The organism is Falsiroseomonas sp., from assembly GCF_041690465.1.
In the GTDB taxonomy this organism is placed as follows: Bacteria; Pseudomonadota; Alphaproteobacteria; order Acetobacterales; family Acetobacteraceae; genus Falsiroseomonas.
On record NZ_JAWLHG010000003.1, the window covers coordinates 112,008 to 166,639 of the forward strand.

At 71.5% G+C, this 54,632-nt stretch carries 57 protein-coding genes and 1 pseudogene (2 of these 58 cut by a window edge); 34 read left to right on the forward strand and 24 right to left on the reverse strand.

The window, feature by feature from the left end; genetic code table 11:
• The 13 genes and pseudogenes from ACESM1_RS04415 to ACESM1_RS04475 form a co-directional block, all read left to right on the forward strand.
• Window positions 1-877: the 3' portion of a M24 family metallopeptidase gene (locus ACESM1_RS04415; protein ID WP_372618091.1), read on the forward strand. Its footprint begins 359 nt before the window's first position; only the last 877 of its 1,236 coding nucleotides appear in the window; the start codon falls outside the window, past its left edge; it ends in the stop codon at window positions 875-877.
• 27 nt (window positions 878-904) lie between these two features.
• Window positions 905-2,266 (forward strand): ABC transporter substrate-binding protein, encoded by a 1,362-nt coding sequence (locus tag ACESM1_RS04420; protein ID WP_372618093.1) that lies wholly within the window; start codon window positions 905-907, stop codon window positions 2,264-2,266.
• A 67-nt stretch (window positions 2,267-2,333) separates the two neighbouring features.
• Entirely contained in the window at window positions 2,334-3,290 is a 957-nt protein-coding gene (locus ACESM1_RS04425) for a carbohydrate ABC transporter permease (protein ID WP_372618095.1), read from the forward strand.
• On the forward strand, window positions 3,287-4,144 hold the full coding sequence (locus ACESM1_RS04430) for a carbohydrate ABC transporter permease (protein WP_372618097.1): 858 nt from the start codon (window positions 3,287-3,289) through the stop codon (window positions 4,142-4,144). The genes ACESM1_RS04425 and ACESM1_RS04430 overlap by 4 nt, the downstream gene beginning before the upstream one ends.
• Before the next feature lie 15 nt (window positions 4,145-4,159).
• The gene (locus ACESM1_RS04435) at window positions 4,160-5,095 is read left to right on the forward strand and encodes an ABC transporter substrate-binding protein (protein ID WP_372618099.1); all 936 of its coding nucleotides are present in this window, start codon (window positions 4,160-4,162) and stop codon (window positions 5,093-5,095) included.
• On the forward strand, window positions 5,092-5,985 hold the full coding sequence (locus ACESM1_RS04440) for an amidohydrolase family protein (protein WP_372618101.1): 894 nt from the start codon (window positions 5,092-5,094) through the stop codon (window positions 5,983-5,985). The genes ACESM1_RS04435 and ACESM1_RS04440 overlap by 4 nt, the downstream gene beginning before the upstream one ends.
• A gap of 36 nt (window positions 5,986-6,021) precedes the next feature.
• A pseudogene (locus ACESM1_RS04445) lies at window positions 6,022-6,912 on the forward strand (NAD(P)-dependent oxidoreductase); the annotation flags it as partial.
• Window positions 6,913-6,926: 14 nt separating this feature from the next.
• Complete coding sequence (locus tag ACESM1_RS04450; protein ID WP_372618103.1) at window positions 6,927-7,829, forward strand: NAD(P)-dependent oxidoreductase; 903 nt, start codon at window positions 6,927-6,929, stop codon at window positions 7,827-7,829.
• Between the two features lie 498 nt (window positions 7,830-8,327).
• Window positions 8,328-9,668: a DUF2267 domain-containing protein gene (locus tag ACESM1_RS04455; RefSeq protein WP_372618105.1), complete on the forward strand. Its 1,341-nt coding sequence runs from the start codon at window positions 8,328-8,330 to the stop codon at window positions 9,666-9,668.
• Window positions 9,669-9,670: 2 nt separating this feature from the next.
• A complete protein-coding gene (locus ACESM1_RS04460; RefSeq protein ID WP_372618107.1) occupies window positions 9,671-9,838 on the forward strand; it encodes a hypothetical protein in 168 nt (55 codons plus the stop codon).
• 340 nt (window positions 9,839-10,178) lie between these two features.
• Entirely contained in the window at window positions 10,179-11,531 is a 1,353-nt protein-coding gene (locus ACESM1_RS04465) for an erythromycin esterase family protein (protein ID WP_372618109.1), read from the forward strand.
• 310 nt (window positions 11,532-11,841) lie between these two features.
• A complete protein-coding gene (locus ACESM1_RS04470; RefSeq protein WP_372618110.1) occupies window positions 11,842-12,300 on the forward strand; it encodes a hypothetical protein in 459 nt (152 codons plus the stop codon).
• A 68-nt stretch (window positions 12,301-12,368) separates the two neighbouring features.
• The gene (locus ACESM1_RS04475; RefSeq protein ID WP_372618561.1) at window positions 12,369-12,455 is read left to right on the forward strand and encodes a DUF3309 family protein; all 87 of its coding nucleotides are present in this window, start codon (window positions 12,369-12,371) and stop codon (window positions 12,453-12,455) included.
• Window positions 12,456-12,616: 161 nt separating this feature from the next.
• Here ACESM1_RS04475 and ACESM1_RS04480 read toward each other — a convergent pair whose 3' ends face one another.
• The 12 genes from ACESM1_RS04480 to ACESM1_RS04535 all read right to left on the reverse strand — a co-directional run bounded on the left by ACESM1_RS04480 (window position 12,617) and on the right by ACESM1_RS04535 (window position 24,673).
• A complete protein-coding gene (locus ACESM1_RS04480) occupies window positions 12,617-13,483 on the reverse strand; it encodes an alpha/beta hydrolase (RefSeq protein WP_372618112.1) in 867 nt (288 codons plus the stop codon).
• Window positions 13,480-14,361, reverse strand: a complete 882-nt coding sequence (locus tag ACESM1_RS04485) for a polyphosphate kinase 2 family protein (protein ID WP_372618114.1) — start codon at window positions 14,359-14,361, stop codon at window positions 13,480-13,482. The genes ACESM1_RS04480 and ACESM1_RS04485 overlap by 4 nt, the downstream gene beginning before the upstream one ends.
• 19 nt (window positions 14,362-14,380) lie before the next feature.
• Entirely contained in the window at window positions 14,381-15,604 is a 1,224-nt protein-coding gene (locus ACESM1_RS04490) for an MFS transporter (protein WP_372618115.1), read from the reverse strand.
• Window positions 15,601-16,467, reverse strand: coding sequence for an endonuclease/exonuclease/phosphatase family protein (locus tag ACESM1_RS04495; protein WP_372618116.1), 867 nt, complete (start codon window positions 16,465-16,467; stop codon window positions 15,601-15,603). Before ACESM1_RS04495 ends, ACESM1_RS04490 begins: the two co-directional genes overlap by 4 nt.
• 7 nt (window positions 16,468-16,474) lie before the next feature.
• Window positions 16,475-18,538, reverse strand: a complete 2,064-nt coding sequence (locus ACESM1_RS04500; protein ID WP_372618118.1) for a DNA/RNA helicase domain-containing protein — start codon at window positions 18,536-18,538, stop codon at window positions 16,475-16,477.
• A gap of 1 nt (window position 18,539) precedes the next feature.
• Window positions 18,540-18,941 carry a DUF350 domain-containing protein gene (locus ACESM1_RS04505; RefSeq protein WP_372618120.1) on the reverse strand — a complete coding sequence of 134 codons (402 nt, stop codon included), beginning with the start codon at window positions 18,939-18,941 and terminating at the stop codon, window positions 18,540-18,542.
• Window positions 18,942-18,960: 19 nt separating this feature from the next.
• Complete coding sequence (locus ACESM1_RS04510; protein WP_372618122.1) at window positions 18,961-20,085, reverse strand: glutathionylspermidine synthase family protein; 1,125 nt, start codon at window positions 20,083-20,085, stop codon at window positions 18,961-18,963.
• A 3-nt stretch (window positions 20,086-20,088) separates the two neighbouring features.
• Window positions 20,089-20,388 carry a hypothetical protein gene (locus ACESM1_RS04515; RefSeq protein WP_372618123.1) on the reverse strand — a complete coding sequence of 100 codons (300 nt, stop codon included), beginning with the start codon at window positions 20,386-20,388 and terminating at the stop codon, window positions 20,089-20,091.
• A 38-nt stretch (window positions 20,389-20,426) separates the two neighbouring features.
• The gene (locus ACESM1_RS04520; RefSeq protein ID WP_372618125.1) at window positions 20,427-21,299 is read right to left on the reverse strand and encodes a DMT family transporter; all 873 of its coding nucleotides are present in this window, start codon (window positions 21,297-21,299) and stop codon (window positions 20,427-20,429) included.
• Window positions 21,300-21,413: 114 nt separating this feature from the next.
• On the reverse strand, window positions 21,414-22,580 hold the full coding sequence (locus tag ACESM1_RS04525; protein ID WP_372618127.1) for a GNAT family N-acetyltransferase: 1,167 nt from the start codon (window positions 22,578-22,580) through the stop codon (window positions 21,414-21,416).
• A 53-nt stretch (window positions 22,581-22,633) separates the two neighbouring features.
• Entirely contained in the window at window positions 22,634-23,101 is a 468-nt protein-coding gene (locus ACESM1_RS04530) for a RidA family protein (RefSeq protein ID WP_372618129.1), read from the reverse strand.
• Between the two features lie 57 nt (window positions 23,102-23,158).
• Window positions 23,159-24,673 (reverse strand): TSCPD domain-containing protein, encoded by a 1,515-nt coding sequence (locus tag ACESM1_RS04535; protein WP_372618131.1) that lies wholly within the window; start codon window positions 24,671-24,673, stop codon window positions 23,159-23,161.
• A 208-nt stretch (window positions 24,674-24,881) separates the two neighbouring features.
• On the opposite strand from ACESM1_RS04535, the gene ACESM1_RS04540 reads away from it, so the two are divergent.
• From ACESM1_RS04540 to ACESM1_RS04555, 4 genes are all read left to right on the forward strand, one after another.
• A complete protein-coding gene (locus ACESM1_RS04540) occupies window positions 24,882-25,232 on the forward strand; it encodes an NADH:ubiquinone oxidoreductase subunit NDUFA12 (RefSeq protein WP_372618133.1) in 351 nt (116 codons plus the stop codon).
• 157 nt (window positions 25,233-25,389) lie between these two features.
• Window positions 25,390-25,899 carry an outer membrane lipid asymmetry maintenance protein MlaD gene (mlaD, locus tag ACESM1_RS04545; RefSeq protein ID WP_372618135.1) on the forward strand — a complete coding sequence of 170 codons (510 nt, stop codon included), beginning with the start codon at window positions 25,390-25,392 and terminating at the stop codon, window positions 25,897-25,899.
• Window positions 25,896-26,117 carry a hypothetical protein gene (locus tag ACESM1_RS04550; RefSeq protein ID WP_372618137.1) on the forward strand — a complete coding sequence of 74 codons (222 nt, stop codon included), beginning with the start codon at window positions 25,896-25,898 and terminating at the stop codon, window positions 26,115-26,117. The genes mlaD and ACESM1_RS04550 overlap by 4 nt, the downstream gene beginning before the upstream one ends.
• Window positions 26,117-26,482 (forward strand): DUF2155 domain-containing protein, encoded by a 366-nt coding sequence (locus ACESM1_RS04555; RefSeq protein ID WP_372618139.1) that lies wholly within the window; start codon window positions 26,117-26,119, stop codon window positions 26,480-26,482. Before ACESM1_RS04550 ends, ACESM1_RS04555 begins: the two co-directional genes overlap by 1 nt.
• 16 nt (window positions 26,483-26,498) lie before the next feature.
• On the opposite strand, the gene ACESM1_RS04560 is transcribed toward ACESM1_RS04555, so the two are convergent.
• Both ACESM1_RS04560 and ACESM1_RS04565 read right to left on the reverse strand, forming a co-directional pair.
• Window positions 26,499-27,839 carry an ATP-binding protein gene (locus tag ACESM1_RS04560; RefSeq protein ID WP_372618141.1) on the reverse strand — a complete coding sequence of 447 codons (1,341 nt, stop codon included), beginning with the start codon at window positions 27,837-27,839 and terminating at the stop codon, window positions 26,499-26,501.
• A gap of 187 nt (window positions 27,840-28,026) precedes the next feature.
• Complete coding sequence (locus ACESM1_RS04565; protein ID WP_372618143.1) at window positions 28,027-28,758, reverse strand: response regulator; 732 nt, start codon at window positions 28,756-28,758, stop codon at window positions 28,027-28,029.
• Between the two features lie 306 nt (window positions 28,759-29,064).
• Between ACESM1_RS04565 and ACESM1_RS04570 the strand changes: the two genes are divergently transcribed.
• The 7 genes from ACESM1_RS04570 (at window position 29,065) to ACESM1_RS04600 (ending at window position 34,406) form a co-directional block, all read left to right on the forward strand.
• Window positions 29,065-29,679 (forward strand): DNA-3-methyladenine glycosylase family protein, encoded by a 615-nt coding sequence (locus tag ACESM1_RS04570; RefSeq protein ID WP_372618144.1) that lies wholly within the window; start codon window positions 29,065-29,067, stop codon window positions 29,677-29,679.
• Window positions 29,676-30,866 carry an aminotransferase gene (locus ACESM1_RS04575; RefSeq protein ID WP_372618146.1) on the forward strand — a complete coding sequence of 397 codons (1,191 nt, stop codon included), beginning with the start codon at window positions 29,676-29,678 and terminating at the stop codon, window positions 30,864-30,866. Before ACESM1_RS04570 ends, ACESM1_RS04575 begins: the two co-directional genes overlap by 4 nt.
• Window positions 30,867-30,878: 12 nt before the next feature.
• Window positions 30,879-31,538: a DsbA family oxidoreductase gene (locus ACESM1_RS04580; RefSeq protein ID WP_372618148.1), complete on the forward strand. Its 660-nt coding sequence runs from the start codon at window positions 30,879-30,881 to the stop codon at window positions 31,536-31,538.
• A 24-nt stretch (window positions 31,539-31,562) separates the two neighbouring features.
• A complete protein-coding gene (locus ACESM1_RS04585) occupies window positions 31,563-32,120 on the forward strand; it encodes a LemA family protein (protein ID WP_372618150.1) in 558 nt (185 codons plus the stop codon).
• A 3-nt stretch (window positions 32,121-32,123) separates the two neighbouring features.
• The gene (locus ACESM1_RS04590) at window positions 32,124-33,356 is read left to right on the forward strand and encodes a M48 family metalloprotease (RefSeq protein ID WP_372618152.1); all 1,233 of its coding nucleotides are present in this window, start codon (window positions 32,124-32,126) and stop codon (window positions 33,354-33,356) included.
• 16 nt (window positions 33,357-33,372) lie between these two features.
• Window positions 33,373-33,819, forward strand: coding sequence for a hypothetical protein (locus ACESM1_RS04595; RefSeq protein WP_372618154.1), 447 nt, complete (start codon window positions 33,373-33,375; stop codon window positions 33,817-33,819).
• A 137-nt stretch (window positions 33,820-33,956) separates the two neighbouring features.
• The gene (locus ACESM1_RS04600; protein ID WP_372618156.1) at window positions 33,957-34,406 is read left to right on the forward strand and encodes a host attachment protein; all 450 of its coding nucleotides are present in this window, start codon (window positions 33,957-33,959) and stop codon (window positions 34,404-34,406) included.
• A gap of 513 nt (window positions 34,407-34,919) precedes the next feature.
• On the opposite strand, the gene ACESM1_RS04605 is transcribed toward ACESM1_RS04600, so the two are convergent.
• Genes ACESM1_RS04605 through ACESM1_RS04620 form a run of 4 tightly spaced genes read right to left on the reverse strand, consistent with a single transcriptional unit; the run spans window position 34,920 to window position 39,776 of the window.
• Window positions 34,920-36,311, reverse strand: coding sequence for an FAD-dependent oxidoreductase (locus ACESM1_RS04605; RefSeq protein WP_372618158.1), 1,392 nt, complete (start codon window positions 36,309-36,311; stop codon window positions 34,920-34,922).
• Between the two features lie 15 nt (window positions 36,312-36,326).
• Complete coding sequence (locus ACESM1_RS04610) at window positions 36,327-37,223, reverse strand: SIS domain-containing protein (protein WP_372618160.1); 897 nt, start codon at window positions 37,221-37,223, stop codon at window positions 36,327-36,329.
• Window positions 37,220-38,611, reverse strand: coding sequence for an FAD-dependent oxidoreductase (locus ACESM1_RS04615; RefSeq protein WP_372618162.1), 1,392 nt, complete (start codon window positions 38,609-38,611; stop codon window positions 37,220-37,222). Before ACESM1_RS04615 ends, ACESM1_RS04610 begins: the two co-directional genes overlap by 4 nt.
• A 25-nt stretch (window positions 38,612-38,636) precedes the next feature.
• The gene (locus ACESM1_RS04620; RefSeq protein ID WP_372618164.1) at window positions 38,637-39,776 is read right to left on the reverse strand and encodes a mandelate racemase/muconate lactonizing enzyme family protein; all 1,140 of its coding nucleotides are present in this window, start codon (window positions 39,774-39,776) and stop codon (window positions 38,637-38,639) included.
• A 307-nt stretch (window positions 39,777-40,083) separates the two neighbouring features.
• On the opposite strand from ACESM1_RS04620, the gene ACESM1_RS04625 reads away from it, so the two are divergent.
• Genes ACESM1_RS04625 through ACESM1_RS04635 form a run of 3 tightly spaced genes read left to right on the forward strand, consistent with a single transcriptional unit; the run spans window position 40,084 to window position 43,109 of the window.
• Window positions 40,084-41,382, forward strand: a complete 1,299-nt coding sequence (locus ACESM1_RS04625; protein WP_372618166.1) for an extracellular solute-binding protein — start codon at window positions 40,084-40,086, stop codon at window positions 41,380-41,382.
• A gap of 31 nt (window positions 41,383-41,413) precedes the next feature.
• On the forward strand, window positions 41,414-42,286 hold the full coding sequence (locus ACESM1_RS04630) for a carbohydrate ABC transporter permease (protein WP_372618168.1): 873 nt from the start codon (window positions 41,414-41,416) through the stop codon (window positions 42,284-42,286).
• The gene (locus tag ACESM1_RS04635; protein ID WP_372618170.1) at window positions 42,279-43,109 is read left to right on the forward strand and encodes a carbohydrate ABC transporter permease; all 831 of its coding nucleotides are present in this window, start codon (window positions 42,279-42,281) and stop codon (window positions 43,107-43,109) included. The genes ACESM1_RS04630 and ACESM1_RS04635 overlap by 8 nt, the downstream gene beginning before the upstream one ends.
• Before the next feature lie 3 nt (window positions 43,110-43,112).
• On the opposite strand, the gene ACESM1_RS04640 is transcribed toward ACESM1_RS04635, so the two are convergent.
• Window positions 43,113-44,159: a glycosyltransferase gene (locus ACESM1_RS04640; protein WP_372618172.1), complete on the reverse strand. Its 1,047-nt coding sequence runs from the start codon at window positions 44,157-44,159 to the stop codon at window positions 43,113-43,115.
• A complete protein-coding gene (locus tag ACESM1_RS04645) occupies window positions 44,156-45,058 on the reverse strand; it encodes a glycosyltransferase family 9 protein (RefSeq protein WP_372618174.1) in 903 nt (300 codons plus the stop codon). The genes ACESM1_RS04640 and ACESM1_RS04645 overlap by 4 nt, the downstream gene beginning before the upstream one ends.
• A gap of 105 nt (window positions 45,059-45,163) precedes the next feature.
• Here ACESM1_RS04645 and ACESM1_RS04650 point away from each other — a divergent pair, with 105 nt between their 5' ends.
• The 7 genes from ACESM1_RS04650 (at window position 45,164) to ACESM1_RS04680 (ending at window position 51,194) form a co-directional block, all read left to right on the forward strand.
• Window positions 45,164-45,991: a YgfZ/GcvT domain-containing protein gene (locus tag ACESM1_RS04650; RefSeq protein WP_372618176.1), complete on the forward strand. Its 828-nt coding sequence runs from the start codon at window positions 45,164-45,166 to the stop codon at window positions 45,989-45,991.
• A complete protein-coding gene (locus ACESM1_RS04655) occupies window positions 45,988-46,452 on the forward strand; it encodes a methyltransferase family protein (RefSeq protein WP_372618178.1) in 465 nt (154 codons plus the stop codon). The genes ACESM1_RS04650 and ACESM1_RS04655 overlap by 4 nt, the downstream gene beginning before the upstream one ends.
• 176 nt (window positions 46,453-46,628) lie before the next feature.
• The gene (locus ACESM1_RS04660) at window positions 46,629-47,864 is read left to right on the forward strand and encodes an ABC transporter substrate-binding protein (RefSeq protein WP_372618180.1); all 1,236 of its coding nucleotides are present in this window, start codon (window positions 46,629-46,631) and stop codon (window positions 47,862-47,864) included.
• Window positions 47,861-48,640 (forward strand): ABC transporter ATP-binding protein, encoded by a 780-nt coding sequence (locus ACESM1_RS04665; protein WP_372618182.1) that lies wholly within the window; start codon window positions 47,861-47,863, stop codon window positions 48,638-48,640. Before ACESM1_RS04660 ends, ACESM1_RS04665 begins: the two co-directional genes overlap by 4 nt.
• Window positions 48,637-49,368, forward strand: a complete 732-nt coding sequence (locus ACESM1_RS04670; RefSeq protein WP_372618184.1) for an ABC transporter ATP-binding protein — start codon at window positions 48,637-48,639, stop codon at window positions 49,366-49,368. Before ACESM1_RS04665 ends, ACESM1_RS04670 begins: the two co-directional genes overlap by 4 nt.
• A gap of 4 nt (window positions 49,369-49,372) precedes the next feature.
• On the forward strand, window positions 49,373-50,257 hold the full coding sequence (locus tag ACESM1_RS04675; protein WP_372618186.1) for a branched-chain amino acid ABC transporter permease: 885 nt from the start codon (window positions 49,373-49,375) through the stop codon (window positions 50,255-50,257).
• Window positions 50,258-50,270: 13 nt separating this feature from the next.
• Entirely contained in the window at window positions 50,271-51,194 is a 924-nt protein-coding gene (locus tag ACESM1_RS04680; protein ID WP_372618188.1) for a branched-chain amino acid ABC transporter permease, read from the forward strand.
• A gap of 67 nt (window positions 51,195-51,261) precedes the next feature.
• Here the strand turns inward: ACESM1_RS04680 and ACESM1_RS04685 are convergent, their stop codons facing one another.
• The 4 genes in view from ACESM1_RS04685 to ppdK are tightly spaced (at most 51 nt apart) and all read right to left on the reverse strand, a layout consistent with a single transcriptional unit that may run on beyond the window.
• Complete coding sequence (locus ACESM1_RS04685) at window positions 51,262-52,122, reverse strand: SDR family oxidoreductase (protein ID WP_372618190.1); 861 nt, start codon at window positions 52,120-52,122, stop codon at window positions 51,262-51,264.
• A gap of 51 nt (window positions 52,123-52,173) precedes the next feature.
• Window positions 52,174-53,424, reverse strand: coding sequence for an O-antigen ligase family protein (locus ACESM1_RS04690; protein WP_372618191.1), 1,251 nt, complete (start codon window positions 53,422-53,424; stop codon window positions 52,174-52,176).
• Window positions 53,421-54,536 carry a glycosyltransferase family 4 protein gene (locus ACESM1_RS04695; protein ID WP_372618193.1) on the reverse strand — a complete coding sequence of 372 codons (1,116 nt, stop codon included), beginning with the start codon at window positions 54,534-54,536 and terminating at the stop codon, window positions 53,421-53,423. Before ACESM1_RS04695 ends, ACESM1_RS04690 begins: the two co-directional genes overlap by 4 nt.
• Window positions 54,533-54,632: the 3' portion of a pyruvate, phosphate dikinase gene (gene ppdK / locus ACESM1_RS04700; protein WP_372618195.1), read on the reverse strand. The gene runs 2,573 nt beyond the window's last position; only the last 100 of its 2,673 coding nucleotides appear in the window; the start codon falls outside the window, past its right edge — the gene reads right to left on this strand; its stop codon occupies window positions 54,533-54,535. Before ppdK ends, ACESM1_RS04695 begins: the two co-directional genes overlap by 4 nt.

Here is a 54,632-nt window from a genome sequence, read left to right on the forward strand (position 1 = left end):
CTGGGGAACAGTGGACGCGATGGAGCGTGCGCGTGCCCATCTCGCGCGCATGCCGGGACCGCCGAAGCGCATCGGGGTGGAACCCGCCCACCTGCCTGCCGACGCCGCCGGCGTGCTGGACGCCGCGTTCGGCGCGCTGGTGGATGCGCGGCTCGTGCTAGAGCGGCTGCGGGCGGTGAAGACCCCGCTCGAGATCGCCATGCTGCGCGCTGCGTCGGACCGCGTCGTGGACTCCATGCTGGCCGCCTTCGGCACCTGCGCCCCGGGTATGACGAAGGCGCAGTTGGCGGAGCGGCTGCGCCTCGAGGAGGTGCGCCGCGGCCTTGCCTTCGAATACTGTCTCGTCACCGCCGGCAGCAGCCTGAACCGCGCGCCGTCGCCCGAGCGCATCGCGGAGGGCGACATCCTCTCGCTTGACTCCGGCGGCAACTACCACGGCTATATCGGCGACCTCTGCCGCATGGCGATCCTCGGCGAGCCCGACCAGGAGCTGCAGGACCTGCTCGGCGCGGTGCAGGAGATCCAGGCGCAGGCGCGCGCCGTCGTGCGGGCCGGCGTCCTGGGCGGCGCGGTGCAGGAGGCCGGGCTCGCCGGCGTCGCCGCCTCGCCGCATCGTGCACACCTCGAATTCCTGGCGCATGGCATGGGCCTGGTGCAGCACGAAGCGCCGTGGCTGACGGGGCGCGGGCCCGTTCCCTATCCCGGCCACAACGAGAATGCGCCGCTGGAGGCCGGGATGGTGCTCTCGGTCGAGACGACGCTGCAGCATCCGCGGCGCGGCTTCGTGAAGCTCGAGGACACCGTGGTGGTGACCCCGGAGGGCAGCGAAGGACTGGGCGATGCCGGTCGCGGTTGGACGCGCGCCGGTCGGGACTGACCAATCGCAAAGCAGGGAGGAGGAACCATGAGCAAGACGACGCAGGCGACCACAACCTCGGCGGCGGCCCGGCTGCACCGGCGCGAGATGCTGCTGGGTACGGGCGTCGCGCTGGCCGGGCTCGGCCTCGGCAGGCGGGTGCTGGCGCAGGGGCGGGGGACGATGAACCTCAGCTTCTGGACCTTCGAGAACCCGCAGCAGCGCCCCTGGATCCACAAGCGTGTGCGGATGTTCACCGAGCGCAATCCGAACGTCCGCGTGGACTTCCAGTACTTCCCCTTCGGCGATCTCGGCCAGAAGCTGAGCGTCGGCTTTGCGACCGGCACCGCCCCGGACGGCTTCGTCAGCCAGGACTGGTTCATGCCGACCTGGCTGTCGCGCGAACTGCTGGCGCCGCTCGACGTGCGCCGGCTCGGATACGACAGCAAGGAGGCCTTCAACACGGACTTCCCCGCCGCCTTCGTCGAGGGTGCGACCCAGGGCGGTGAAGTCTATGGCTATCCGCTGTGGTTCTACGGGTTCTGCAACTATCTCAACACGAAGCACTTCCGCGAGGTCGGCCTCGACGCCGAGCGCGACTGGCCGCAGGACTGGGAGCAGCTCGGCGAGGTGGCCCGGCGCCTGACGATTCGCGACGGCGAGCGCTTCCAGCGGCAGGGCTTCAAGTTCGCCATGCATGCGGCGCAGTGGACGATGATCCACCTGAACGCGATCGTGCACCAGTGCGGCGCGAAGTGGTTCGACGATCAGGGGCGCTGCGTGATCAACAGCGAGGCGGGCCAGCGGGCGATGACCATCCGGGCCTCCATCGCGCGGCAGTATGGCGCGGAGGATCCGGCGGACACCATTGCGACCAACCCGCTGCCGATGATGGACTGGCTGCGGGAGCGGTGCTCGATGTTCCTCAATCACCCGATCCCGCCGGCGGCGATCATCTCGCAGAACCCGCGGATGCAGGAGGAGGGCTATTACCGCCCGGTGCAGTATCCCGGGGTGCAGCGCGGCCGCGGCTATTCCACCACCTACGGCTTCAACCTGGTCGTCAACGCCCGGGCCCCGCGGGAGCGGCAGGAGATGCTGCAGGAGATGTACCGCTTCATGATGAGCGATCCGGCCGATGCCTGGGCCGATGCCGCACCCTTCCCGCTGGCGCGCAAGTCCGGCTGGGCGGACAACCCGGCGGTGCAGGCCTTCCCGCACGTCAACGAGATCATCAAGGCGCGCGACGAGGGCGTGCTGCTGCCGCGCAGCACCGTGTACAACGAGCTCGCGGACCAGGTGCACCGCGGGGTGCAGCGCATCATGCTGAACCGCGCCGACATCAAGGAGACGCTGGACGCCATCGCGGCCGCGGTGGACCGCGCCTCGGAACGCGCGCGCCGCGGCTGACGCGCTGCTACCGGCGGCGGCACGGCGACGTGCCGCCGCCCCGGCGATCGAGCGAGGACCGATGCCAATGAGCCAAGCCAGCCTCTCCCAGGCCACTGCGCCCGCCGGGCAGCAGGAGATCCCTGCGCGGCGGCGGACGCGCCTCGGCCTGCGCTATGGGCGCCGGCTGCAGCTGATCGGCTTCGCCTTCGTGCTGCCTACCCTGCTGTTCTTCGCCGCCTTCAAGTTCGGCCCGATGCTATGGGCAGTGGAGCTGAGCTTCACCTCCTTCGACATGGTCTCGACACCCGACTGGGTTGGCCTCGAGAACTACGAGAGGCTGGCGGAGGACCCGGTGTTCCGCGCGAGCCTCGTCAACACTTTCGTCTACATCGCGGGATCCACGGTGCTGATCGCGTTGGTGGGGCTCGGCCTGGCGCTGGCGATCAACACTTCGGTGCCTGGCGCGCGCGCCTGCATGGCGGTGATGTTCCTGACCAACCTTATGCCGATCATCGCGGTCACCCTGGTCTGGCGCTTCCTGCTGCATCCTTTCGGCCTGGTGAATCAGCTCCTCGCCCCGTTCGGCGTCGGCCGCATGGACTGGCTGACCGACGAGGATCTGGCCATGCCGGCCATCATCGCCGTCACGGCCTGGCGTTTCGCGCCCTACTTCATGGTGGTCTACCTCGCCGGGCTGCTCGCCATACCGCGCGACTATTACGAGGCGGCCGAGATCGACGGGGCCGGCGCGATCCGGCGCTTCCTGCATATCACGCTGCCGCTGCTGATGCCGACCATCTTCTTCGTCGTGGTCGTCTCGGCCCTGCTGTCCTCGCGCATCTTCCTGATGCCCTACATCATGACCGGTGGCGGGCCCGGTGACGCGACGCGCGTGCTGTCGATGCTGATCTACGAGACCGGCTTCTCCTACATGAAGATGGGGGAGGCGGCCGCGATCTCGGTCGTGCTCTTCGCCATCATGCTGGTCTTCACCGTGTTGCAGATGCGCATCTTCATGCGGAACGAGAGGGGGCTCGCATGAACCCGGCCGGAGCCGCCGCACCATCCGGCCGGACGCAGCTTCTTGCGCTGCGCCGCTGGGCAGGTGCCGCGCTGCTGGCCGCGATCGCGTTCCTGTTCGTGCTGCCGATCGTCTGGATGACGACGACCAGCTTCCAGGCCGGCGAGAAGATGTTCCAGCTGACGACGGAGTGGATCCCCTCCGTCCTGCATCCGGAGAACTACCCGAACGCATTGTCGCGAGCCGACTTCCCCACGTATTTCCTCAACAGCGGGGTCGTCTCCCTTGCGGTGACGGCGGGCAACATCGTGTTCTGCACGCTGGCGGGCTACGGCCTCGCCAAGTTCCGGTTTCCCGGCGACCGCTTCGCGCTGCTCCTCATCCTGAGCACGCTCATGCTGCCGCTCGAGGTGACGCTCGTGCCCACCTTCCTCGTGATCTACAATCTCGGCTGGATGAACACCTACCAGGGCATCTTCGGCCCGCTGCTGGTGGATGCCTTTGGCGTGTTCCTGATGCGCCAGGCCATCCTGGCGGTGCCGTCCGACTACATCGAGGCCGCGCGCATCGACGGGGCGGGCGAGATGCGCATCCTCTGGCGCGTCGTCGTGCCGCAATGCAAGCCGGCGCTCGCGGTGCTGGCCGTCTTCGCGTTCCGCGATAGCTGGGATCAGTTCCTCTGGCCGCTCACGGTCGTATCGAAGGACGAGTATCGCACCTTCCCGCTCGGACTGGTGAAGTTCGGCGAATACTACGGCAACCCGCCGACGGAGCAGATGGCGATCGCCGTGCTGGCCACGATCCCGGTCTTCCTCCTCTTTGTCGCGCTGCAGCGCTGGGTGACCCGCGGCTTCGGGCTGAGCGGGCTGAAGTAGGGCAGGGAGGCACCGATGGACCGTGTCAGGATCGCCGTCGCCCATCGCGGGGCGGGGCTCTCGCCCGTCTTCGCCGCGATCGAGGGCGGCTTCTTCCGCGAGCAGGGACTGGAGCCGGAGATGGTGCCGTACCACGGCCATCCCCGCTCGCTCGCCGCGCTGCTCGCCGGCGAGGTGGACTTCACAAACTCGGTGGGCGGCGAGCTGATCCTCGCCAATCTGCGCCATGGCGGCGACGCCGTGGTCGTCGCCTCCGCCATCTCGCGCAGCGCGCAGCAGGTTTCGGCGCGGCCGGGCATCACGAGCCTCGAGAGGCTGCGCGGCGCGCGCTGGGGCGTCACCGCGCGCGGCGATGCCGACGAATGCGCGATCGTCATGGCGTTCGAGCGCTGGGGCTGGGATCCCGGGCGGGACGCCGAGATCGTGGTGGTCGGCGCGGACGGGCCGCGGCTCGACCTCCTGCTCGACGAGAGGCGCGTGGACGCGGCCATCATGCATGCGCCGGAGCCCTTCCAGGCCGCGAAGCGCGGCTGGACGCTCGTGGAGGACCTCGCCCGGCTCGACGTCGCGGTCCAGAACAGCTGCGCCGCCACCACCCGCCGCATGCTGGAGGCAAGACCGGAGCTCGTCCGGCGATATGTCGGCGCCTTCTGCGCAGGCGTCCATCGCTTCCGCACCGATCCCGGCTTCGGCATCGGCGTGCTGCGCAAATACTGCGGCGAGACGGACAGGCAGGTGCTCTCGGACACCTGGGTGCTGTTCGCGCGGCTGATGGGGGGCATGATGTTCCCGAGCCTCGAGGGCATGCGGACTGCGGCGGACCTGCTGCGTCGCGTCGGCGCCGCCCCGCGCCTGGTGCGGCCGGAGGAGGTCGTGGCCATGGAGCCGCTGGCGGCGCTGGAGCGTGAACGCTTCTTCGACCGCATCATGGGCGTGCGGAGCGAAGCATGAGCGAGCCCGTCATCGACTCCCACCACCACATCTGGCGGCTGGCGGCGACGCCCTGGCTCGCCGGCCCGCCGGTGCCGCGCATCTTCGGTGCCTACGAGCCGCTTCGGCGCGACTACACGATCGAGGACTACCTGGCGGATGCACGGCCGGCCGGCGTGGTGAAATCCGTCTTCGTCCAGGTGAACGTCGCATCGGGCGGCGAGGTCGAGGAGGTCGCCTTCGCCCGGCAGGCGGCGGAGCGCAGCGGCTTCCCGCACGCCATGACCTGCTTCGCCGATCTTGCCGCGCCGGATGTTGGCGAGGTGCTGGATCGCGCCCTGGATGCGGCAGGCGGCCGGCTGCGTGCGGTGCGCCAGCAGATCCACTGGCACGAGAAGCCGCTCTACCGCTTCGCTCCGCGGCCGGACGTGATGAACGACCCCGCCTGGCGCCGCGGCCTTGCCGAGGTCGGCCGGCGCAGCCTGCATTTCGAACTGCAGGTCTTCCCGGGCCAGATGCGCGACGCGGTCGCGCTGGCGCACGACTTCCCGGACATCACCTTCATCCTCCTCCATGCCGGCATGCTCGAGGATCGCAGCCCGGCCGGCTGGGCGGCCTGGCGCGCCGGCATGCGGCAGCTCGCGGCCTGCCCGAACCTGGTCACGAAGCTCTCCGGCCTAGGCACCTTCGAACGCGCCTGCAGCGTCGCGCTCTGGCGCCCGGTGGTGGAGGAAACGGTGGCCATGCTGGGTCCCGGGCGCTGCATGTTCGGCAGCAACTTCCCGATCGAGAGCCTCTGGACCACCTATGGCGAGCTGGTCGGGACCATGCGCGAGTGCCTGGCCCATCTGGATGCTGCCGGGCGGCGGGCCGTGCTGCACGATTCGGCGGCGCGCATCTATGGGCTCTAGGAAGAGGGCGCGGCCTGCGCCCGAACGGGGAGTGCGAGAGCAATGAGGATCGGCGTGGCAGGGCTGGGCCGCATGGGCTCGGCGATCGCGAAGCGGCTGCTGGAGCAGGGGCACGAAGTCACCGTCTGGAACCGCACGCCTGGCAAGGCCGGGCCGCTGGTCTCCGCCGGCGCCAGGGAGGCCGCGAGTGCGGCGGAGCTCGTGCGCGGTGCGGAGGCGGTGATCACCATCCTCACCGATGCCGCCGCGATCGATGCCGTCTACGGCGGCCCTGCCGGCCTGCTGGCGGGCGAGCCTGCGGGCAAGCTGTTCATTGAGATGAGCACGGTGCGGCCGGAGACGGAGATCGCGCTGGCGGGGAAGGTCGCCTCGGCCGGCGGGGCCTTCGTCGAATGCCCGGTCGGCGGCACCGTCGGCCCCGCGCTGCAGGGCAAGCTGATCGGCCTCGCGGGCGGCGAGGAGGATGCCTTCGCGCGCGCCAGGCCAATCCTCGACCAGCTCTGCCGCCGGGTGGAGCATGTCGGCCCGGTCGGCGCGGGGGCGAGCATGAAGCTCGCCATCAACCTGCCGCTGACCGTCTACTGGCAGGCGATGGGCGAGGCCTATGCACTGTGCCGGCATCTGGGCCGCGATCCCGCCTGGCTCGTCGAGCTCTTCTCCGATACCTCCGGCGGGCCGAACGTCCTGAAGGCGCGCGGCGGTGCGGTGGCAAAGGCGCTGGCGGGGCAGGATCCGGGCTCCGCCACCTTCGACTGCGACGGCATGCGCAAGGATCTGCGCACCATGGTGGAGGAGGCGCGCGCGCGCGGCTTCGACCTGCCCGTCGCCGAGCGCACGCTGGCGGTCTATGATCAGGCTGCGGCAGAGGGTTGGGGCGGGCGCGACGGCGTGGAGATGCCGGGCTACTGGTCCGGGCGCAGAGGCTGAGGCGCGGAGGGGCGATGTCCGCAACGGAGCAGAGCGGGCCGATCGGGATGATCGGCCTCGGAATCATGGGCTCGGCGATGAGCCGGAACATGGTGGAGTCGGGCTTCATCGTACTAGGCCATGACATCTCGGCCGAAGCGGTGCGCGGCTTCGCGGAGGCCGGCGGGCGTCCGGCGGGCTCCGCCGCCGAGGTCGCGGCGGGTGCCGGGATCGTGCTGACCTGCCTTCCCTCCACCGCCGCCCTGGATGCGGTGGTCGGCGAGATTGCCGCCGCCCCCGGCCGCTGCCGCTTCCTGGCCGAGACCAGCACCTTCCCGCTCGAGGACAAGGAGCGGGCGCGGCGCGTGCTGGAGGAGGCCGGCATCACGATGCTTGATGCGCCGCTCTCCGGTTCCGGCAGCCAGGCGCGGGTGCGGGACGTGCTCGTCTATGCGAGCGGCCCGCGCGAGGCCTACGAGGCCTGCCTTCCGGCCTTCCGCGGCTTCTCCCGCGCGCCGCATCACCTGGGGGTGTTCGGCAACGGCACGAAGATGAAGTTCGTCGCCAATCTGCTCGTCGCGATTCATACGGCGGCTGCCGGCGAGGCCTTCGCCCTGGCGCGCAAGGCCGGTCTCGATCCCGCGCAGATGTTCGAGGTGGTCGCGGATGGCGCTGGCGGATCCCGCGCGCTGCAGGTGCGCGGGCGCATGCTGATCGAGGACCGCTATGACCGGATCGAGACGATGCCTCTCGAACTCTGGCGGAAGGACATGCGCGCGATTTCGGACTTCGCCGCGACGCTGGCGTGCCCTACGCCGGTCTTCTCGGCCACCGTCCCTCTGTTCAATGCGGCCGTGGCCTCAGGCTTCGGTGCACAGGATACGGCGGCAGTCTGCGCGGTGATTGAAGCCATGGCGGGCCTGCCGCGCCCGGCTTGAAGGCGTCGGGGATCCTCATGCACTCACCCGGTGTGCCGAGGTGCAAGTCGACACCGGTGTGGCGCTGAGGTTTGACGGGTCTCCCGGGCCATGACGGACGAGCATGGCCCGGCAGCGGACCTATCCGATCGCGTCCAGGCGGCAGCTTGCGCAGGAGTTCCTGGCGGGCGGCACGCCGTTGCACGGCCTGGCGCGCCGCCACGACGTCTGTCGCGAGCTGATCCGAATCCGGGTCGAGAAGTACGAGCGCGGCGAGTTCCACGACGAGGCCGAAGCGGCGGACCTCATCGAGCTCTACGAGGCGCGGACCGCGGCGCTGGAGCGGATGGTTGGGCGGCTTGCGGCCAGCGTCCAGAAGGTGACTTGTCATTCCCGGTCATGTGTCCGGGCGGCCTTCCGGGCTGCTGAACCAAGACGCCACCCGGAGTTGAACCGGTATCCCGCGGGCGCGAGGCGGCGCACGCCAGCCGGCGGCGATTGCGCTCTCGCGGAGACGACATGGCATTCTCGAACCGGCTTCTCGCCGGCCTCCCGCCTGCAGAGCTTCATTACCTCGCGCCGCGGCTCGACCCCATCGCGTTGCGGCCGCGGCAGGTCCTCAACTGGCGCGCGGAGCCGATCGAGCACCTCACCTTCGTCGAGGAGGGGCTCGTCTCCGTCCTCGCCCAGACGGGTGAGCGGGAGGAGGTCGAGGCCTGGCTCATCGGGCGCGAGGGCGTCGTCGGCCTCTCCACCCTGCTCGGCGGCGAGAGCTTCTCGTTCCGCCGTGTCGTGCAGGTTGGCGGCAGCGGCCTGCGCATCAGGGCCTGCGACCTGCGCCGCGCATTCGAGGAGCGACCGGTGCTGCGCCGGCATCTGTTGCGCTACGCGCATGCCGTGCTCGTGCAGGCGGCGCAGAACGGTGCCTGCGCCGCACGGCACGCGCTGGAGCATCGCCTGGCACGCTGGCTGTTGCAGGCTCGCGACGGCCTCGGCCGGGACGAGCTTCCGCTCACCCACGCCCTGCTGTCGCGCCTGGTCGGCGTGCGTCGCGCCAGCGTCACCGTCGCGCTCGGCCGGCTGGAGGCCGCCGGGATCCTCGCCCAGCGATGGGGCAGCATCGTCATCGCCGCGCCGGACCGGCTGGAGGCCGTCGCCTGCGACTGCCACCGCATCATCCGCTCGCGCTACGAGGCCGTGGCGCGCCAGGCGGAGGCGGTCGGTGCGGACATCATGGACCGAGCCGGCGCGGCGCCATTGTCCGGCACCGTACCCTTTCCGCCCGGCGGCGGGGAAACGCCGCCCGCCATGCCCGTTCGACGCCCATATCCCTGCCGGGCGCAGGCACGCGCCGCAGGTCGCGCCGACTTCCGGAGACACGTCATGGCAGCCACCGGACTCGAGGTCTTCGACAAGACCCTTCAGACGACGAACATCTGGCTCGACGAGATCATGGAAGAGATCGGGCCCGACCGGCGCGTCGCCTGGCATGCCCTCGGTGCGGTCCTGATGACCTTGCGGGACCGTCTGCCGATCGAACTGGCGACGCATCTCGGCGCCCAACTCCCGCTGCTCGTCCGCGGCCGGTACTACGACCAGTGGCATGTCGCGGCGCAGCCCGAGCGGATCCGCTCGCTGGACGAGTTCCTGGAGAGGATCTCGGAGCGGATGGACGGGACCGGCCGCCCGGTGAACACGCGCGATGCGACGCGTGCCGTGCTACGCACGCTGTCGCGCCACGTCGATCCGGGCCAGGTGGCGAAGGTCATCGAGGCGCTGCCGCTGCATATCCGGCAGATCTGGCCGGCCGGCCCGGCGAACGACGCCGCGAGCGGAGCACCCGGCAGCACCGCGGCCTGAAGTTGGCACTGAACCGCGAAGCGGCCGCGCAACTCGGCGCGGAGGCGGAGGTTCGGGTGGTGCAGGGCGCAAGCCACCTGTTCGAGGAGGCCGGGACGCTGGAGGCGGTGGTGGTCCACGCACGCGACTGGTTCGTGCCGCGCATCGGCCGGGGGCGTGGCCAGCCATGACCTTCGTCAACCACGAGCAGCCTCTCCGGCTTCTGCGCGTGAGGGCAAGAACAAGCAGCGGAGCGGACATGATGACGAGACACGCTGCCCTTCGGCGTACCCGCGGACCTGCCGCAGTCGAGGCTGCAGGCTCCGATCCTGCGCCTCCGCCGCGACCCGATCCGGGGCCGCCGTCACCGATCCAGCCGACGCCCTCGCCGCCACCGGACATCCCGCCACTCTCGCCGCCGGGCAGGCCCGGACCGCCGCCGCCGCTGCCCGGATCCCGGCGCCACGCCGCTCCGGCCACCGCAAGGACGCGCGGCGCAAGCCCCGCGCGCGGCACAGGAGGATCCGCACCATGGCACCGCGCCAGCAGACCGGCCCTGACACGGGCGGGCGGGAGGAGGCGGAACTCGCCCGCCTGATCGGCGCCGCGGCCGAGCCGCTGCCCGATCCCGGCGAGGCCGAGGCGTTCGGCGCCTGCTTCGACCGCTTCGCCGGCGCGCGTGTCGTGCTGCTGGGCGAGGCCACCCATGGCACGAGCGAGTTCTACCGCGCCCGCGCCGCCATCACGCGCCGCCTGGTCGAGCGGCACGGCTTCACCATCGTGGCGATGGAGGCGGACTGGCCGGACGCAACGCAGCTCGATCGCTGGGTCCGCGACCGCCCGGCTGCGCCGGACGACGGCGCCGACGCGCCCTTCGCGCGGTTCCCCTCCTGGATGTGGCGCAACGCGGAGACGCGCGCGTTCACCGGCTGGCTGCGGGAGTGGAACCTCGGCCAGCCGCCGGCGCGCCGCGCGGCGATCCGGGGCCTCGACATCTACTCGCTCGGCGGTTCCATCGGATCGGTGCTGGGCTATCTCGACGCCAATGACCCGGAGGCGGCGCAGGCCGCGCGGCGTCGCTATGGCTGCCTGACGCCCTGGCAGCAGAGCCCGCAGGATTACGGGCGCGCGGTGCTGATGGGCGCGCAGGACACGTGCGAGGCGGCTGCGGTCGCGCAACTCGGTGCCCTTTTGGACGAACGCCTGCGGCGGATGGCAGAGGATGGCGAGGAGCTGTTCGACGCCCGCCAGAACGCCCGCGTGGTGCGCTCCGCCGAGCAGTACTACCGGTTGATGTACCGCAGCGGCACCGAGAGCTGGAACCTGCGGGACCGGCACATGTTCGACACGCTCCGTGCGCTGCTGGACCATGGTGGCCCGGACGCCAGGGCGGTGGTCTGGGCGCACAACAGCCATATCGGCAATGCCGCCGCCACCGAGATGGGCTGGCAGGGCCAGTTCAACATCGGCGAGCTTTGCCGGACCGCCTTCGGCGAGGAGGCGGCGCTGATCGGCTTCGGCACGGATCGCGGCACGGTCGCGGCCGCGCAGGACTGGGGCGGGGCAATGGAGGTGATGCGCGTGCGCGCGGTGCGACGCGACAGCCATGAGGCGCTGTTCCGCGCCGGTGCGCCGGCACGCTCGCTCACGCCGCTGGCGGGGCCGCACGCGGGCGAGTTGCGCGATGCGCTTTCCACGCCGCGGTTGGAGCGGGCGATCGGCGTCATCTATCGGCCGGAGACGGAGCGGCAGAGCCACTACTTCGAAGCCGTGCTGCCCGAGCAGTTCGACGCCTTTGTGTGGTTCGAGGAGACGACGGCCGTCACTCCGCTGTGCGGGGCAGGCGCCAAGGGGGAGCCGGAGACCTTCCCCTTCGGCGTGTGAGGCACGGCAATTTCAAGGTCTGGCAGCGTACCGGCTTCGGGCCGTCGTCACCGCCACGGCCGCGAACGACAGGGCGCGGCGGCGTTTGCATCGGCAGGCGCGGCGTCGCGCGAAGCCCGCGCGAGCCGCCGGCATCTGCAGCTTTGGAAAGGAGATACGCATGGCGACCAAGCGGATCTGGCTCCTGTTGAGGACATCCATGGCGGCCGCTTCGGCCGCGGCCATTCTGGGGGCATCGCCACCTGCGATTGCCCAGCAGGCCCAGGATCGGACTCAGTCGCAGCAGCAGCGCACCGAGGCCAGCCCTCAATTGAGCCGGGCGGCCGACGAGGTGTTCCTGGCGCTGAACCGCTACCAGGGCAGGGAAGCCTATTGGGACGCGATGGAGGAGGCGACGGACACGCTCTATCGCTACGGGCTCATCTCGCGGAACGTCGAGCGCTTCTATGATCGCCGCGAAAGCAGTGCCGACTGGGACTGGGATGAGCAGCGCATCGCGATCAACCCGCGCTACCACGACCACGTCATGGAGGTGCTGCGCCGCAATCGCGGCACTCCGGTCTATTACCAGGCCATGGAAGCTGCCTCCGACGAGCTCGAATGGGAGGGCATGGTCTCCGACGCGACCGAGGAATACTTCGACCGGATGGCTGGCCGCGCGGGCTGGGGTGGCTATGGCTACTGGCGGGGCGGTTACCCGGCCTATGGGGGCACCTATCCCTATGGTCCCTATGGCCCCGCCTACCCCGGCTACGCCGCGGGCGGCTGATTGACCGGGCGGCCCGTGCGAGGCGGGCCGCCCTTGCCGCTCAAACCTGAACAGGAAGAGACGACGCCATGTGGGGCTTCATCATCTTCCTTGTCCTGTTTGCCCTGATCATCGCTGCCCTGCCGACATGGCCCTACAGCCAGCGCTGGGGCTAAGCCCCCGCGGGCGGCGCAACGGCGCTGCTGGTGCTGTTCCTGCTCCTCGTCTGGTTCGGCATCATCGCGGTCGCCTGGCCGGGCTACTACTAGGACTTGCCGGAGCGATGGCGCCCGGCTTGAGCGGGGCCACCCGAAGTTCCGGCATCGCCGCACCGGTGCTACCCCTGGTGCGTCGGGTCGCGCAGGAAGTGCGTGACCGCGCGCCACGCCGCATCGTCCATGCCGCCGAAGCGCCTGGCGGGTGCGCTCAGCGCCACCATCGGCGCGATGTGCCCTGCGCCCGCGAGCAACTCGATCCGCGCACGGCCGCCTGCCTGCACTACGGCATGTGCCAGGCGGTCGGCGTGGAAGGCGCCCACTACCGTGTCCGCCGTTCCGTGCAGCAGCAGCAGCGGCGGCGTGCCGGCAAGTGCGGTGGCGTCGGGCACCGCCTGGATGCGTCCACCCGGCGCGGCGGCGAAGATGCTGCGGACCGGCTCGTCGCGTGGCTGCCAGGCGATGGGCGCCGAGACCAGCACGGCGCCCGAGAGCGCCTTCCGCCCGCCCCGCAGCCCGGCCGCCTGCAGCCAGCGCGGATCAAGCGCCAGCGCGGCCGCGATGAAGCCGCCAGCCGAATGGCCCATGACGAAGAGCGGGCCTCCCGGCGCCCCCGCCGCGCGCGCCCGTGCGCTGCGCAACCAGGCAACGGCCTGCGCGGCGTCCAGCACGAAATCCGGCCAGCGCGCCTCGGGCCACAGGCGGTAGTCGGGCAGCGCCACCGCGATCCCCTCCGCCGCGAAGGCGCGCGCGAGGAAGGCATAGTGGCCGCGCGAGCCGACCTGCCAGGCGCCACCATGGAAGAACGCCAGCAGCGGCGTGGCGGGCAAGGCGCGCTTCGGCAGCGTCAGGTCGAGCAGCCCACGTTCCCCTGCGCCATAGCGCAGGCCGCGCAACTCGGTCGCGCCGGCGCGTGGTGTCGCCAGTCCGGCCAGGCGCATCGGCAGCCCGCCGGCGAGCAACGGCCGCAGCAGGCGAGCAAGGCTCACCCCAGCAGCGCCTCGCGTGCCTGCACCAGCGCCTTCTGCCCGGCCGGCGTCACTTCCGGGTAGTGCAGGCCGAGCCCCTCCAGCGCGCGGGAGATCGCGGCTGCCACGACCAGCCGAGTGAACCATTTGCGGTCCGCCGGCACCACGTACCAGGGCGCATGCGGTGCGGCGGTGGCGCGGATCGCGGCCTGGTAGGCTTTCATGTAGTCCGCCCAATGCTCGCGCTCGCCGACATCGACGGCGCTGAACTTCCAGTTCTTCTCCGGCTCATCGATGCGCTTGAGGAAGCGCCGCCGCTGTTCCTCCTGGCTGACATGCAGGAAGAACTTCAGCACCACCACGCCCTGGCGGGCGAGGTAGCGCTCGAAGGCGGCGATGTCCTCCAGGCGCTCCTCGAAGAGGCGCTTCGTCATCACCTTCGGCGGCAGCTTCTGGCGTTCGAGGATGGCGCGGTGCACGCGCACCACCAGCACCTCCTCGTACCAGCTGCGGTTGTGGATGCCGATCTGGCCGCGCCCTGGCAGCGCCGTCACGTGGCGCCAGAGGAAATCATGGTCGAGCTCGGTCGCGCTCGGTGCCTTGAAGCTGGTGACGTGGCAACCCTGCGGATTGACGCCGGTGAAGACGTGCTTGATCGCACTGTCCTTGCCCGCCGCATCCATCGCCTGGAAGATGCACAGCACGGACCAGCGGTCCTGCGCGTAGAGCATGTCCTGTTGCGTCGCGAGGTACTGCACGCCCTTCTGCAGCATCTCCGCCGCACCGTCCGTGTCACGGTCCAGGCCGCCATCATCGTCGGGATCGTGGTCGCGCAGCCGGAAGCCCTTGCCGTCCTCGACGCGGTAGCGGGCGAGCAGCTTCTCGGTCAGCCGGTCCACGCGCGGTGCCCCCTCCGTGTCAGCGTCGTTGCGTCCGCAGCATCCACGCCACGCTCGCCGCCTGCAAGGCAAGCGTCATCACGAAAGCCCAGCCATATCCCGCCGGGTCCCACCCGCCCGCCGCCGTGCGTGGCCAGAGATCGAGGATCCAGCCGATCGCATTCTGCAGCAGGAACACCATCACGAGCATCGCGACATTGATCGCGGTGGCGACGCGGCCGGCGAGTTCCGGCCCGAAGCCCTGGCCGATCGCCGCATAGCCGCTCGGGCCCGCCGCGCCGCAGGCTGCGAAGGCGAACCACAAGGCCGCGAGCATGGCGGGATGGTGCGACGGATCCAGGATCAGCAGCACCTGCACCGCCATGATGCCCGCGATGGCAACCCAGGCCATCGCCATCGGCGACCAGCCGCGCCGCTGCAGGCGCGAGGCCGCCTGGCCGAAGCCGGCGCTGCCCAGCATCAGTCCAAAGGCGTAGGCCATCAGCACCGCGGCGCGCGGTGCATCGTCCAGCCCACCGACATCGCGCAGCCACGGCCCCGCCCAGAGTCCCTGGAAGGTGAAGTTCATCGCCGAGAGCAGCGCGATCGCGGGGGCCATGCGCAGGAACGCCGGGTTGGCGAAGATGCGCAGGAATTCCTGCGCCTCCGCCCCCAGGCTGCGGCGGCGCGGCGCAGGCCCCGGCCCGCGATCCGGCACCGAGAGCCAGATCCAGAGCGAGACGGCGGCGGACAGCCCGGCGAGCAGCGCGAACACGCCGCGCCAGCCGAGCAGCGGCACCAGCATCGCCGCCGGCAGCGTGGCCGCGATGCTGCCGAAGGCGCCGACGAAGACGCCGAGGCCGGTCAGCCCCGCCACCCTGTCCTTCGGGTACCATTGCGTGTTCACCTTCAGCATGGCGATCAGCCCCGCCGAGATGCCGAGCCCCGTCACCACCCGGCCGACCGCCAGCCCGAGCGGCCCGCTCGCCGCCGCGCAGAGCAGGAAGCCCGCGCCCGCGACCAGCGCCAGCACCGTCTGCACCCGCCGCGCGCCCCAGAAGTCGATGGCGAGGCCTACGGGGAGCTGCGCTGCCGCGTAGGCCGCGAAGAACATCGCGGCGAGCAGGCCGAGTTCGCTGGCCGAGAGGGCGAACTCCACCGCCAGCAGCGGCCCGATGGTGGCAACCAGCGTGCGCGAGGCCTGGTTGACGAAGTTCAGCCCGGCCAGCGGCAGGGTGAGACGCGCGAAGGAGGGGGGCGTCACGGCAGGCGCAGCCGGACGCTCACCGGGCAGTGGTCGGAGAGCCGCTCGCGGGCGTCGCGGTCGCGCTCGGCATAGGACATAACCGCCAGGCTGCTTGGCACCAGCCACTCCGCTGCCGGTCCGCCGAGCAGAAGGTGGCTGATGAAGGCCCTATTGACGCCCCAACAGGACGATGCAAATCCGGCGGTGGGGCGCGTCAGCGGAGTGCCAGCCTCGACGATGCGCAGGAAGTCGTCGCGCGCGCCCATGCGGCGGTTGAAGTCGCCGAGGACGACGAAGGCAATGCCCTCGCGCCGCCGCGCCTCCACCCAGCGCGCGATGGTCCGGGCCTGCTGCGCCAGGCCCTCGCAGTCCCGCGGCGGGCGAGGTTGCAGCGGGTCCTCGCGGCAGCCGGCATCGAGATGGACCGACAGCAGCCGCAGCCTGGCACCGGATTGTGCCTCCACCGTGATGTCGGCGCCGCGCCGCAGGCTGAAGCGCGCACGCGGGCGGATATCGAGCTCCGCGAGGTCGGGGTTGCGTATGACGCGCATGCTGCGCCGCACTGCGAAGCCGGCGCGCTGGATGTCGCGCTCACCGGTGAGGTGGATCACATACTCGGCCGGGTCGAACAGCCGCGCGGCGGCGGCTTCGCCATCGATCTCCTGCAGCGCGACGATGTCGGGGTCCAGCCGGTCGGCGTATCGCCGCAGCAGCGCGAAATCCTCTGCCGTGCGGCTGTAGAGGTCGCGCGGCAGGTCCGGATGCCCTTCGGGCTTCAGAGTCAGCCAGGCGATGTTCCAGGTGGAGAGCTTGATCTCCTGCTGCGCCTGCGCGGGCAGGGCGAGGAGCAGCAGGAGGAGGACGGCGAGGAGACGGCGCATGGCGGCGCTATAGCAGGGCCGGGGTGGGCGCGTCGCGTGCGGGCGCTGCAATGCTCCCGAGCGGCTGCGCGCCGCAGGCCAGCAGATACGCCGCAATCGCATCGAACTCGGCTGCGTCGCGCGTGCGATCGTGCCAGGGGTCCTGCGCGTCGCTGCCGCGTGGCACCCATATCACCGTCTCGTAGCGGGCGCGGGTCAGCAGCACGCGGTAGGTGTTGAGGACGTAGGTGGCTTCCGTCGCGTTGCACACCCGCTGCCAGGAGGTGCCTGCGAAGCGACAGGCATGCCAGCCCTGCCGCCCGTGCCGGAGGTCCAGATCCCAGGCAAGCCCGACCGTGTCGAGTTCCAGGCCCTGGCACGCATATTCGGTGGCGGCGACTTCCAGCGCATCCGAGGCGCGGATGTCCGGCCACCGCTCGAGGAACCAGGCCACCGGCTCGTCGGTGCCCATCAACTGCGCATCGAACCCCTCGGCGCGCAGTCGCCGCGCGCCGGAGGAACGGACGAAGCCGGCGCGCCGCAGGCCCGGGGTCAGGCGGCGCAATGCGCGGCGTGCCTCGTCCAGCGACCGCGTCAGCAGGAACGGCACGCCCTCGGTCATGCCGGCGGCCGCGCGGCGGGCTTCGCCGCGCTCGCCGCGCAGCACGGCATCCACCCACTGTGCCGCGCGGTCCGAGCGCACGCTGCGCAATGACACCGTCAGATCGAGCGCATCGTCCAGCGTCAGCCAGGGTGGTGCCGCATCGGCCAGGCGCTGCACCGGGTCGGCCGCTCCAAGGGCCCGTCCCGGCGCGAGGGCGCGCCAGCCCGGTGCCCGGGCGATGACCTCGCCCCACTCCCGCAACCCGGCCTCGCCTGTGTTGATCTCCTGGCCGTTGCCGATCAGCGCGACCACCGCGGCGAAGCCGTCGTGGCGGCCCATGATCTCCAGCGTATGCGCAGGCTCGCTCATGCTCAGCGTGCTCTTCCGGCGCTGGGTGTCGCGCATGGCCTGATCGGCATCCCAGGCCCGCTGCGCCTCGTCGAACACGATCATGCGCTCCGCCGGCGCGGCGCTGCGGCCGGCATTGTCGGCAAGGAAGCGGTGCACGTTCTGCAGCGCCTGTGTCGCCTCATGCCGCGCCTGCCGCAGCTTCGCCGAAAGCTGACGGCGCATCGGGTCGGCGCTCGGGCCGAGGGCGAGGTCGATCCCTGCCCGGTTGCAGGCCAGCGCCTCTCGCAGCACGGCGACGAGTGGTGCGTTCCCGGTCAGGAAGGCGCTGCCGGCGCTTCGGGATTCACCAAAGACGACATTCAGGCCGCACAGCGTCTTGCCGGCCCCGGGAATGCCGGTGACGAAGATGACGACCTTCTCGCCGGCTTCCCGCGCGGCGTGCAACGCGCGTTCGATCGCGGCGGTGGTGACGGTCAGGTTGTCCGTATCGGCGCGCGCCGCTGCGATCTCCGCCACGCTGTTGCGCGCGAACAGTGTCGCGGCGGCCTCGATGATGCTCGGAACCGGCCGGTACGGTGCGCGGCACCAGGCCGCACCGTCCAGCTTCGTCGCGGGCGTCGGCAGCACAGCCTGCAGGTCGCGGAACAGGTCGGGCAGCGAGGCTGCGTTTGCCGCGGCCACGGGATGCACGCCGGGGATCGGCAGCGGAGGCTGCATCGCCGGTACGTCGTCGCAGCACGTTGCCACCACGGCCGGCAGGATCGGATGGTGGCGGCTGCCGGCCTGGAAATCGAACAGGTCCTGCCCGTAGTCGAATGCCTGCGCCATGTCGCTTCTCGCGATGGCGCGCGCCCCCACCTTGAACTCCAGCACGACGATGGCACGGTCCGTCAGCACGACGGCGTCGATCCGCCTTTCCAGCCGCAGCAGGTCGTACTCCAATGCGATCGTCCAGCCATGACCGCCTGCCGCGCGGACGCAGTGCTGCAGGATCTCCACCTGCTGCTTCCAGGCATGGAGCTGCGCCGGCTCGCCGGACAGGCGCCGCGACATCTGGTTCGCCGCCAGCACCCCGGCGACGCTGTCGGGCGTCAGCGCAAGAAGTTCGGTGCCCGTGCAGGCGAACCAGGCCCGCACCTCAGGTCGAGAGGCACGCCGCGTTCAGCATTCCCACCGCGACCGCTGCGCTCGCCTTGAACACCGCCCCCGCCGTCTCGCCGCGCTCCATCGCCGCGCGCCACTCGCTGCCCAGCAGCTTCGCCACCACGAAGAACACGACGATCTGCACGACCAGCGCCACCACGCTCCACACCGCGGCGTCCACGATGTTCACCGAATGCTGGAAGGCCGAGGCGATCGGCAGGGAAAAGCCGAGCATCGCGCCGCCAAGGGTGATCGCCGCCGCGGTGTTGCCGCCGCGGATCATCTTCAGCTCGCTGTGCGGCGTGACCTGCACATAGACCGCCATCGCGCCGCCCAGCAGCACGATGCCGGCGAGGAAATAAGCCAGGAAGCCCGGCAGCGTGGCAAGGCTGGTCATGCGTCGGTTTCCCCCTGTGTTACGCGGCAGGCTCGAAAAAATGCGGCACGAAGCGGCTGGTGTCGCGCGTCACCGGCGTCGAATCCTCGCGGATGCCGAGGCCGCAGGGCTGGCCCGCGATCACCCAGCTGCCGAGCACGGGATAGCGCCCGTCGAAGCGTGGCAACTCCGCATAGGCCTGCCAGACGCGCGGCTGGTCATCATACGGCCCGTCGGTCGCGATGCCCGGCGCGATGACGTTCGCCCCCTCGCGCCCGAAGACCGGCTTGGAGATCTCCGGCCCGCCCGTCCGCCCCGGCTCCAGGAAGGCCGGCAGCAGGTTCGGATGGTCCGGGAACAGATGCCAGAGCAGCGAGAGGAAGGCCTTGGAACTCGGGATAAGCCGCCAGGCCGGCTCGATCCAGCGCGTCGGCGCGGCGGCGATGTGTGCGCCGAAGCTTTCCTGCAGCAGCCAGTCCCAGGGATAGAGCTTGAAGATCGCGCGGATCTCCCGCTCGTCGAGGTCGCGGAAGCTGCTGCCGTTCCAGCCGATCTCGTCCATATGCAGGAAGGGCGCCTCGATCCCGGCCTGGATCGCGGTGTCGCGCAGGTAGTCCACCGTGCCGCAGTCCTCGGCCGAGTCGCGCGCACAGCAGAAATGCACCACCGGCGGCAGGCGAAGCGTCGGCCAGGCCGCGATCAGCGCCTCATGGATCGAATTGAATTGGTCCGCCTCCCGCTCGCCGGCCTCGGTGCGGCATTGCAGCCATTCCCACTGCACCACCGCGGCCTCGAACAGTGCGGTCGGCGTGTCGGCGTTGTATTCCAGCAGCTTGGGCTGGCCGCTGCCATCCCAGCGCAGATCCATCCGGCCGTAGAGCGTCGGCTCCCCGCGCTCCCAGGAGCGCTTGACGATCGGCCAGGCGCCGTCCGGGATGCCGAGCGGGCCGTTGAGGTCCTGCGCCACCGCATGCGCCACCGCCTCCATGCAGCGCAGGTCGAGCTCGGCGGTCGCGGCTTCCAGCGTGTCCACCTCCGCGGCCGTGAAGGCGTAGCAGGCCGTCTCGTCCCAATAGGGCTCGCCGGCGATCTCGGCGAAGGCGAAGCCCAGCCGCTCCGCATGCGCCCGCATGTCCGGCCGGGGCGCGAGGGCGAGGCGGCGCATCGTTCAGGAACTCGACCGCGCGCCGGTGGAGCCGAAGCCGCTGCGGCTGGAGCTGCTGGTGCGCGTGACCGAGGAACTCGGGTCTGACCGCGTGCGGCCATAGACGACGGGCCCCCAATAGCCGCGCGCGCCGGTGGAGCCCGTGCGCGTGCTGCGCTGGCAGATCTGCTCGGCATCCGGCCGCAGCTCGGCCCTGGCGCGTTCGCAGGCCTCGCGCCGTGACTGGTCCTCGCCGCAGGCCGCGATCATCGTCGCGACGCCACCGCCGAGGAGGACCAGCCGGATCACCTTGCTGCGCTTCACGATCGCGAGCGTAACAGCCCCGCGCGCGCTGTCGAGGGTCAGTTGCGCCGGGCGGGCCAGGTGGCGAGCAGCAGGCTGCACATCAGCAGCACGAAGCCGGCGCCATGCACGGCGGTGAAGGGCTCGCCCAGCACCCCGACCGCCACCGCGGCCGCGGTGGCCGGCAGGAAGGCGGTGAAGACACCGGCGACCCCGGCCGGCGCACCCTTGAGCCCGGCATACCAGAGCAGCAGGCAGAGCACGGAGGTGGTGAGGCTGTGGAACACCAGCAGCCCCGACACCGCGGGTGAGGCCAGCGCCGATGCCGCGCCCAGCACCGGCAGGCAGAGCGGCACCAGCATCAGCAGCGAGAAGGCCTGCATCCACAGCGTCGCCGTCACCACCGGCGCCCGCCCGGCGATGCGCTTGGCGAGCAGGACATACATCGCCTCGCCGCAGACCCCGGCGAAGACCAGCAGATTGCCGAACGCGCTGCCATGTCCCTCGGCGGCGACGCGCGCCAGCACCAGGGCGCCCATGCCGAAGGCGGCCAGCGCCACCGCCAGCCATTGCCGGGCGGGCAGGCTCTCCCGCAGCCAGAGCGCGCCGCCCGCCGCGACCACGGCGGGCAGCGTGGCGAGGATCAGCCCGGCCTCCAGCGCGGTGGTCAGCCTGAGGCCGGCGAGCAGCGCGACGTTGTAGAGCACGGTGCCGAAGGCGGCCTGCAGCGCCAGGTTCCACAGCATGCGGCGGTCGAGCGCGATGCGCCCGTCCATCGCGCGCGCCAGCGGCCACAGCACCACCAGAGCCAGGGCGCAGCGCAGGCCGAGGATCATTGCCACCGGCAGGCTCTCGGCCAGCAGCTTGGCCACGGCGACGTTGGCGCCGACCAGCGCCATGGACAGCGCGAGCTGGGAATAGGCGAGGATCACGCGGCGGCCCGCTTCCGTTCAGGCGCTGCTTGCCCCCACCCAACCCTCCCCCGCAAGCGGGGGGTCAGCGCCAACTGACGTTGACGCCGTGGCGCGGCGAAGGCTGGCAGGCAGTCAGCCGCTCTCGCCCTCGCGCCGGAACGGCGAGAGCGTGGCCAGCGCCTCGATCTCCGCCAGCATCGCCGGGCGCTCGCGGGCGAGGAAATCGGCGACGGCGCGCCGCAGGCCGGGATGGGCGATCCAATGCGCGCTGTAGGTCGGCACCGGCACATAGCCGCGCTGGATCTTGTGCTCGCCCTGCGCGCCGGCCTCGACGCGCGGCAGCCTGTGCGCGATGGCGAAGTCGATGGCGCGGTAGTAGCAGAGCTCGAAATGCAGGAAGGGCGCGTCCACCAGCGTGCCCCAGTTGCGGCCGTAGAGCGCCTCCTCCCCCAGCAGGTTCAGCGCGCCGGCAACGGGCTCGCCATCCTGCTCGGCCACCATCAGCACCACGCGGTCGCCCAGCGCCTCGCCGAGCAGCGGCCAGAAGCGCCGCGAGAGATAGGCGCTGCGGCCCCATTTCTTGTCGGTCGTGGCCTGGTAGAAGCGATGGAAGGCCTGCCAGTGCTTCGGCGTGATCTCGTGCCCGCGCAGCGTCTTCAGGACGAAGCCGGAGGCCTCGGCATCGCGCCGCTCGCGCTTGATCTGCTTGCGCTTGCGGCTGGCCAGCGCGCCGAGGAAGTCGTCGAAGCTGGCGTAGCCGGGATTGCTCCAGTGGAACTGCATGCCGATGCGCTGCAGCCAGCCGGCACGGCCGAGCGCGGCCCACTCATGTTCCTGGCAGAAGGTGACGTGGACGGAGGAGAGGTCGAGTTGCTGGCATGCCTGCGCGAGCCCCTGGCCCAGCGCCTCGGCGCGCAGGCCGGAGGCGGGGTGGACCAGCAGCCGCGGGCCGGGCACCGGGCTGAACGGGGCCGCGACCTGCAGCTTCGGGTAGTAGCGGCCGCCGGCGCGCTCGAAGGCATCCGCCCAGCCATGGTCGAAGACGTACTCGCCCTGGCTGTGCGACTTCGCGTACATCGGCGCGCAGGCCAGCAGCCGGCCCTTCGGATCGCGCAGCGCGGCATGCTGCGGCAGCCAGCCGCTGCGCCCGCCGACGCTGCCGCTCTCCTCCAGCGCAGCCAGGAAGGCATGGCTGACGAAGGGATTGCCGCCGCCGGCGCAGGCATCCCAATCGGTGGCGGGGACCTCCGCGACCGAGCGGTGCAGCGTCAGCGACAGCTCGGGCGCGTCGTCCGGCATCTGCCCTCAGCTTGGGATGTGTGCGATGCCTGCAAGCGTCATTCCGGTGGGCGTCATTCCAGTTCGAACATGCCCTCGACCTCCACCGCCGCATCGCCGGGCAGGGCCGGCACGCCGATGGTGGTGCGGGCGTGGCGGCCCTTGTCGCCGAATACCGCGACGGCCAGGTCGCTCGCGCCGTTCATCACCAGCGCATGCTGGGTGAAATCGGGCGGCGAGGCGATGAAGCCGCCGAGGCGCACCACGCGCTTCACCTTGTCCAGGTCCCCGCCCGCCGCCGCCTTCACCTGCGCGAGCAGGTTGATGAAACAGATGCGCGCCGCCTGCTGTCCCTGCTCGATGCCGACCCAGCCGCCGACCTTGCCGGTCACCGCGATCTTGCCGTCCACCAGCGGGATCTGCCCGGACACCACAACCAGCTTCCCGACGAGGTTGTAGCCGATGTAGTTGGCCATCGGCGCCGCCACTGCGGGTAGCGTGATTCCGAGCTCGGCGAGCTTCGCCTCGATGGTTCCGGGCATGTCGTTCTCTCCGCGGTGGACAGGCGAGCGGAGAGTGCGGCAGCGGGCGCGAAAACGCTACCCGACCAGCTTCAGCTGGCGCCGCCGCACGCGCGGCGCGGGCGCTTCCGGCAGGTCGAGCGGCAGCAGCGGCGCCTGCTCGGCGGCGCGGCCGATGGCATCCGGCGCGCAATCCGCCTCGTCCGGGTCAGGCAGGTCGAGCCGGCCGAGATACTCGCGTGCCAGCTTGCGGAAGGCCCAGTCCAGCACGCTGGTCGCCTGGCGGATCGCCGGGTCGCCGTCCACCGCGCCGGCGGGGCCGAAGCGGGTATAGGCATAGGCATCCACATAGGTCGCGAGCGGCACGCCGGCCGCCAGGCCGATCGAGACCGCCTGCATCATCGCCTCCATGAGGCTGCGATAGGCCGCGCCCTCCTTGGTGAGCGCGATGGCGAGCTCGACTGGCTGGCCGGCTGCGTCCTCGGTGGTGCGCAACACGACCCGGTGGCCACCGACGCTCGCCCGCCACACCGCGCCCGAGGGGCGCGGCGCCAGCGCAGGAGCGGGAGCCGGGGCAGGCGGGCGCGCGGGCGCCGCCTCAGCGAGCGGCAGCGGCGGCGCGGCGTGCAGGAAAGGTGCGACGGCCTGCGCCATGGCGAGCCAGGCGGCATGCGGCACCGGCGCCAGCAGGCGCTCCGCCGCCGGCCCGGCACGCAGCGCGGCGCGGGTCGGAAGCTCCGCCACCCAGCCATCGCGGTCGAGCATCAGGCGACTCGGGCCGGAGGCCGGGGCGAGGCCGCCGCTCTCGGCGCCGAGCAGCCGCTCCACCGCATCCGGCGTGGCCAGCGCGACCAGCCCCTGATGGCGCAGCCCGGCGCAGCCCGCCGCGGCATCGAGCGCGGCGCGCGCAGCGGCGGCGAGGCCCGGCACGAGCGTGGCGGCGGGCGGGGAAGGTGCGAGCAGCGCCACCGGCTCCCGCGCGCCGAGCCGTTCGGCAATCCGCCCGCTTTCCGCCTCGGCGGCGCCGCGGGTCAGCGCGGCGATGGCGGCGCCGGCGGCGCGCCCGCCGGCACTGTCATAGGCAAGGCCAAGGCCGGCCAGCAGCCCGGCGAGGTCGGCAAAGCCGAGGGCCAGGCGCGGTGCCTTGGCGCCGGTCCAGATATCGAGCGCACGGACGCCGATCGCCACCGCGGCGGCATAGTCTGCGCTGTCGAAGCCGCCCTCCTGGTCGAGGAAGGCCGGCAGGTTGAGCACGAAGCGCGGCTGGCCGCGGGTCTCGCCGCGCCAGATGCCGGCGCCGGGGGCGCCGCGGCGGTCCAGCAGCAGCGCGCGCAAGGCCTCGGCGAAGCGGTCGGCCTCCGCCGCATCGCCAAGGATTCCGAGCTTGCGGCCGCGTTCCCGGAGGGTTCCGATCCAGCCCTCGACCAGGCGCGGCAGCAGGATGGGGCCCGAGCCGGGCGCGAGGGCGGCCAGGGCTGCCGCCTCCTCCTCCCCCCAGGCGAGCGGCAGGGCGATTGCGCGGGCGGGGGAATCGGGGTCTGGCGCGGCGCGCAGCCGCCCGAGCGCCACCCCCTCCCACACCGTTCCGCTCATCGTTCCGCGCAGCCTGGACATGGGCCCATGTTGCGGGGCGAGGCAGCCCTCGGCAAGCCGTATCTTGGGGTGTTGCGTGGCCGGAACCGCAACATCCTGTGGACAACCCGAAGGCCCCCCGGGCTTTTGCGCCGGTGCGGGGGTTGTGCGAGAATGGCGCGAGACGCAGATGCGAAGCGCCCGGATCGGGGCGCGTTGAGGGTCATCCATGTTCGAGCGCCTGCTCGCCCGCCTGTCCGGCCGCGCCATCGGCACGGACCGCTTCGGCAACGCCTATTTCGAGTCCCGCAGCGATTACCTCGGCTATGGCCGCAAGCGCCGCTGGGTGATCTATGCCGGCCAGGCCGAGGCCACCACGGTCCCGCCGGAGTGGCACGCCTGGCTGCACCACACCACGGACGCGCCGCTGCCCGAGCAGAAGCTGTATCCCTGGATCGTCGAGCATCGCGGCAACCCGACCGGCACGCCGCAGGCCTACCGCCCGCTCGGCCACGATTATTCGGGCGGCCGCCGGCGCGAGACCGGCGGCGACTACGAGGCCTGGACACCCGGTTCCTGAGGCCGCCGGACATGCTCCGACTGATGGTGGCAGTTGCGGGCGGCCAAGCCGGCCGAGGCCGCGAATGTGGCGAAGCCAGGCGCGTGCTGCGCCCGCACGCCTGCGGCATGACGCGCCAGCACGCCTTCGGCATGATGCGCCTGAGGGCATGCGAAGCATGAAGGGACGTTCCGTCGTGGAAGTGGCGGCCGGCGCGGCGGTGTTGCTGGTCGCCGCCGCCTTCCTGGCCTTCGCGCTGACCAATTCCGGCCGCGGCGGCATTTCCGGCCCGGCGCAGACGCTCACCGCCCGCTTCGACCGGATCGACGGGCTCGCGCCCGGCGCCGATGTGCGCATCGCCGGCGTGAAGGTGGGCTCCGTGGTAAGCCAGCGGATCGACCCGGAAACCTTCCTGGCGGTGCTGACGCTCCGCCTCGATGGCAGCCTGCGCATCCCGAATGACAGCTCGGCCGAAATCGCCAGCGAAGGACTGCTCGGCGGTCGCTTCGTCTCCATCGTGCCGGGCGGGTCCGAGCAGATCATCGCCGACGGCGGCCAGATCACCATCACGCAGTCGGCGGTGAGCCTGGAAAGCCTGCTCGGGCGCTTCATCTTCTCCATGACCGAAGGCCAGGGCGGCAGCGGGACCAGCAGCCAGGGCCAAGGCAGCGCAGCGAATCCGCAATGAGCGCACTCGAACCGCCGCAGAGCTGGCCCGGTGTCGATGGCAGCCCGCTCTCCTGCCGCGAGAAGCTGAAGGTGCTGGCCGAGAACCACCGCGAGGCCGCGCAGGTGCTGCGCGACGCCTTCGAGGATGCGGTGCTGATGGGGGTGGACGAGGCGGCGATGCGGCGCATCCTGGCCGACCTGGTCGCCGCGCTGCCGAGCCCGAAGCGGGGCGGCTGATGCGGCGCCTGCTGCTGTTCGCGCTGCTCGCGCTGCCTGCTCCCGCCTTCGCCCAGGAGTGGGTGCCGCAACGCGTGGCGCAGCTGCAGGCGCTCGACAAGGTCACGGCGCGCGTCAGCACGCTGACGGTGACGCTCGACCGGCCGGCGCGCTTCGGCTCGCTCACCATCACCGTGCGCGCCTGCAATGCCCGGCCTCCCGACGAGGTGCCCGATGCGGCGGCCTGGCTGGAGATCGCCGATGAGCGTGCCGCCCCGGGCGCGCCGCCGGCCTTTCGCGGCTGGATGTTCGCCAATGCGCCCGGCGTCAACATGCTGGAGCACCCGGTGTACGACATCCGCCTGCTGGAGTGCCGCGCCGAATAGGGACGGCCGCGCCGCCTTACGCCGGCAGCATCACCACGGCGCGCAGCCCGCCTTCCTGGCGGTTCAGCAGCGTCACGTCGCCGCCATGCGCGCGCAGGATGTTGCGCGCGATCGGCAGGCCGAGGCCGGTGCCGCCGGTCTCCCGGTTGCGGCTGGTCTCCAGGCGACGGAAGGGCTGGAACACACCTTCCAGCTCATCCTCCGGCACGCCCGGGCCGTCATCGTCGATGGTGATGCGCAGCTGGCTGGGCGTGGCCTGCGCCAGTTCCAGCCGCGCCGCGCCGCCATAGCCGATCGCATTGCCCACCAGGTTCGCCAGCGCGCGCTTCAGCGCCACCGGCCGTGCGCGCACCGTCAGGTGCTCCGGCCCGGCATAGGCCACCGCCGCCTCGGCCAGGTCCGGGTTGGCGTCGGCCGCCTCGTCCAGCACCGTCCGGCACAGCGCCGCGAGGTCCACCGGGACCGAGGGCTCCGCCGCGGCATCGTCGCGCGCGAAGGCGAGGGTGGCGGCGATCATCGCCTCCATCTCCTCGAGGTCGAGCAGGATCTTGCGGCGCTGCTCGTCGTCGTCCAGCAGCTCGGCGCGCAGCTTCAGGCGGGTGATCGGCGTCTTCAGGTCGTGGCTGATGGCGGCGACCATCTGCGTGCGGTCGCCGACGAAGCGGCGGATGCGGCTGGCCATGGTGTTGAAGGCCCGCGCCGCGGTGGCGACCTCGGCCGGGCCGTTCTCGGGCAGCGGCGGCGCATTCACGTCCCGCCCGAGCCGCTCGGCCGCCGCCGCCAGGTCGCGCACCGGCTGGGTCAGCCGCCGCACTGCCCAGAGCGTCAGCGCCGCCGCGGCCAGCGTCATCAGCACGAAGGCGGCGAGGAAGGTCTCGGAATGCCATGGGCGCGGCGGCGGCAGCTGGATGCGGAGGTTGAGCCACCCGGAATCGGGGAAGCGGAGGCTGACCAGCATCACGCCCGGCCGCTGGCTACCGGAGACGATCGCCTCCCGCGGGCGCACCCGCGGCGGTGCGTTCATGATCGCCTCCACGCGCAGCACCCGCATCATCGGCCGCGGCGGCGGCGGGTAGTTCAGCCGCGCCTGCGGTTCGCTGTCGAAGCCGGCGCGCAGGCCCTGCGGCAGGTCGAACTCGGCCAGCGTCGCGGCGCGGCGCTCCGCCGGCGTGAGCAGCAGCGCACGCCACACCCCGAAGCTGCGCTGCGAGATCTCGCGTGCATTCTGGTAGCGTTGCAGGTCAACCCGGTCGAGCGCGTGGATGGTGAGCCCGGCCACCTGCACCAGCACCAGGCCGGCGAGCAGGAAGAAGGCGGTGCGCCCGGCCAGAGAACGCGGCAGCAGGCGCTTTAGCATACTGTGCCCTCAGGCGCGTCGTGCCGACGGCACGCCTGCGGCGCGACGCGGCCGCTCGCCGGCCTTGGCTGCGGCGCCGACTCGCTGTTGCGCGGGCATGCTGCGCGCGGGGCCGCGTTCGCGGCCTGACCTGCTTTCGGCAGGCGCGGGGCGTGACCTGACGGGCCGGGTGTGGTCGCGTCGCGGCTCACGCGCCGCGTTCCACCGTGGTGGCCAGCACATAGCCGCCGCCGCGCACCGTCTTGATCAGCTGCGGGTTGCGACCGTCATCCTCCAGCTTGCGCCTGAGGCGGGAGACGGCGACGTCGATCGCCCGGTCGAAAGGGCCGGCCTGGCGGCCGCGCAGCAGGTCCATCAGCATGTCGCGCGTCAGCACCCGGTTGGGCCGCTCCACCAGGGCAACCAGCAGCTCGTATTCGCCACCGGTCAGCGGCACCTCGGCGCCCTGCGGGTTGAGCAGCCGCCGCCGCGCCGGCTCCAGCACCCAGCCGGAGAAGCGGATCGCCTTGGCCGGCGGCTCGTTGCCGCTGCCGGTGGAACTGTCGGAGGTGGCGCGCCGCAACACGGCGCGCACGCGCGCCAGCAGCTCGCGCGGGTTGAACGGCTTGGCGACATAATCGTCGGCGCCCAGCTCCAGCCCGACGATGCGGTCCGTCTCCTCGCCCATGGCGGTGAGGATCACGATCGGCACATCGGACTGGCTGCGGAGCCATCGGGCGAAATCCAGGCCGGTTTCGCCCGGCATCATCAGGTCCAGCACCACCAGGTGGTAGCGGCCGAGCGGCCAGAGCTTGCGCGCCTCCCGCGCATCGCGGGCGACGGTGACGCGGAATCCCTGCTTCTCCAGGAACTTCCCGAGCAGGTCGCGGATCTCGCGGTCGTCGTCCACGACCAGGATGTGCGGCGCGGTATTATCCATCTCTGTAACATAGCGCACGGCGCGGCGCGCCGAAGGGTGATCTCGCGCCAGATGTTGCGCCGCGTGACGGCATGGCCGCCTGCAACATGCTGTTGCATTTGCTCACTTTGGGACCCTTCGGCCGGTTACGTTGCCACCCCATCCTATCCAGCATCGAAGGCCCACCGGGCCGCGGCAGCCTCTCCCGGCCGCGGAACTACCCCCCCTCCAGTCCCGGTGCGGCCTCGTGTACTGGCGGCGGGGATGAGTCACTCCCCCCCTTCATCCCCGCCGCTTCCTTTTCCCCATCCCCCCGATTGGGCACGCATGGCAGCCGGGCGGCTGGCGGCGGCCGATCCCATCTTTGCCGGCATCGAGAGCCGCGCGGGGCCGCTGCCCTGGCCGGTTCGCCCGCGCGGCTTTCCCGGCCTGCTGCGCGGCATCTGTGCCCAGCTGGTCTCCAACGAGGCGGCCTTCGCCATCTGGCGGCGCGTCGCGGCGCTGCCGGGGGCGACCACGCCCGAGGGCTTCCTGGCGCTCGATCCGGCACGGGTCGGCATCGAGGGCGGGCTGACCCGGCAGAAGGTCGCGCATGGGCGCGCGCTGGCGGAAGCGATCCTCTCCGGCACGCTGCGGCTAGAGGCGCTGGATGCCATGTCGGACGAGGAGGCGGTGGCGCATCTCTGCCAGGTCCGCGGCATCGGCCGCTGGACGGCGGAGGTGCATCTGCTGTTCTCGCTGGAGCGGCCGGATGTCTTTCCCTCCGGCGACCTGGCGCTGCAGGCGGCGGCGGCGCATCTCGCCGGCCTGCCCGCACGGAAGGACGCGAGGGCAATGGCGGCGATGGCCGCCACGTGGGCGCCGCATCGCGCCGTGGCGGCGCGCCTGCTCTGGCACCACTGGCTGCACCACACGAAACGCGCCACGCTGGACCCGGCATGATTCTCTCCCCCCGCATCCGCAATCCGCTCTCCGCGCGCATCCGCGCGACCGAGTCCCCGCCGATCCCCGCCGCCCGCGCCTGGGCGGCCCGCTACGACGGGCGCGCTGGACCGCCGCTCGATCTCACCCAGGCGGTGCCGGGCTACCCGCCGCCGGATGCGCTGCTGGCGAAGCTCGCCGAGGCCGCCGGCAGTGCCGCCTGCGCCGGCTACGGCCCGATCGCCGGCGACGCCGCCCTGCGCGAAGCGCTGGCCGGGGAGATGAGCGGCTTCTACGGCGCAGCGATCGCGCCGGCGCAAGTGGCGATCACCGCCGGCTGCAACTTGGCCTTCGCCATGGTGATGCAGGTGCTGGCGGCGGAGGGCGATACGGTGCTGCTGCCCGCACCCTGGTATTTCAACCACCGCATGGCGCTGACCATGCAGGGCGTCCGCGCCATCCCCGTGCCGACGCGACCCGAGGACGGCTTCGTCCCCGACCCCGCGCGCATCGCAGAGCTGCTTGCCGAGCACCGGCCGCGCGCCGTGGTGCTGGTGACCCCGAACAACCCGACCGGCGCGATCTACCCGCCGGCGACGATCGAGGAGGTCGCCGCGCTGTGTCTCCGGCACGGCGCGTTCCTGGTGCTGGACGAAACCTATCGCGACTTCCTGCCGGCCGACCGATCGCCGCCGCACGGCCTCTTCGCCGACCCTGACTGGGGCGATGTGCTGGTGCACCTCTATTCCTTCTCCAAGGCCTATTGCGTGCCCGGCCACCGCGTCGGCGCCATCGCCGCCGGCGGCGACGTGATGGCCGAGCTGGAGAAGGCCCTCGATACCCTGCAGATCTGCCCGCCCCGCCCGGCGCAATCCGCGCTGGCCTGGGCCATCCCGGCGCTCGCCACGTGGCGCGATGGCAACCGCGCGCTGATGGCCGACCGCGCCGAGACCTTCCGCGGCCTGGTCGGGCAGCTCCCGGGCTGGCGGCTTGATGCCATCGGGACCTATTTCGCCTATCTCCGCCTGCCCGACTCCGCGCCCGACGCCATCCGCGCGGCCGAGATCCTTGCCGCGGAGAAGGGCTTGATGACGCTGCCCGGCCCTTTCTTCGGCCCCGGCCAGGATCGCCATCTGCGCCTTGCCTTCGCCAATGCGGGCGAGCACATCCTGGCGCAGGTGCCGGCCCGCCTGGCCGCCTTCTCCTGAGGAGTACCACCGATGCGAACGATCGACGTGATCTCCGACGCGATCTGTCCCTGGTGCTGGATCGGCAAGGCGCATCTCGACGCGGCGCTGGAGGAGTTGTCCCGCGACGGCTTGGCCTTCCAGGTCCGCTGGCGCCCCTTCCAGCTCAACCCCGACATGCCGGCGGAAGGCGTGGCGCGCGCCGAATACCGCGCGCAGAAATTCGGCTCGCTCGAGCGCTCGCGCGAGCTTGACGCGCAGGTGGCCGACGCCGGCCGCGCGGCGGGTGTCGAGTTCCGCCACGGCCGGATGGCGCGCACGCCCAACACCGTCGCCGCGCACCGCGTGATCCGCGCGGCGGAGGAGGCGGATGTGCAGGACGCCGTGGTGGATGCCCTGTTTCGCGCCTATTTCCATGAGGGCCGGGACATCGGCGACGCGCAGGTGCTCGACACGATCGCCGCCGAGGCCGGCCTGCCCGGCATGGCCGCGATGCTCGCCGGCGAGGACCACCGCGAGGCCGTGCTGGCCGAGGACATGGCCGCGCGCCGGGCGGGGATTTCCGGCGTGCCGTCCTTCCTGATGGACCGGCACCTGCTGTTCAGCGGCGCCATGCCCGGCCCCCGCATGGCCGAGGCGTTCCGCCGCGCCGATGCCATCCTTTCCGAGCGCGAACGCACCGCGGTAGCCTGACGCCTCTCGGGGGAGCCTCAGGCCATGGAATGGATACTGCTCGGCGTCATCGTCCTGCTGCTGTTGTGGCTGGTCGTGGTTTACAACCGTCTGGTCGCGCTGCGGCAGACCGTCGGCCAGTCCTGGGCGGACATCGAGGTGCAGCTGAAGCAGCGCCACGACCTGATCCCCAACCTGGTCGAGACGGTGAAGGGCTACGCCGCGCATGAGCGCGGCACGCTGGAGGCGGTGATCCAGGCGCGCAACAGCGCGACCCAGGCGCATACGCCCGAAGCCGCCTCCGCCGCCGAGGGGCGGCTCTCCGGCGCGCTGTCGCGGCTGTTCGCCTTGGCGGAGGCCTATCCGGACCTCAAGGCCAACACGAACTTCACCGCACTGCAGGGCGAGCTTTCCGCGCTCGAGACCAAGATCGCCGCGGCCCGACGCTTTTTCAACAATGCCGTCGCCGAGTTCAACGCGGCGATCCAGTCCATCCCGGCGGTGTTCTTCGCCGGCACCATGGGCTTCCGGCCAGCCAACTTCTTCGAGCTGGAGGCAGCCGAGCGCGCCGCGGTGCAGACGCCGCCGCAAGTGAAGTTCTGAACCGTGCTGCCCGCCACCGGGCTGCGCACCCACGCCTGGAACACCGCCATCCGGTCGGTGCTGCTGCTGGCCGGCTTCCCGCTGCTGCTGGCGATGATGGGCTACGCGCTGGCGCTGCTGATCGTCGCCGGCGAGGCCCGCACCATCGAGGAGGGCCTGCGCGCCGCAGCAGGCCTGCTGCCGACCATCATCCCGCTCGCGTTGCTGGTCGCCGCGATCTGGTTCGCCATCGCCTGGGGCGCGCACAACCGCATCCTGGATTTCGTCACCGGCGCGAAGCGCGTCGCCGACCCGCGCGATGCGCCGCGGCTCTGGAAGCTCGCCGAGGCGCTCTGCATCAGCCGCGGCATGGCGCTGCCGCGCCTGGCGGTGATCGAGACACCGGCGCGCAACGCCTTCGCCTCCGGCCTCACGGCAAGGACCGCCGGCGTGACGGTGACGCGCGGGCTGATGGATGCGCTGGACGACCGCGAGCTCTCCGCCGTCATCGCGCATGAGCTTTCGCACATCCGCAACGGCGATGCGCGGCTCGGCGTGATCGCGGCGGTGTTCGTCGGCGTCATCACGCTGGTCACCGACGGCGTCTGGCAGGCGATGCGGTTCGGGAGCTGGCGCGGCATCCGCATGGGGCACCGGCGCACCTCATCCTCGCGCGGCGGCGGGCGGGGCGGCGGCGGGGTGATGCTGGCGCTGATTGCCATCGCGATCCTCATTGCGGTGCTCGCACACATGCTGGCGCTGGTGCTGCGCATGGCGCTGTCGCGGAACCGTGAATACCTGGCCGATGCCGGCGCGGTGGACATGACGCAGGATGCGGACGCGATGATCACCGCCCTGCGCAAGGTCGAGCAGCGGCCCGACATGCCGCGCATCCCGCAGCAGGTGCGGGCGTTGTTCCTGCACGATGCGGCGCTCTCCCGCGGCTTCGGCTGGTTCGCCACCCATCCGCTGGTGGATGCGCGCATCGCGGCGCTGGTGCGCTATGCCGGCGGCCATGATCCCGGCCGCCTGCCTGCCCTGCCGGAGGACGCAGAGGAGACTGCGGCACCCGAGCAGCCCCGGCAGCCGCAGCTCGAAGCGTCGCGGACCCCCTTCCAGGAACGACTTGACGCCATTGCCGCCTTTCAGCGCACCAAGGATCGCCGCTTCATGGACGATATCGCGAAGCGCGAGGCGGCGCGGCGTGAGGGTGGCGATCCCGACCAGGCCGCGCCGCCACCTCCGGCGGCCGGTTGACCGCGTCGAGACCCGCATGACCCGAAGGCTTCAGCTTGCCCTACCGATCGCCCTCTGGCTCGGCGCCGCCGCCGCGCAGGAGGCGCGCCCGGCCTTCATCACCATCCTGCCGGCCGAGGGGAGCGCACCGGTGCACATCGCCCCGGCGCAGGTGGTGCGCGTCGCCCGCGCCGAGGGGCAGACCATCATCGACACCGCCGCCTGGGTGCAGCAGCGCACCGTGGAGCCGGTGGATGCCGTGGCGCGTCGGCTGGAAGCGGCGGGCCAGCGCCTGCTGCCGTTCACCGATCTCGGCGGCGGACGGATCTGGCTGGCGGCGGACCGCATTGTCCTGGTGCGTGAGGCGCATGATCGCCATGCCGCCGGCGCAGGGGCGGCGATCGTCATGGTCGGGTTGCGCTTCGGCACGGACGTCGCGGTGCGTGAATCGGTCGCCGAGGTCATGGCGATGCTCGGGCGCTAGCCTTCTGGGGGGGGCCTGGTGCGTTCCGGGCGCCGCGGACCCACCGAATGCCGCCCGATTGATCGCCATCACGGTATGCTCGGCGGGCGACCTCTTCTATGCGTTACGCTGCATGTCCGCAGATGGAGGGCGCAAGAATGCGGGGCGAAATCGAGTGGGCGCTGGTGGCCGATGCGCAGCATGCGCGCGTGCTGGAGCGCGAAGTGCCTGGCCGAAGCTGGCGAGAGCACACCGAGATGGCGGTCGAGATCAACAACCGGCCCTCGCGCGAGCGCGGCTCGGACCGACCGGGCCGCACCCACGAAAGCGCCAGCACGGCGCGCCACGCCATCGAACCGCGCACCGACCCGCACCGTGCCGCAAAGCACGACTTCGCCCGGCATCTGGCGGATGTGCTCGAGGAGGCGGCGACGGCCGGCCGCTACGCGCAGCTGCTTCTCGTCGCGCCGCCGGCCTTTCTCGGCGACCTGCGCGCGGAACTCGGCGATGTGGCGCGGGCTCGCCTGCGCGGCACCCTGGACAAGGATCTCGCCAAGCATCCGCTCGGCGAGGTGGTGGAGCTCCTGGAGGGCGTCCGCCCCGTCTGAGTCCGAGCCCGGGCGCATCACGAAATCCTGATTGTTGTGATCGCGGCATGTGAAAGCCGCGGGGAATCCTGCCGGTCGCCGTCGCGAGGCCGAGGTGGTGCCCGCGACGGACGTGCCGAAGATCGCTGTGCGCAGCGGCAACGAGGTCCGGCGGATGCGCCGGCGGGGCCGCGCCCGCGCTCTCATGGGATGCGGACGGAACCGGCGCCGGCATCCCGGTGGGCGTCGCGAGACTGGCGGATACGCCCGTGCTGCCGGCGCCCGGCCTCCTCGTCATTGCCTGAGGCACCCTCCCGCCGGTCGCAACGCGACCTTTCCCGCCGGGCACCGGGCTTCCGGCGCGCGTACCGCCGCAGGAGGGCGCGGCCGGCCAGCGCAGAACGCGGATTGCGAGGAGTCGTGAATCGCCGGCAACGTCGTTCCGCGATGCCGGCTGCGGGTCATGGCCGTGGCTGATGACGGCAGAGATGGTCTGTCGCAGTTCGCTGCACGCGGTGCAGAGGTGGCGCGACCTCAGCCGGTGCTGAGGATGGCGCCGTCCGCCTTCAGGCGCGCATGCAACTCCGCGATCGGCACGGTGCGCGGCTGCGCGCCGCGCGCGACCGCCATTGCCGCCGCTGAACCGGCTGCCTGCCCCATCGCGAAGCAGGGCGGCATGACGCGGATCGCCGCCAGCGCCTCATGCGTGGCGGAGACGGCACGACCGGCCACGAGCAGCCCGTCCACATCCTGCGGCACCATCACGCGGAACGGTATCTCGTAGGCGTTCGCCACCTGCAGATCGGGCGTGACGCCGCCGCCCGAGCCCGTCGGGTCATGAATGTCCACGGGGTAGCCGCAGAGCGCGATCACATCCTCGAAGCGGCGGCCGTTCTTCAGGTCGCCGAGCGTCAGCGTGTATTCGCCCAGGATTCGCCGCGTCTCCCGCACGCCGATCTGGGTGGCGGTGTCGAGTAGGCGGCAATTGGCGAAGCCGGGCAGGTCGGCGCGGAAGAACTCCAGCAGCGCCATCATCTGCTCGCGCCCTTCGATCTCGGCGGCGGTCAGGTCGGCGGTGCTGGTGCCGTCGCGCTTCAGGATGCGCGTGGTGTTGATGCGCCAGACGCCGGGCTGCAGCGTCTTGTAGAGCCCGACACCGCGGCGTGGCGCCGGGAAGCGGCCTTGCTGCTGCGCCTTGGCGACAAGGGATGCGAAGGGCCGGTAGTCCTCGGTGTGCGTCTGGACGTACTCCTCCACCACCGCGTCGTCCACGCCGCTGACGCGGAAGAACAGTGTCATCGGCTGCATTAGCCCGTCGCCTTCGCGGCCGATCTCGAAGCGCGCGCCGGCCATTGCCGCAACGTCGCCATCGGCGGAGCAATCCACCGTCACGCCGGCGCGGACCGCCGCCAAGCCGCCCTTGCCGGCGAGTACGACCGCCTCGACACGCCGCCTGCCATCCGCCTCCTGGCTGGTCAGCGCATCCGCGACGAAGCTATGGAACAGCACCTCGACGCCGGCCTCGCGGCACATGCGGATGGCAGCCGTCTTTGCCGCCTCCGGCTCGAAGGGCGTCACGCGCTCATGGCCATAGGCGATGAAGCCGGAATAGGGCGAGCCGCCGGGGATGCCGGAGGGATGCAGCGCGCCGCCCATCGCCTCCATGCGGCGAACGAATTCCTCGAAGATGCCACCGATCAGCTGCTGCGATCCGTCGAGCGTGTACGCCGTCATGCAGGGGCCGACCAGGCCGGCGGTGAGGTTGCCGCCGAGGAAGCCGTAGCGCTCCACCAACAACGTGCGTGCGCCGCCGCGCGCCGCGGCGATGGCGGCGCCGATGCCGGAAGGGCCGCCGCCGACCACCAGCACATCCGTCTCGTGCCGGACCGGCACCTCCTTGCGATATGCGATTGTCGCGCCCGTCATGCCGTCCATCGTCCGTCAGCCCTGTCCCACGCCGCCATCGCCGGCGGCAAGCCATTCATCCCGCACCGCGGTCTTCACCCGCTGGATCACGCCGATGCCCGCCGGCCCTGCGCGCAACGCGACGGCAGTTGAGATCAGGTCCACCACCGCGAGATGTGCCAGCCGCGTCGTCATCGGCGCATAGACGAAGGTGTCCTCCGGCGTGTCCACCGGGATCACGATGTCGGCGGCGCGGGCGAGCGTGGAGCGTGCGCGCGTCACCACGATCACCGTCGCGCCGCGCTCCCGCGCCAGGGTCGCGATGCGCACCACGTCGCGCAGCTGCCCGGTGTAGGAGAAACCGATCGCCACGTCGCCGGGCGCGAGCGTCACCGCCGCCATCCGTTGCAGATGGCTGTCCGCGTGCAGCACCGTCGGCACGCCGAGCCGCATGAATTTCTGGTTGGCATCCAGCGCGGCGACGCTGGAGAGGCCCGAACCGAACAGCTCGATCCGCCGAGCCGCTGCGATGGCCTCCACCGCGCGCGCCACCGCCGACAGGTCGAGCGCCTCGCGGATGGTCTTCAGCGTGTCCACCGCGGCGCCGAAGATCTTGTCGGCCATGGCGGGCAGTTCGTCGCCCGGCCCGATCTCGCCATGCACATAGGGCAGGCCGGTCATCATCGCCTGCGCCAGGCTGATCTTGAAGTCCGGGAAGCCCTTGCAGCCGAAGTGGCGGCAGAAGCGGATCGCCGTGGGCTCGCTGACTTCTGCTGCGCCGGCAAAGGTCGAGAGGCTCATCCGCGTGACCGCGCCGGGTCGTTCGCTCACCACCCGCGCGACGGCGCGGAAGGAGGGCGTCAGGCCGGGCGCCGCAGCGCGGATGCGCGCCAGTATGCCCGGCGCACTTCGCTCCCGCTCGCGTGGCGTCACACGGGTGCGCCGTTCTGCTTCAGAATGCCGCGGAGCTGCCCGACCGGCACGTCGCGCGGCTGCAGCCCATGCTCGGCGCAGAGCGCGGCGGCGATTCCGGCGGCCTCGCCCATCGCCATGATCGGCGCCTGGCAGCGTGCCGAGCCGTTGGCGAAGCGCTCGGAACTCAGGCTGCGGCCGGCGACGAGCACGCCGTCCAGCTTCTCCGGCACCAGCGTGCCGTAGGGGATGCCATAGGCCTCACCGTCGCGCACATGCTTGTGCTCGATGATGCCGGAGGGCTGGTGAACGTCGAGGCAATAGGCACCGAGGCCGATATCGTCCTCGTTCTTGCGGCCGGCGACGCAATCATCGGTGGTCAGCGTCCGCACGCCTGCGATGCGCCGGCTCTCCCGCACGCCGAGGGCGGAGGCGGAATCCAGGATGAAGCTCTTCTCGAAGCCGGGCACATAGTCCCGGAAGAACTTCGCGACGGCGAAGATCTGCTCCCGCCCCTCCAGCGCCGCCTTCGTCATCGAGGCGGCATCGGTCGGGTCGAAGCCGAGCAGGCTGGTGGCGTTCAGCACCACGACACCGGGGATGGTGGTGACCTGGAACACCACGCGCTGCCGGTTCGGGTGGAACTCGCCGCGCGCCTGCGCACGCTTCACGGCGCTGTAATGGCCGGTGACCAGCGGGTAGTCCATCCAGTGCTTCAGTGCGGAGGCGATCTCGGCCTTGGTCTTGCCGATATAGGGATCCTCGCCGAGCATGAACTCGTCCGGATTCTCCTTCACATAGGCCAGGTGCTTCTCGAGATCGACGTTGCCGAGGCGGGAGAACAGGCTGATGGACATCACCTTCCCCCGCTCGTCGCCGAACAGGAAGCGGCCGCCGGCGCCGGCGACCAGGTCGGCATCGCCGGTGGCGTCCACGAAGACCTTCGCGCGCAGCGTCTGCTCGCCGGACTTGTTCACCACGCGGATTGCCCGCACGCGGTTGTCCTCGGCGACCGTCGCGGCGATGTAGGTGTTGAGCAGCAGCGCGACGCCTGCCTCGACACAGAGCTTCTGGGTGACGAGCTTCAGCACCTCCGGGTCCACCGGCGTGACGGAATAGGCGTTGCCATAGGCGTTGGGCAGGTGGCCGCGATGCTCACGGAAGGCGCCGCCGCGCTCGATGCAATGGTCCACGATCTCCTGCGCGATGCCGGCGGTGATCTGCTCGCCCTTCATGTTGTGGAAGGTGAGGAAATTGCCGAGCAGCCCGGCCGTCATGTTGCCGCCGAGGAAGGGCAGGCGGTCGGTCATCAGCACGCGTGCGCCTGCGCGCGCGGCGGCGATGGCGGCCACCACGCCGGCCATGCCGGCGCCGGCGACGATCACGTCGTAGTCGGTCTGCTGTGTCATTCTGTGTTCCTTCCCCTGCGCCGCATCATGCGCCGCGCCCGGCCGGCGCCGCGACCATGAACCTGTCACGCACGACCTCGTCGATGATGATGCCGAGGCCGGGCCCGTCCGGCGGGCGCAGCCCGCCATCCACCATCTGCGACGCTTCCGCCACCGGCCCGCCGGCGAGGTCGGAACGCAGCGGCTGTGGGAAGATCATGCATTCGTAGTTCGCGCAGGCGGTCGAGGCCGCCGCGAGGTGCAGGTTGGCCGCCGCACTCACCGCGCCGCCGCCGCCGACATGCGGCGCATAGGCAACGCCCAGCGCCTCCGCCATCGCGATCATCCGTCGTGTCTCGGTGATGCCGCCGGCGCGTGCGCAATCCGGCTGGAAGAGCCCGATGGCGCCGGAGGCAATCAACTCATGCGCGGCTGCCGCCGAGAACTCGCCCTCGCCGGCGGCGAGCCGGATCGGCACCCGCCCGGCGAGCGCGCGATAGGCGGCGATGTCGTGCGGCAGAAACGGCTCCTCGAACCACGCGAAGCCGAGATCCGCCAGTGCGCTGCCCACGCGCACCGCATCCGGCAGGTCGTAGGCGCCGTTCGCATCCGCCGAAAGACGCGCCCGCCCGGCGACATGCGCATGCACGCGGCGTGCCCAGGCGATCGCCTCATCGGCCGGGCTGCCGAGCTTCAGCTTGATGGTGCGCAGGCCGAGCGCCAGGCACTGCTCCACCTGGCGGAAGGCGGTTTCCTCGGCGCGCCAGGAAACGGCGGAGGCGTAGCACTCCACCCATCCATCACCACCGCCGCCGAGCAGCTCGCGCAGCGGCATGCGGGCCTGCTTCGCCAGCAGGTCCCACAGTGCGATGTCCACCGCCGACAGCGCTTCGTACGCGATGCCGCCGACGCGGCCGCTGTAGGAATAGGCCATGTCGCGCCAGATGCGCACGACATCGGCGGGGCGACGGCCCAGCACCATGGGGGCGAGCACATCCTCGACGATCGCGGCATAGGCGCGCGGCGCATGGCGGGCGAGGCCTTCGCCATAGCCGACCAGGCCGTCGGTGGTACGGAGTTCGACCAGCAGCAGCCCGAGCGAGCGGTACTCGCCCCAGGATGTGCGGTGCTGGCCCGGCTCGACCGGGATCGCCAGGGGGTAGGCCCTGATCGACTCGATGCTCAACGCTTCCTCCCGCGCGGCGCGGCGCATCGCTGAATCGCGCCTACTGCGCTCGCGACGTGTAGCTTTACTACATCAGAGTGGCAGGCTGTCCAGCCCGGAATTGCGTCGGAACGCCTTGCCTGATGCTGCGGTGCGACAGGAATGCGGCGGCCTGACTGTCGGCTCATCGGAAGGCTTGCGCTGGTCGAATCCCCATGATGTAGTTTGGCAAAAGCGGACACAGTGCCTGCGCCGGTCGTGCGAAGCGGGCCTCACGCCGCGCGCAGGTCAGCGAACCGGACCGAAGAAGTTGTAGGGAGCCACGTCCATGATCCGCACCAGCCGTCGTCAGCTTCTCGCCGCCAGCCTCGCCGCGGCGGCACCTACCGGGCTTGCCGCGCCGCGCGGCGCCTCCGCCCAGGCGCGCCCGAGTTCGCTGACCATCATCTCCCATCGCGTGCACCAGCAGGTGCTGAGCGAAGGCGGTGGCGGCGATGTGCTGGCCGACTGGCGTGAGCGCAACGGCGTCAGCCTGGAATGGGTCACGCTCGACCTCAACGCGATCCATGACCGTGCCTTCCGCGAGGCGCGCCTCTCCTCCTCCAACATCACGATGAGCTACGTGCTCAACACCCGCGCCGTGCCCTCCACCTTCGCGATGTTCGAGCCGATCGACGAGTATCAGCAGCGCGACCCGATCGAGGAGTTCGAGGATTTCTCGCCCGGCATGGTCCGCGCCTATACGCACCAGGGCAAGCGCTACGGCGTGCCGGTGCGGCACTCGGTCAACGCCTTGCACTACAACGAGGCTTATCTGCAGGAACGCGGACTCGACCGCCCGCCGCAGGTGATCGACGAGCTGGTGGAATACGCGCGCAAGCTCACCTTCACCAAGCCGGACGGCACGCAGGTGCATGGCTGGGGCATCCAGGCGGACAACTACTCAGACGTCGTCTCCATGGCTCGCGCCTTCGGCGGCGACCTGATCAACGAGAACATGGAATGCGTTGCCGACGGACCGGGCATGGTCCGCGCGCTTGAGACGCTGCGGGAGATGTACCAGGACGGCATGATGCCTCGGAACATCACCGCGATGAAGCAGAACGACATGATCACCGCCATCCAGAACGGCCAGGTGGCAATGCAGTACTTTCCCTTCGGCCGCACCGTGCTGTTCAACAACCCGCGCTCCTCCCGATTCCCGGGCAAGTTCGGCACCGCCTTCTGCCTGAACTCGCGCGAGGGCGCCGCTCGCGACGAGATCAATACCACTGCCGAGTTCTGGTGCATGATGATCCCGCGCAACGGTCGCGTGAAGGACATGGCCTGGTCGCTGATCAAGGAGATCTCGTCCAAGGAGAACACGATCCGTGCGGCGATGAACGGCAACCAGCCTGCCCGCGTCTCGGCCTATGCCGATCCGCGGCTGCTGGCCAATGTCAGCTACGCCGCGAAGGAAGCGCAGTCGCTGCGCCATGCCCGCGTGCCGATGCCCGCCTTCGACCGCTCTGCACAGGCGAAGGACATCTTCGTGGAGGAGATGCAGGCGGCCATGCTCGGCATGCGTTCGCCACAGGCCGCGGGCGCCAACATGGCGCGCCGCATCAAGCCGCTGCTGCCGCGCTGAGCGGACGCAGCCTGGCGTAGCGGAGGGGGCGATGCGCAGGTTCGGGGCGGCGCAGCTGCTGATGCTCGCGCCTGCCCAGGCGCTGCTCATCGCCTTCATCGCGATCCCCTCGCTCTACGTGTTCTGGCTGAGCTTTACGGAGTCCTCCTACGGCACGGGCACGCTGTTCGTCGGCCTGGCGAACTACGAGGCGATCTGGCAGGACGACGCCTTCTGGCGGGCGCTGGTCAACACGCTGCTGGTGATCAACGTCATCGTCTATGGCGAGCTGCTGATCTCCTTCCTGCTGGCGGCCGTCTTCGTGCAGGGCATCCCGTTCCGCGCGGTGGTCCTGGCCATCATCTTGATGCCGTACGCGATCAGCGAGGTGGTCGCGGTGGCCATCTGGAAGTTCATGCTGGACCCGCAGATCGGCAGCATCGCACGCACGCTGGCCGCGCTCGGCCTGCCCGATTTCGACTGGGCCACCAACCCGACGCAGGGGCTCATCCTGGTCTGCCTGATCAGCATCTGGCTGCACCTGCCCTTCACCTTCATCATCATCTACGCCGCGATGCTGGCGGTGCCGAAGGAGCTTTACGAGGCGGCGAAGATCGATGGCGCCTCGGCGGCGCAACGCTTCCGCTACGTCACGCTGCCCGGCATCGCGGGCGCGGTGCTGGTGGCGCTGATCTTCCGCTACATCCTCTCCTTCCGCCTGTTCAGCGAGGTCTGGCTGCTGACCGCGGGCGGCCCGGCGCGGATGACGGAGGTGCTCGCCGTCTATCTCTACAAGCAGGCCTTCACCTATGCGAGCTTCGGCATGGGGGCGGCGACCGGGTGGATCATGGTGGTGGTCTCCGGGCTGGTCGCCGCGCTCTATGTCTGGCTGCTGCATCGCCAGGGCTTCCGGAAGGATGCGTGAGGGGCTGCCGATGCGGCTGCTGCGCGCCGCGACCGTGCTGTTCGTCGTGCTGTGGTCCGGCGCGCCGGTGGCGCTGATGGTGCTCTCCTCCTTCAAGCCGACCACCGAGATCTTCGCGTATCCGCCGGCGCTGATCTTCGCGCCGACGCTTGAGCATTACCGCACCCTGTTCGAGAAATGGCCGGACTTCCTCGGCACGCTGTTCAACAGCGCCGCGGTGGCGATCCTCTCCACCCTGGTGACGGTCGCGGCGAGCGTCCTGGCGGGCTATGTCTATTCGCGCTACCGGGGCACGGCGATCGGCGCTTCGGCGCTGTTCATGGTGGCGATAAGACTGCTGCCGCCGATCGTCATCATCCTACCGCTGTTCCCGGCGACCAGCCTGCTGCAGCTGAACGACACCTGGGCGATCCTGGTGATGCTCTACGCCACCTTCTTCGTCTCGATCGGAAGCATGATCCTGAAGGCCTACATTGACGGCATTCCGACCGAGCTCGACGACGCGGCGCGGATCGACGGCGCGGGGGAGATGCAGACGCTGCTGCGCATCATCGTTCCGCTCGCGGCGCCGGGCATGGTGGCGGCGGCGGTGTTCGTCTTCGTCTATGCCTGGAACGAGTACCTGTTCGCCTTCGTGTTCACCACGACGGACGCAAAGACCGCGCCGATCGTCATCTCGGAGATGATGGGTAGCCTGACCGGCGTGGATTGGGGGGCGCTGTTCGCCGCCGCGACGGTGCAGCTCGTGCCCGTCACCCTCTTCGTCATCGCGCTGCAGCGCTTCCTGGTGGCGGGGCTGACCGCCGGATCGGTGAAGGGTTGAGCTTCAGCCGGCTTGCAGGCGCGCGTAGAGATCGAGGTAGGCGGCGACCACCGCTTCCCGCGCATATCGCTGGGTCAGCGCCGTCGCGGCCCGGGCCATGATGTCTCGCGCCAGCGCCGCATCCTCCAGCACGCGGCCGAGTGCGGCGGCCAGGGCGCGCGCATCGTCCACCGGCACAACCAGCCCGGTGCGGCCATCCTCGATGGTGGCGGCTGGCCCGACGGCCGAGGCGGCGACCACCGGCACGCCGGCCGCCCAGCCCTCGATCACCACCGTGCCGAAGGGTTCGTAGCGCGACGGCACGGCCAGCACGTCGGCCGCCCGCAGCAGCGCGCCGCGATCGGTGCGCCAGCCGAGGAAATGCACCCGCTCCGCGACGCCGAGCCGCGCCGCCTGCGCGCGCAATGCGCCCTCCAACTCGCCCTCGCCGGCCAGCCAGAGATGCGTCGCCTGCGGCATCGCCGCGATGGCGTCGAGCAGCGTGTCCAACCCCTTCTTGGGATGCAGCCGCGCGAGGCACAGCACGATGCGCGCGCCCGGCGGCGTGCCGAAGCTCTCGCGCGGCAGGGCAGGGGAGGGGTCGAGCGCGGCGAAGGTCGGGATCAGCGAGAGATGCGCCGGGTCGGCGCCGCGCGCGATCATGTCGTCGCGCATATGCGGCGTGATGGCGATCAGGTGGCGGCAGCGGCGGAAGCGCTTCAGGTCGTAGTAGCCTCCGAACCAGCCGATGGAGCCCTCCGGCGCGACCGAGGCGGCGCGGCCCATGAAGGCCTGCACCAGCGCCGGCTTCTCCGCCGCGACGATCCGCGCCATCGCCATCCTGCCGAGCGGCGGCGGCAGGGCGAAGGGCAGGCGCGTGGCGATGCAGCGCACGCCGGCCTCGGCGAGCCGCGCCAGCCGTGCCGGCTCCGGCCGCGTCACCACCACCTGGCGCAGCCCGGCCTCGTGCAGCGCGATCACCAGGTCCATGCTGAAGGTCTCGGCGCCGCCGGTCCCGGCGCCGGCCATGACCTGCATCACCGTGCCCAGCCGGCTTGCGTCGGTCCTCATGCCGCCACGGGCGGGGCGAGCAGGCGCTCGGCGGCGGCGATGACGCGGCCGGCGGGCAGCCCCTCCATGGTCCGCCCGTCCGCCAGCACCGCCGCCGCGCGCGGGCCCGACGGCCCGTATTCACCGGCCTCGGTCGGGCCGAACAGGCCCAGCGTCGGCGTGCCGCAGGCGGCGGCCAGGTGCATCAGGCCGGAATCATTGCCGACGAACAGCGCCGCGCGCCGCAGCGCCGCCGCCACCTCCGGCAAGTCCAGCGTGCCGACCAGGTCCACCGCATCGGGGAAGGCGGCGAGCACCGGTGCGGCCATCGCCCGCTCCGCCTCGCCGGGGCCGCCCAGCACGGCCAGCCGGGCGCCGGCCAGCGCCCCGCCCGGTGCGGTCAGCGCGCGGGCCACGGCGACGAACCGCTCCGCCGGCCACACCTTGCCCGACCAGTTCGCGGTCGGGCCGAGCACGAGCCATGGCCCGCCCGGCAGCAACCCAGCCGCGCGCGCCTCGTCCGTCGGCGCGGTCCAGGCCACCGGCAGCGGCGGCGGCGAGAGGCGCAGCACCTCCGCGAGGTGGCTCAGCCGATGCCCTGGGCGGCGCCCGCCACGGCCGGTGGCGCGCCGTGCGGCCGGCACCATCCAGGCCAGTGCTGAGGCGCGCAGATCCACCACCAGGTCCCAGCGGGTGAAGGCCACCTGCGCCCAGAGCAGCGGCCAATGCAGCGAGAGGCGCCGCTTCGCCACAATGATCAGCCGCTCGAGCCGCGGCATGCGCGTGAAGACGCCCGCGGCGGCAGGGCCGCAGGCAACGGTGAAGCGGGCCTCCGGATGGGTGCGCAGCAGATGGCCGAGCAGGCCGGTGGAGAGCACGGCGTCGCCGATCCGCGTGGAGGTGACGAACAGGATGCGCATGGACCGGCGGCGCATAGCATGAAGGCGCCGGCTTCCCCACCCCGCCGGCGAGAGGGGGGCAATACGGATGTTGCATCCCCGGCCGGGCTTTCCCACTTGGCAGGCATGCCGATAGCCCTCCTGCCGGGGCGGGGCGTGGTGGAGGTGGCCGGCGAGGACCGCGTCGCCTTCCTCCAGGGCCTCGTTTCCAACGATGTCGCGCTGGCCGCGCCGGGCCGCGCCGTCTGGGCCGCGCTGCTCACCCCGCAGGGGAAGTGGCTGGCCGATTTCTTCGTGCTCGCCGAGGGCGCGCGCCTCTTGCTGGACTGCGCCCGCGACCAGGCCGGGACGGTCGTGACGACGCTCTCGCGCTTCCGCCTGCGGGCGAAGGTGGCGCTGCGCGATGCCTCGCCCGACTTCGCCGTGCATGCCGCCTGGGGCGACGCCACGCCGCCGGACGGCACCATCGGCGCGCCCGATCCGCGCCTGCCGGAGGCCGGCTGGCGCGTGCTCGCGCCGGCGCCGCTGCCCACCGATGCCGATGAGGCCGCCTACGATCTGCACCGCCTTGCGCTCGGCTTGCCGGATGGCGCGCGCGACCTGGAGCCGCAGAAATCCGTCCTGCTCGAAGGCGGCTTCGACGAGCTGCACGGCATCTCCTGGACCAAGGGCTGCTACATGGGCCAGGAACTGACGGCGCGGACCCGCTATCGCGGGCTGCTCAAGAAGCGCCTCTTCCCCGTCACCGTGCAGGGGCCCCTGCCGCCGCCCGGCACATCGGTGACGAAGGACGGCGTCGAGATCGGCGAGATGCGCTCCGGCCGCGACGGGCTTGGCCTCGCGCTGCTGCGGATCGAGGCCGCCGAGGCCGGTGGTCCCTTCGCCAGTGGCGAGGCGGTGCTCACCCCGCGCATCCCGTCCTGGATGGTGCTTCCCGCGCGCGCCTCCGCATGACCGAGGGGCGCGACCACGGCCCGGGCGTCCGCGTCCCGCCCCCTGTGTACGCCGCCGCGGTGATGGGCGCGGCCTGGCTGCTCGACCGGGTCTGGACGGTGCAGATCGGCCCGCCGGCGGTGGCGCTGGGTGGCATGGTGATCTTCCTCGCCGTCGCGCTGATCGGCTGGTCGCTGCTGGTGATGGTCAAGGCCGGCAACGACCCGCGACCTGACAAGCCCGACGCCGCGCTGGTGGAGGCCGGGCCGTTCCGCTTCAGCCGCAACCCGATCTATCTCGGCTTCCTGCTCGGCGCCGCCGGCCTCGCGCTGGCCTGGGGCACGCTGTGGGGCTGGATCGGCGTGGTGGTGCTGCACGGCCTGCTCGACCGCCTGGTGATCGCGAAGGAGGAGGCCTACCTCGCATCGCGCTTCGGCGCGGCCTACGAGAGCTATCGCGGGCGCGTCCGCCGCTGGATGTGAAATCCCCGTGACGCCTGGCGCGGCTCGGCGCCGCGCCGCCCAATGTGTCGTCCGTATGCGAAGTGGTTTCGTGTATGTCGAAGGCTGGATCAGGCGTTGATTCGCGCGCCGGCCAGCGCTAGCCCCGCCGGCGCCGAAGGGGCGGCAATGCCCCGAGACGATCCGGGAGTTTCGCCATGACGTCGTCCATCCTGACGCGCCGCGCCACCCTGGCGCTCGGCGCCCTTCCCTTCTTCCTGCCAGGCATCGCCCATGCGCAGGCGGAGCCCGTGCGCATCGGCGTGATCCTCTCCGCCTCCGGCGGCCTCGCCGGCTTCGTGCCGCCGATCCGCGCTGCCGTGCAGCTCGCCATCGAGGAGATCAACGCCGCCGGCGGCGTGCTCGGTGGCCGGCCGCTGCAGATGGTGGAGGCCGACGACCAGACCAATCCGCAGGTCGGCGTCTCCGTCGCCACGCGCCTGGTGCAGGCGGAGAACGTGGCGGCGATCATCGGCCCGATGGCCTCCGGCATCACCATCGCCGTGGCGAATGCGGTGACGATCCCCGCCGGCGTGCCGATCGTCAGCCCTTCCGCCACTGCGCCGGCGCTCAGCACGCTCAACGACAACGACACGGTGTTCCGCACCGCCGTGCCGGATGGCCTGCAGGGCCAGGTGCTGGCGCGCATCGTGCGCGAGAAGGGCATCGAGCGCGTGGCCATCATGGCGGTGAACAACGACTACGGCCGCGGCCTGGCCAGCGCCTTCGCCGAGGCCTTCCGCGGCCGCGGCGGCACCGTGACCGCGACGCAGAACTTCGAGGAGAGCCGCCCCTCCTACCGCGCCGAGCTGCAGACGCTCGCCAGCCGCGGCAACCCGCAGGCGCTGCTGCTGATCGCCTATCCGGCCTCGGGCGGCAACACGATCCTGCGCAACGCGGTGGAGAACGGCTTCTTCCAGCGCTTCATCGGCACCGACGGGATGCGCGACCAGTCCGTGGTGGAGCAGATCGGCGCCGATCCGATGCAGGGCTTCTTCGGCACCGCCCCCGGCTCCGCCGCCGCGCCGGAGCGGCGCCAGGCCTATGAGCAGGCCTTCCGCCGCGCCAATCCGAACACCGATCCCGGCGCCGCCTTCGTCGCGCAATCCTACGACGCGGCCTATGTGATCGCGCTGGCGGTGCAGGCGGCGGGCTCGACCGAGCGCGCGGCGATCCGCGAGGCGCTGCGTCGCGTGGCGAACGCGCCGGGCGAGGCGGTCGGCCCCGGCGAATTCGCGCGCGCGAAGCAGATCCTGCAGGGCGGCGGCCAGGTGAACTACGAGGGCGCCTCCGGCCCGATCGAGTTCAACGCCGCCGGCGATGCGCAGGGCCGGATCGAGCATTGGGAAGTGCGAAACGGCCAGGTGGAGACGGTCGGGCAGTTCGCGGAGTGAGCCAGCCCGCGCTGGAGGTCGAGGGCCTGGTCAAGCGCTTCGGCGGCCTGACCGCGCTCGACGGCGCGAGCTTCGCGGTGCCGGAGGGCTCGATCACCGGGTTGATCGGGCCCAACGGCGCCGGCAAGACCACCGCCTTCGCCACCATCGCCGGCTTCCACGCGCCGAATGCCGGGCGCGTGCGGCTGCGTGGGCGCGACGTCACCGGCGCCTCGCCTTGGGCGCTGCATCGCGCTGGGCTGGTGCGCACCTTCCAGATCCCGCGCCTGTTCGGCCGGATGAGCGTGGCGGAGAACCTCATGGTCGGCGCCCCGCCGCAATCCGGCGAGACGCTGCCGGCCCCCTGGTTCGCGCGCCGCCGCATCGCGCGGGAGGAGCGCGCGCTGCGCGAGCGTGCCATGGCGGTGCTGGCGCGGCTGAACCTGGCGAAGCACGCCGATGCGCCGGCCACCGCGCTCTCCGGCGGGCAGAAGAAACTGGTGGAGCTCGCCCGTGCGCTGATGAGCGGCGCGCGCGTGATCCTGCTGGACGAGCCGGCGGCCGGCGTGAACCGCACCCTGCTGCGCGAGATCGCGGCGACCATCGCGCGGCTGAACGCGGAGGACGGCATCACCTTCCTGCTGATCGAGCACGACCTGGACCTGGTTGCGGAGCTCTGCGACCCCGTGCACTGCATGGCGGAGGGCAGGGTGATCGCCAGCGGGACGATGGCCGAGGTGCGCCGCGATCCGGTGGTGGCGGATGCCTATCTCGGCATGGCGATCGAGGTGGCATGACCCTCCTCGTCGCCCGCAACATGACCGGCGGCTATGGCGAGGCCGACATCCTGCACGGCGTGGACCTGACGGTCGCGCCGGGCCAGGTTGTCGTCGTCATCGGCCCGAACGGCGCGGGCAAGTCCACCGCGATGAAGGCGGTTGCCGGGCTGGTGCGGCTGCGCGCCGGCAGCGTGACGCTCGAGGGTGCCGACATCACCAACTGCGCGGCGGAGGGGATGGTGGCGCGCGGCCTCGCCTATGTCCCGCAGGAGCGCAACGTCTTCCCCAGCCTGACGGTAGAGGAGAACCTGCTGATGGGCGCCTATGCGCGCCCTGCCGCGGCGCGGGAGGGCATCGGGCGCGCCTTCGCGCTGTTTCCCGACTTGGTGGCGAAGCGGCGCATCGCGGCGGGCAGCCTCTCGGGCGGGCAGCGGCAGATGGTGGCGCTGGCGCGCGCGCTGATGCTGACGCCCAGGCTCCTCCTGCTGGATGAGCCGACCGCCGGCCTCAGCCCGAAGCTCTGCGCGCTGATCTTCGACAAGGTGCGCGCGATCGCCGCTGCGGGCATCGCCGTGCTGATGGTGGAGCAGAATGCGCGGCCGGCGCTTGCCATCGCCGATCGCGGCGTGGTGCTGACGATGGGTCGCAATCGCGCGGAGGATAGCGGCGCGGCGCTGCTGGCGAATCCTGAGATCGGGCATCTGTTCCTCGGCGGTGCCGCGCCGGATGAGGCGGACGCCGCCTGACCCCATGCTGGAACTCGTCAACTTCTACCTGATCCCCGGCCTGGTGCTGGGCGCGATCTATGCGCTGGCCGCGGCAGGGCTATCGCTGGCGTATGGGGTGCTGCGCTTCGCGCATTTCGCGCATGGCGACCTGATGACCTGGGGTGCCTATGCGGCGCTGGTGGCGGTCGGGGCGCTCGGCATCTCGGCCTGGGTCGCGCTGCCCCTCGCCGTGCTGGCGACGATTCCGGTCGCGCTCGCAGCCGACCGCGCCTTCTACGGGCCGCTCCGCCGCGCGCAGCCGGCGGTGCTGCTGATCTCCTCCTTCGGCGTCGCGCTGATGATCCGCGCGGTGGTCTATTTCGTCTGGGGACCGACGCCGCAGGCCTATGCGCGCGGCTTCACCCCGCCGCTGGTGTTCGAGGGCATGCGCATCCAGCAGCGCCACCTGATGATCCTGGCCGGCGCGGCGCTGGCGGCTTTCGCGGCGCACCTGCTGCTGTCGCGCACCCGCGCCGGGCGGGCGATGCGCGCCATGGCGGACGACCCCGACCTCGCGCGCGTCACCGGCGTGCCAGTCGAGGGCGTGATCCGGCTGGCCTGGGCGGTCTCGGCGGGGCTGGCGGCGATCGCGGGTGTGTTCCTGGCGATCGACACGCAGCTGACGCCCAATCTCGGCTTCAACATCCTGCTCGCCGCCTTCGCCGCGGCGATCCTGGGCGGCATCGGCCGGCCCTGGGGCGCGGCGCTGGGCGGGCTGCTGCTCGGCGTGGCGGAGGAGATGTCCACCTACCCGCTGCTCGGCGGCGCGCCGCTGCTGGAGCCCGCCTACAAGACCGGCGTGGCCTTCGCGTTGCTGGTGCTGGTGCTGATCTTCCGGCCGCAGGGCCTGTTCAGGGGCATGGGTTAGGAGCGGGGGGCTGATGGAAGCGGCGCTGCTCTACACCGTCACCATGCTGACGCTCGCCGGGATCTATGCCGCGCTGACGCTCGGGCTGAACCTGCAATGGGGCGTGACGGGGCTGATGAATTTCGGCGTGCTGGGGTTCGTCGCCGCCGGCGCCTATACCTCCGCGCTGCTGACGGCGGTGCCCTCCGGCACGCATCTCGGCGGCTTCGGCTGGCCCTGGTGGCTCGCCTGGCCTCTGGCGGCGCTGGCCGGCGCGCTGCTGGCGCTGCCGGTCGGCGCCATCAGCCTGCGCCTGCGTGCCGATTACCTGGCCATCGCCACCATCGGCATCGCCGAGATCGTGCGGCTGTTCGTGCGCAACGAGGATTGGCTGACGGGCGGCCCGCTCGGCATCTCCGGCATTCCGCGGCCCTTCGAGGACCTCGGCCAGCCCTGGGGCGCGGTGGCCTATCTGCTGCTGGTCGCCGGCGTGGTGGCGCTGCTCTACGCCATGGCCGAGGCCACCGCGAAGAGCCCCTTCGGCCGCACCCTGCGCGCCATCCGCGACGACGAGGACGCGGCCAAGGCCTCCGGCCGCAACCCCGCCGCCTTCCGCCTGCAGGCCTTCGTGCTGGGCGCAGCCTGCATGGGGCTGGCGGGCGCGATGCTGGCGCATTTCTTCAAGTTCATGGGGCCGGATGCGCTCGATCCCGTCACCGCCACCTTCCTGGTCTGGGTGATGCTGATCGCCGGCGGGTCGGGCAACAACCGCGGCGCGGTGCTCGGCGCCGTCGCGATCTGGGCGATCTGGGCCGCGACCGATTGGCTCGCCGGCCAGCTTCCCGGCGAGCTGGCGACGCGCGCAGCCTATATCCGGCTATTCCTGATCGGCCTCGCGCTGCAGCTCATCCTGCTCTACCGGCCGCAGGGGTTGATCGGGGAGCGTTTGCCGCGCTGAGTTGAGCATCCGATCCACGTCTCCGGTGCCCGGACCTTCGGCCCTGCGGCGCTTCGGCGATCGGATGCTACCCGTTGACCACCGTGCCCCCGTTGGGGTGCAGCACCTGGCCGGACATGTATCCGCTGTCGGCGTTGCTGGCGAGGAAGATGTAGCTCGGCGCCACCTCGTCCGGCTGGCCGGCGCGCTCCATCGGCGCGCCCTTGCCGTGCTGGGCGGTGCGCTTCTCGTCGAAGCTTGCCGGGATCAGCGGCGTCCAGATCGGGCCGGGTGCGACCGCGTTCACCCGGATCTTCCGGTCCTCGAGCGCCATCGAGAGGCTGCGGGTGAAGGCGACGATCGCGCCCTTGGTGGCGGCGTAGTCGATCAGCTGCGGGCTGCCCTTGTAGGCGGTGACGGAGGTGCTGTTGATGATCGCAGACCCCTCCTTCAGGTGCGGCAGCGCCGCCTTCGTCATCCACATCTGGCCGAGGATGTTGGTGCGGAAGGTCCGCTCCACCTGCTCCACCGGGATCTCGGCGAAATCGTCGCAGGTGTGCTGCTCGGCGGCGTTGTTCACGACGATGTCGAGCCTGCCGAAGGCCTGCACGGCCTGTTTCACCGCGTCCTGGCAGAATTTCGGATCGCCGATGTCGCCGGCGATGGCGATGCATTTCCGCCCCTCCGCCTCGATCCGGCGCTTCGTGTCCTTCGCGTCCTCCGTCTCGTCGAGGTAGAGGATCGCGACATCCGCGCCCTCCTTCGCGAAGCCGATGGCGACCGCGCGGCCGATGCCGGAATCGCCGCCGGTGACGATGGCGGCCTTGCCGGCGAGCTTGCCGGCCGGCTTCCAGCTCTCCATGGCGGAGGCCGGGCGCGGCTGCATCTCGCTCTCGCGGCCGGGCTGGTGGGATTGGCGCTGCGGAGGGAAGTTGGTGTCTTCGGGCATGGGGCGGGAACGGCGCCGCACCGCTCCTGGTTGCCGCGCGCCGCGGAACGGTCAGCCGCGTTCGGGCGGGGCGGCCGCGCGCGCCTCGGCCAGTGCCCAGCCGGCCATCACCATCCAGACGCCGGCCATCGGCAGCGAGGTGAAGTTGTAGGAGCTCGCCACCGGCCAGAGCGGCAGGAAGGCCGCGACGAACAGCCCGACGCGCAACGGCCGGGGCTCCCGCAGCAGCCCGCGCCCGGCGGCCAGCAGCAGCAGCACGGCCATCGCCGCGAACAGCAGCATCCCCGGCACGCCCGCATCGGTCAGCGCCTGCAGGTAGTGGTTGTGCGCATGCGTCACGCACATCCCCGCGCCGCCGCCATCCGAGCCCGCTTCCCAGCCCACGTGATAGGCGGGATCTCGGCAGTTGAACTGGAACCCCGCCTCGCCCAGCCCGGTCAGTGGATGCTGCCGCGCCATCTCCAGCCCGCGGGCCAGGATCTGGCCGTAATGGCTCTCCGGGAAGCGGGCGAGTTGGCTGGAGAACTGGACCACCAGGCGGTGGAAGGCGTTCGGCGCCACCACGCTCGACACCGCCAGCGCCGCCGCCCCCGCGCCGATCGCCGCGATCGCCGGCAGGCGCAGCGTCGGCAGCAGCGCGGCCGCGATCAGCAGGCCGAAGACGCTGAACACCAGCGGAATGCGCTGTCCGACGAACACCATCGTGGCGAGCCCGAAGGCCAGCAGCGCCCAGCCCGCCGCGCGCTGCCGCGCCTCGGCGCTGGCCAGCCAGCCACCGGCGGTGCCGATCAGTGGCGCCCACATGCCCATCACCAGGAAGGGCCCGGCGCGCGGCCGCGTGAAGGGGCCCGGCAACTCGCCCGCCGGCCATCGCCGCATGCCGCGAATGCCGCGGCCGACGATCAACTGCAGCCAGACCTCCAGCACCACCCAGAGCACGGCGATGCCGGTGCCCCAGAACAGCCAGCGCCGCGCCCGCTCCTCCGCCAGCACCCAGGCCGAGAGCGCCAGCACCGCCAGCGGCACGCGCCCCCAGGCGAGCGCCGCCACCACCCGCTCTGCCTCCGGTCCCGCCAGCACCGTGACGAAGACCAGCCAGGCCCAGTAGACCAGAGCCACCACCACCCATGCCTGGCGGAAGGCCGACCAGTCGCGCAGAAGCGCGCAGCGCAGCACGAAGCCGAGGGCGAGCACGGCGAAGACACCCTCCGCCACGCCGCGGGCATGGATCAGCAGCAGCGGCAGCAGCGCCGTGGCGATCACCGCCGTGCGCGTGCCATGGATATCGAGTGCCGGGTTCACGCCGCGATCGCCTCCCGCAGCGCCGACCAGCGCGCCCCGGTCCGATCGAGCCCGAACTGCCGCACATGCGCCGCGCCCGCCTCGCGCAGCCGCGCGGCCAGCGGCGGGTCCTCCGCGAGCCGGCGGATCGCCGCCGCGATCTCCTCCGGCCGGTCCGGGTCCACATAGAGCGCGGCCTCGCCGGCGGCTTCCGGCAGGCCGCCGCGGCGGCTGGCGATCAGCGCCGCGCCGGCCAACTGCGCCTCCTGCGCCACCCGGCCGAAGGGCTCCTCCCAGCGGCTCGGCATGACCACGACCGCGGCGCGCGACATGGCGGCCAGCGTGCGGGCATTGTCGAGGAAGCCGGGCATCGCGATGCCGGCGGCCTCGGCCTCCGGCCGGATGCTCTCGATGAAGGGCGTGCTTTCCGGCCCGTCGGCGCGCAGCCGGTCGCCGCCGATCGCCTCCGCCCGCCAGCCCGGCAGCGCGGGCAGCGCGAGGGCGCAGGCGCGGACGAAGCTGTCGAAGCCCTTGTCGGCGGTGAGGCGCCCGACGAAGAGGATCAGCTTCTCGCGCGTCTCCGCCGGCGACGAGGCCGCATCGAGGTCGAGCCCGTTCGGGATCATGTGCGCCTTGCGTGCCAGGGCCTGGTCCTCGGTGCCGTCCAACAGTCTTTGCCGCACCCAGTCGGAGATGCAGACCACGCCGGCCAGCCGCGCCAGCAGCCTCGCGCGGGCGGCCGGCGTGCCGGCAGCGCGCATGCCCTGCGGATCGTTGTGCAGCACCAGCAGCACCGGGAGGTGCAGCCGTGCCAGGGAGAGCGCCAAGGTGGGCCGGTTGTGCACCTCGACCAGCTTCGGCGCCGCCACCCGTACCGCGCGCCGCACCGCGCGCGCATAGGCGAGGTTCGCGCCCATCAGCATCCGCGCCAGCGCGCCGGGTGGTGCAGCGACGAAGCGGCAACCGGGGAAGGGCGGGCCACCCGCCGCGCGGCCGATCACGATGGTCTCCCACGACGCCGCGGTGGCGCGCGCGACATCGCGCACCACCAGGCCGATCGCACCGGCCGAGTCCGGCGCGAAGCCCTCCTTGAACGGCAGCACAGCCGCCAGCACCGGGCGGCCGGCACTCATGCGGTGCGGTCGCCGCCCCCGCCCGCCAATGCCGCCTGGGCCGCCGCCAGCCGCGCCACCGGCACGCGGTAGGGCGAGCAGGAGACGTAGTCGAGC

What these genes read in the sequence shown, in the direction of transcription:
- ACESM1_RS04580 (WP_372618148.1), top strand. Translation starts at nt 30,879, where the DNA reads ATGCGAACGATCGACGTGATCTCCGACGCGATCTGTCCCTGGTGCTGG.
- ACESM1_RS04435 (WP_372618099.1), top strand. Translation starts at nt 4,160, where the DNA reads ATGGACCGTGTCAGGATCGCCGTCGCCCATCGCGGGGCGGGGCTCTCG.
- ACESM1_RS04600 (WP_372618156.1), top strand. Translation starts at nt 33,957, where the DNA reads ATGCGGGGCGAAATCGAGTGGGCGCTGGTGGCCGATGCGCAGCATGCG.
- ACESM1_RS04585 (WP_372618150.1), top strand. Translation starts at nt 31,563, where the DNA reads ATGGAATGGATACTGCTCGGCGTCATCGTCCTGCTGCTGTTGTGGCTG.
- ACESM1_RS04475 (WP_372618561.1), top strand. Translation starts at nt 12,369, where the DNA reads ATGTGGGGCTTCATCATCTTCCTTGTCCTGTTTGCCCTGATCATCGCT.
- ACESM1_RS04640 (WP_372618172.1), bottom strand. Translation starts at nt 44,159, where the DNA reads ATGAGGACCGACGCAAGCCGGCTGGGCACGGTGATGCAGGTCATGGCC.
- ACESM1_RS04670 (WP_372618184.1), top strand. Translation starts at nt 48,637, where the DNA reads ATGACCCTCCTCGTCGCCCGCAACATGACCGGCGGCTATGGCGAGGCC.
- ACESM1_RS04605 (WP_372618158.1), bottom strand. Translation starts at nt 36,311, where the DNA reads ATGACGGGCGCGACAATCGCATATCGCAAGGAGGTGCCGGTCCGGCAC.
- ACESM1_RS04440 (WP_372618101.1), top strand. Translation starts at nt 5,092, where the DNA reads ATGAGCGAGCCCGTCATCGACTCCCACCACCACATCTGGCGGCTGGCG.
- ACESM1_RS04505 (WP_372618120.1), bottom strand. Translation starts at nt 18,941, where the DNA reads ATGACCAGCCTTGCCACGCTGCCGGGCTTCCTGGCTTATTTCCTCGCC.
- ACESM1_RS04525 (WP_372618127.1), bottom strand. Translation starts at nt 22,580, where the DNA reads ATGCCGGACGACGCGCCCGAGCTGTCGCTGACGCTGCACCGCTCGGTC.
- ACESM1_RS04630 (WP_372618168.1), top strand. Translation starts at nt 41,414, where the DNA reads ATGCGCAGGTTCGGGGCGGCGCAGCTGCTGATGCTCGCGCCTGCCCAG.
- ACESM1_RS04465 (WP_372618109.1), top strand. Translation starts at nt 10,179, where the DNA reads ATGGCACCGCGCCAGCAGACCGGCCCTGACACGGGCGGGCGGGAGGAG.
- ACESM1_RS04675 (WP_372618186.1), top strand. Translation starts at nt 49,373, where the DNA reads ATGCTGGAACTCGTCAACTTCTACCTGATCCCCGGCCTGGTGCTGGGC.
- ACESM1_RS04425 (WP_372618095.1), top strand. Translation starts at nt 2,334, where the DNA reads ATGAGCCAAGCCAGCCTCTCCCAGGCCACTGCGCCCGCCGGGCAGCAG.
- ACESM1_RS04655 (WP_372618178.1), top strand. Translation starts at nt 45,988, where the DNA reads ATGACCGAGGGGCGCGACCACGGCCCGGGCGTCCGCGTCCCGCCCCCT.
- ACESM1_RS04495 (WP_372618116.1), bottom strand. Translation starts at nt 16,467, where the DNA reads ATGCGCCGTCTCCTCGCCGTCCTCCTCCTGCTGCTCCTCGCCCTGCCC.
- ACESM1_RS04660 (WP_372618180.1), top strand. Translation starts at nt 46,629, where the DNA reads ATGACGTCGTCCATCCTGACGCGCCGCGCCACCCTGGCGCTCGGCGCC.
- ACESM1_RS04510 (WP_372618122.1), bottom strand. Translation starts at nt 20,085, where the DNA reads ATGCGCCGCCTCGCCCTCGCGCCCCGGCCGGACATGCGGGCGCATGCG.
- ACESM1_RS04695 (WP_372618193.1), bottom strand. Translation starts at nt 54,536, where the DNA reads ATGAGTGCCGGCCGCCCGGTGCTGGCGGCTGTGCTGCCGTTCAAGGAG.
- ACESM1_RS04595 (WP_372618154.1), top strand. Translation starts at nt 33,373, where the DNA reads ATGACCCGAAGGCTTCAGCTTGCCCTACCGATCGCCCTCTGGCTCGGC.
- ACESM1_RS04685 (WP_372618190.1), bottom strand. Translation starts at nt 52,122, where the DNA reads ATGCCCGAAGACACCAACTTCCCTCCGCAGCGCCAATCCCACCAGCCC.
- ACESM1_RS04535 (WP_372618131.1), bottom strand. Translation starts at nt 24,673, where the DNA reads ATGAGCGGAACGGTGTGGGAGGGGGTGGCGCTCGGGCGGCTGCGCGCC.
- ACESM1_RS04540 (WP_372618133.1), top strand. Translation starts at nt 24,882, where the DNA reads ATGTTCGAGCGCCTGCTCGCCCGCCTGTCCGGCCGCGCCATCGGCACG.
- ACESM1_RS04560 (WP_372618141.1), bottom strand. Translation starts at nt 27,839, where the DNA reads ATGCTAAAGCGCCTGCTGCCGCGTTCTCTGGCCGGGCGCACCGCCTTC.
- ACESM1_RS04635 (WP_372618170.1), top strand. Translation starts at nt 42,279, where the DNA reads ATGCGTGAGGGGCTGCCGATGCGGCTGCTGCGCGCCGCGACCGTGCTG.
- ACESM1_RS04625 (WP_372618166.1), top strand. Translation starts at nt 40,084, where the DNA reads ATGATCCGCACCAGCCGTCGTCAGCTTCTCGCCGCCAGCCTCGCCGCG.
- ACESM1_RS04615 (WP_372618162.1), bottom strand. Translation starts at nt 38,611, where the DNA reads ATGACACAGCAGACCGACTACGACGTGATCGTCGCCGGCGCCGGCATG.
- ACESM1_RS04565 (WP_372618143.1), bottom strand. Translation starts at nt 28,758, where the DNA reads ATGGATAATACCGCGCCGCACATCCTGGTCGTGGACGACGACCGCGAG.
- ACESM1_RS04650 (WP_372618176.1), top strand. Translation starts at nt 45,164, where the DNA reads ATGCCGATAGCCCTCCTGCCGGGGCGGGGCGTGGTGGAGGTGGCCGGC.
- mlaD (WP_372618135.1), top strand. Translation starts at nt 25,390, where the DNA reads ATGAAGGGACGTTCCGTCGTGGAAGTGGCGGCCGGCGCGGCGGTGTTG.
- ACESM1_RS04530 (WP_372618129.1), bottom strand. Translation starts at nt 23,101, where the DNA reads ATGCCCGGAACCATCGAGGCGAAGCTCGCCGAGCTCGGAATCACGCTA.
- ACESM1_RS04575 (WP_372618146.1), top strand. Translation starts at nt 29,676, where the DNA reads ATGATTCTCTCCCCCCGCATCCGCAATCCGCTCTCCGCGCGCATCCGC.
- ACESM1_RS04550 (WP_372618137.1), top strand. Translation starts at nt 25,896, where the DNA reads ATGAGCGCACTCGAACCGCCGCAGAGCTGGCCCGGTGTCGATGGCAGC.
- ACESM1_RS04450 (WP_372618103.1), top strand. Translation starts at nt 6,927, where the DNA reads ATGTCCGCAACGGAGCAGAGCGGGCCGATCGGGATGATCGGCCTCGGA.
- ACESM1_RS04430 (WP_372618097.1), top strand. Translation starts at nt 3,287, where the DNA reads ATGAACCCGGCCGGAGCCGCCGCACCATCCGGCCGGACGCAGCTTCTT.
- ACESM1_RS04680 (WP_372618188.1), top strand. Translation starts at nt 50,271, where the DNA reads ATGGAAGCGGCGCTGCTCTACACCGTCACCATGCTGACGCTCGCCGGG.
- ACESM1_RS04420 (WP_372618093.1), top strand. Translation starts at nt 905, where the DNA reads ATGAGCAAGACGACGCAGGCGACCACAACCTCGGCGGCGGCCCGGCTG.
- ACESM1_RS04645 (WP_372618174.1), bottom strand. Translation starts at nt 45,058, where the DNA reads ATGCGCATCCTGTTCGTCACCTCCACGCGGATCGGCGACGCCGTGCTC.
- ACESM1_RS04555 (WP_372618139.1), top strand. Translation starts at nt 26,117, where the DNA reads ATGCGGCGCCTGCTGCTGTTCGCGCTGCTCGCGCTGCCTGCTCCCGCC.
- ACESM1_RS04570 (WP_372618144.1), top strand. Translation starts at nt 29,065, where the DNA reads ATGGCAGCCGGGCGGCTGGCGGCGGCCGATCCCATCTTTGCCGGCATC.
- ACESM1_RS04455 (WP_372618105.1), top strand. Translation starts at nt 8,328, where the DNA reads ATGGCATTCTCGAACCGGCTTCTCGCCGGCCTCCCGCCTGCAGAGCTT.